Origin of the sequence: Streptomyces sp. ADI96-02 (assembly GCF_003846185.1) — a bacterium.
Taxonomy (GTDB): Bacteria; Actinomycetota; Actinomycetes; order Streptomycetales; family Streptomycetaceae; genus Streptomyces.
In genome coordinates this window covers 998,318-1,055,988 of the sequence record NZ_ML123034.1, presented here as the reverse complement: position 1 = coordinate 1,055,988, position 57,671 = coordinate 998,318, and the positions used below count along the sequence as shown (strand labels likewise).

Genomic DNA, 57,671 nt, shown 5'->3' with positions numbered 1-57,671 from the left:
CACGTCCAGCTGCGGGGCGTCGAGCACGACGAGCAGATCGAGGGCGAGCGCGCCGTCCTCGTCGCGGCCGGGGCCCTCGGTCCCGGAGAGCAGCCCGGCCAGGGTGACGGCGGCGTCCGGGTCTCCCGTGGCCGCCGCCAGCCTGAGCCGGCCGTCCTCGCTGTGGGTGGCCCCCAGCGCCCGCAGCCCGAGCCCCCGTGCCGCCGCGATCAGGGCCGCCGGCTCCGCCCGCGCCGCCTCACCGCCGCTGTGCGCGACGAGTCCCGCGCCCGCCGCGGCGCGGATCAGCTCGGCGGCCGAGGGGGACGGGGCTGCGGTGGCCGCGTCGGCCAGCCCGGCGGCCTTCTCGCAGGTGGTGAGGAGGCGGGCCAGACCGTCGGCCAGGCTCTCCTCGGCCAGTGCGTAGCGGTCCAGCCCCAGCAGCACCTGGACCGGCTCCTCCGTCTCACCGGCGGCTGCCTCGGCGGAGCCCTCGGCCGAGACGTCCTCCTCGGCGGGGGCGTCCGGCCCGGCGGGACCGGTCCCCTCCTGGAAGACCAGCGCGACGCCCTCCTCGACGGCGTCCCGCACGGCCCCGTCCGGGTCGGCGACGGCCCGCTCGGCGAGGGCCGACCGGACGGCCGAGGCGTCCAGCGCCGTATCGCCGCGCAGCGCCGCGTGCTCCAGCACCCAGGCGACCAGGGCCGCAGTCCTGCGCGCGTCGTCCGGTCCGCACGCGGAGCCCAGCAGGGCGCGGGCGAAACCGTCCGCCTGCTCGGGCCGCACACCCGCCACGGCGAGCAGCTGCCAGGGGTCCGCGCGCAGCAGCTCAGCGGCACCCTCGCCCAGCGTCCCGGCGGCCGGGCGGGCCAGCGCCTCGGGCGCGCCGCCCTCCGCCAGCACCGAGCGCACCGCGTCCGCAGCCCCGGGCGAGAGGGGCGGCGCGGCGGGCGCGGCCACCGGGGCGTGGCCCCGGCTCTGCGGGGCCGGGGCGGGCCGGCGGGGCGGCGGGGGAGCGCTGGGCGAGTCGTAGAACGCCGTCCCCGCCTTCTCACCGCTCTCCACCGCCCGTACGGCCGCGAGCAGATCGGCGGCGGTGCCGCTCAGCTTCGTCCCGGCGGCGATGGGCGCGGCCTTCTCCGCCTTGCGCTTCTCGATCCGCTCGCGCAGCTCGCGCTGGGCCGCCAGCTCCGCCTGGGCCTCGGAGAGCGCCCCGCCCTCGGCTCCGCCGTCCGCCGCCCCGCTCTCGGCCGCTCCGCCGTCCGCCGACGCCTCGTCCGTCGCCGCGTCACCGGTCGCCGCGCCGTCGTCTCCACCCCGCACGGCTTCCGGCGCTTCCGGCACCTCGGGCTCCCGGTGCTCCTGCGGCTCGTCCGGAGCCTCCGGCGCCGCGGCGCGCTCGGGAAGGGCCTGGGCGGCGGGCGGGGGCACGGCGTCCTCCGGCGCGCCGCCGCCGTCGCCGTCGGCGGCCGAAGTGCCGGGGGTCGATTCCCCTCGGGGAAGCGCAGTCACAGCGTGCTCCAGTCCTGGTCGGGATAGCGGTGCACGGGCGCCGACACGTCGTCGAGCGCCTGGCAGATCTCGTAGGGAAGACTAAGCGCCTCCACTGACAAAGCCTCCGCGAGCTGACCGGCGTTGCGCGCCCCGACGATCGGGGCGACCACGCCCGGCCGGTCCCGGACCCAGGCGAGCGCCACCTGGAGCGCACCGGTCGCCAGGCCGTCCGCCGCCGTCGCCACCGCGTCGGTGATCCGGGCCGCCGCCTCGTCGAGGTAGGGCTCGACGAACGGGGCGAAGCGCTCGGAGGCGCCTCGGGAGTCCGACGGGGTGCCCTGGCGGTACTTCCCCGTCAGCACCCCGCGTCCCAGGGGTGAGGAGGGCAGCAGACCGACGCCCAGGTCCAGCGCGGCGGGCAGTACCTCGCGCTCGATGCCGCGCTGGAGCAGCGAGTACTCCATCTGCGTACTGGCCAGCCGGGTGCGTGTGCCCGGGGCGGCGAGCTGCCAGGTGGCGGCCTTGGCCAGCTGCCAACCGCAGAAGTTCGACACTCCCGCGTAGCGGACGCGTCCGGAGGAGACGGCCAGGTCCACCGCCTGAAGGGTCTCCTCCAGGGGCGTCGCCGGATCGAACGCGTGGACCTGCCACAGGTCCACGTGATCCGTGCCGAGCCGTTCCAGGGAGGCGTCCAGCGCGGCCAGCAGGTGGCCGCGCGATCCGTCGAACCGCCGGGAGGGGTCGGGCACGTTGCCCGCCTTCGTGGCGATGACCAGGTCCTGGCGCGGCACCAGGGAGTCGAGGAACCGCCCGAGCAGGTACTCGGCCTCACCGCCGCCGTACACGTCGGCGGTGTCCACCAGGGTGCCGCCCGCGTCCCAGAAGACCTTCAACTGGTCGGCGGCGTCGTGCTCGTCCGTGCCCCCGCCCCAGGTCAGGGTGCCGAGCCCGATCCGGGACACGCGAAGGCCGGTGCGGCCGAGATGCCTCTGCTCCATGGGCGCTGAGATTACTGGCCGGGGCCCCGCCCGGTGGGGGCCTGTGGACAACCGGAGCCCTGGTGGGCCTGCCGGATCGCCGCCGCCCGCGCTAGAGTCCGGAGGAAGGGACGTTACTGATCAGTAAGGGGAGCGGCTATGCGGCTCGGCATCAATCTCGGTTACTGGGGCGCGGGAATGGACGGCGACAACCTCGCCGTCGCCCAGGAGGCCGACCGGCTCGGCTACGACGTCTGCTGGGCCGCCGAGGCGTACGGATCGGACGCGCCCACCGTGCTGACCTGGGTCGCGGCGCAGACCGAGTCCATCGACATCGGCTCCGCGATCATGCAGATCCCCGCCCGGCAGCCCGCCATGACGGCGATGACGGCCGCCACCCTCGACTCGCTGTCCGGCGGCCGGTTCCGGCTCGGCCTCGGAGTCTCCGGCCCGCAGGTCTCCGAGGGCTGGTACGGCGTGAAGTTCGACAAGCCGCTGGCCCGCACCCGCGAGTACGTCGAGATCGTCCGCAAGGCGATGAGCCGCGAGCGCCTCGCGTACGAGGGGCAGCACTGGACGCTTCCGCTGCCCGACGGGCCGGGCAAGCCGATCAAGCTCACCGTCCACCCGCAGCGCGAGCACATCCCGCTCTACATCGCCGCGATCGGCCCGAAGAACCTGGAGCAGACCGGCGAGATCGCCGACGGCGCCCTGCTGATCTTCCCCTCCGCCGACCACCTGGAGGACACCGCCGTCAAGCACCTGCGCGCGGGCCGCGAGAAGGCCGGGAAGAGCATGGACGGCTTCGACGTCTGCCCGACGCTGCCGCTCGCCGTCGGCGACGACGTGAACGGTCTCGCCGACATGTTCCGCCCCTACACCGCGCTGTACGTCGGCGGCATGGGCAGCCGGAAGCAGAACTTCTACAACCAGCTCGCCCAGCGCATGGGATACGAGAAGGAGGCCGCCGAGATCCAGGACAAGTACCTGGGCGGCGACAAGGCCGGAGCCGCCGCCGCGGTGCCGCACCGGCTGATCGACCAGACGACGCTGCTCGGCCCGGTCGAGCGCATCGCCGAGCGGATGCAGGCGTACGCCGCCGCCGGAGTCACCACGCTCACCCTCGCCCCGGCCGGATTCACCCTGGAGGAGCGGATCACCGCACTGCGCGCCGGCACGGACGCCCTGGAGCGCTCCGGACTGGCATGACGGCCACCGGCGGCCGTGGTGGGGTGCCGGGAATCCTCCCGGGCCCCACCTCGCCGTCACCGGGAAGAACGCGCCGGCCGGGCGGCGCGCTCACGCCGGACCGCGCGGCCGTCCGGCTCCGCCGCCCGCCGCCGCCCTGTCGACCGCCGCCTCTTTCCACCGCTCCGGTTGCCGACTGTCCCGCAGCGCATTTGACTACTGCTCTGCGGCACCCGGCTCCGCGGCACCCGGCTCTGCGCTCATCGGTCCGCGCTCATCGGTACGGAGGTGGCACTCATGCTCTCAGCCAGAAGCCTGTTCCAGGAGATCCTGGACGACGACGAGGCATACCGGCTCTTCTGCTCCATCGCCGCCAGCGGTGAGTCCCAGGGCGGCTGGGAGAACGCCCGCATCGCCGCGCTCGTCCCGCAGAGCCTCGGCCGCCTGGCCCCCAGGATCGTCCGGCACGGCGCCGACGAGGACAAGCACGGCCGGATCTTCAACGCCCTGCTGAAGAGGCGCGGCCTGCGGCCCGTGGACGTGCCGCCGGAGACCGACTACACGATGCTCCTGGAACGCCAGGGCATCGGCCTCGCCCACACCCGGCTCCGGCGCGAGGAGCGGCTCACCGAGCGCGACATCATGACCTATCTGGCCCACAGCCGGGTCACCGAGCAGCGGGCCTCCGAGCAGATGCGGCTGCTGCGCCGCTACTTCGCCGACCACCCCGACATCGGCCGCGCGGTGAAGATGATCTCCCACGACGAGGACAACCATCTCGCCTACTGCCACGAGGAACTGCTCCGCCTGGCCCGGGCCGGGCACGGCCGGACGATCCAGCGGATCATGCGGGAGTGCGCGCTCGCCGAGATCAGCGTCTACCGCGACGTGAGCCTCGCGGTGATGGACCACATGGGCCGCCTGCTGCGCTGGCCCCGGCCCAAGGCCGCGGCGCTCGCCGCCGGAATCCACGCGATTCACACGTACGAGCGGCTCTTCGGCTGGCGGCGCATGGTCAGCCTGGAGACGCCGCGCCACCGCGACCCGCTCGGCAGCCCGGCCGTACCGGAGCCCGAGTACGCCTGAGGGCGGCCCTCAGAGCCATCCGCGCCGCTTGAACAGGCGGTACAGGCCGAAGACCGCGCAGCCCATCAGGGCGACGACGGCCGGATAGGTCCACACCCAGTGCAGCTCCGGCATGTGGTCGAAGTTCATGCCGTAGATGCCCGCGACCATCGTCGGCACCGCCGCCATGGCGGCCCACGCGGAGATCTTGCGCATGTCGTCGTTCTGGCGCACGCCCATCTGCGCCAGATGGGCCGCGAGGATGTCCGAGAGCAGCCGGTCCAGCCCCTCCACCTGCTCGTTGGCCCGGGTCAGGTGATCGGCCACGTCGCGGAAGAACGGCTGCGCCTGTTCGCGGACGAAGGGCACCCCCGCGCCCGCCAGCCGGGACATCGGCACGGTCAGCGGGCCCGCGGCCCGGCGGAACTCCAGCACCTGCCGCTTGAAGGTGTAGATCCGGGCCGCGGTGTTCTTGGAGTCGCCCGTTCCGCTCGGCGCGAAGACCTGTGTCTCCAGCTCCTCCAGGTCGGCCTGGAGCTCCCCGGCCACGTCGATGTAGTGGTCCACCACCGCGTCGCTGATCGCGTACAGCACCGCGGTCGGACCGTGCTTCAGCAGATCCGGATCCGCCTCCAGCCGGCGGCGCACGGCCGCCAGCGGCGCGCCCTCGCCGTGCCGGACCGTCACGACGAACGAGTCGCCCATGAAGACCATCAGCTCGTCGGCGCTGACCGTGTCGCTCTCCGGCTCGTACAGGATCGGCTTGATCACCGCGAACAGGGAGTCGTCGTAGACCTCCAGCTTGGGCCGCTGATGGGCCCTGAGCGCGTCCTCCACCGCGAGCGGGTGCAGCCCGAACTCGCTGCTGACGAGTTCGAACTCCTTCGCGGTCGGCTCGTGCAGCCCGATCCACAGGAACGCGTCCCCGTCGGCCCGCGCCTGGTCGAGGGCGTCGGAGAAGTCGGCGGGGCCGTCAGTGCGGCGCCCGCCCCGGTAGATGGCACAGTCCACGATCACGGCGGGCATTCTTCCCTGCCGGCGTCCGCCGTGCACCTTCGCCCTGCCCTCTACGCTGGCCGGTATGCCCACGCTGATCCTTGTGCGCCACGGACGCTCCACCGCCAACACCTCCGGAGTGCTCGCCGGCCGCACCCCCGGTGTCTCCCTCGACGAACGCGGAGCCGAGCAGGCCGCCGCGCTGCCCGCACGGCTCGCCGCCCTGCACCTCTCCGTCGCCGTCAGCAGTCCCCTGGAGCGCTGCCGCCAGACGCTCCAGCCGCTGCTGGACTCCCGCCCCGGCCTGCCCCTGCACATCGAGGACCGGGTCAGCGAGTGCGACTACGGCGACTGGTCCGGCCGCAAGCTCGCCGAACTCGCCGACGACCCGCTGATGTCCGTCGTCCAGCAGCACCCCTCGGCCGCCGCCTTCCCCGGCGGCGAGTCCATGCGGGCCATGCAGGCCCGCGCCGTCGAGGCCGTACGCGACTGGAACGTCCGCGTCGAGGCCGCGCACGGCGCCGACGCCGCCTACGTGATGTGCTCGCACGGCGACATCATCAAGGCCCTCGTCGCCGACGCCCTCGGCATGCACCTGGACCTCTTCCAGCGCCTGCACGCCGACCCCTGCTCGGTCACCGCCATCCGCTACACCCGGCTGCGCCCCTTCCTCCTGCGGCTGGGCGACACGGGCGACCTCGCCTCCCTGGCGCCGCGCGAGCAGTCCGTCGGAGCGGACGCCACGCCCTCGGAGGGGAGCGACGCCTCGGCGGACGCGACGGTCGGCGGCGGCGCGGGCGCGCCGTGATCGCTGCGGGCAGTAGGGTGGACGGGCCGTAGCGCCGCTATCCGCCATCGATTCTCAAGGGAGACAGGACGTGTCCCGTCAGGTGTTCCTCTACGACCCACCGGACCGATTCGTGGCCGGTACGGTCGGGTTGCCTGGCCGCCGTACGTTTTTCCTTCAGGCGTCCTCCAAGGGCCGCGTCACCAGCGTCGCCCTGGAGAAGACCCAGGTCGCCGCGCTGGCCGAGCGCATCGACGAACTGCTCGACGAGGTGGTACGCCGTACCGGGGGCAACTCGCCGGTGCCCGCCGTGGCTCCCACGGACGTCGCCGACACCGCGCCGCTGGACGTCCCCGTCGAGGAGGAGTTCCGGGTCGGCACCATGGCCCTGGCCTGGGACGGGGACGAGCAGCGCATGATCGTCGAGGCGCAGGCGCTCGTCGAACTCGAAGCGGAGTCCGAGGACGACCTCGCCGAGGCCGAGGAGAAGCTCCTCCAGGACGAGGAGAACGGCCCGCCGATGCTCCGCGTCCGGCTCAGCGGCCCCCAGGCCCGCGCCTTCGCCAAGCGCGCCCTGGAGGTGGTCAACGCGGGCCGCCCGCCGTGCCCGCTGTGCAGCCTGCCGCTCGATCCGGAAGGACACGTATGCCCGCGCCAGAACGGATACCGCCGCGGAGCCTGACGGAGAGCGAACTGCTCACCCTGCTCACCGAGGGCGCGCTCACCGTGCTCGGGCAGGTCGGCGGGGCGTCCAACGCGGTACTGCACTGCACCGTGGCGTACGACGGCGAGGAGAGGACCTGCGTCTACAAGCCCGTCGCCGGGGAACGGCCGCTGTGGGACTTCCCCGACGGCACGCTCGCCCGACGCGAGGTCGCCGCGTACGAGGTCTCCCGGGCGACCGGCTGGGACCTGGTGCCGCCCACCGTCCTGCGGGACGGGCCGTACGGCGAGGGCATGTGCCAGCTCTGGATCGACGCGGCCGAGGGCGAGCCGCCGCTGCTGGCGCTCGTCGAGGGCGAGGAGGCCGGCGAGGGCTGGAAGGCCGTGGGCCTCGCCGAGGTGGGGGAGGGCGGGACCGCGCTGCTGGTCCACGCGGACGACCCCCGGCTCCGGCGGCTCTCGGTCCTGGACGCGGTCATCAACAACGGCGACCGCAAGGGGGGCCACCTGCTGCCCGCACCCGGCGGACTCCTCTACGGCATCGACCACGGCGTCACCTTCAACGCCGACGACAAACTGCGCACCCTGCTGTGGGGCTGGGCCGGCGAGCCGCTGACCGGGGAGGCGCTGAGCGTGCTCACCGAGCTCTCCGCCGCACTGGCGCCCGACTCCGCCCTCGCCACCCGGATGGCGCAACTCATCACGGCGGCCGAGCTGGAGGCGCTGCGGGAGCGGGTGGCGGGTCTGCTCAAGGACGGGGAGCACCCGCGGCCGAGCGGTCAGTGGCCGCCGATTCCCTGGCCGCCCGTCTAGGGCCCGGGTGGGCGGACCCCCTGGGCCGTCCCGTACCGCTGAAGGGCCGTCGCGCGCAAGAGCGCCGGTTCGGACAGGATCCCGGATCCGGTTCGTATCCGGAAGCATCGTCCGGTTACGCTCATGACATGCATGCCTGGCCCGCTTCTGAGGTCCCCGCCCTGCCCGGCAAGGGCCGCGACCTTCGGATCCACGACACCGCGACCGGCGGACGGATCACCTGTGACCCCGGTCCCGTCGCCCGCATCTACGTCTGCGGCATCACGCCGTACGACGCGACCCACCTGGGTCATGCGGCGACCTACAACGCGTTCGACCTCGTTCAGCGCGTGTGGCTCGATACCAAGCGGCAGGTTCACTACGTCCAGAACGTGACCGACGTGGACGATCCGCTGCTGGAGCGGGCCGCGCGCGACGGCGAGGACTGGACCGAGCTCGCGGAGCGCGAGACGGCCCTCTTCCGCGAGGACATGACCGCTCTGCGGATGCTGCCCCCGCGGCACTACATCGGCGCGGTCGAGGCGATACCCGGCATCGTCCCCCTCGTGGAACGCCTGCGCGACGCCGGCGCCGCCTACGACCTGGACGGCGACGTCTACTTCTCCGTCGACACCGACCCGCACTTCGGCGAGGTCTCCGGCCTCGACGCCGAGGCGATGCGCCTGCTCTCCGCCGAACGCGGTGGCGACCCGGAGCGCCCCGGCAAGAAGAACCCCCTCGACCCGATGCTCTGGACGGCGGCCCGTCCGGGCGAGCCGAGCTGGGACGGCGCGTCGCTCGGCGCGGGCCGCCCCGGCTGGCACATCGAGTGCGTCGCCATCGCGCTCGACCACCTCGGCATGGGCTTCGACATCCAGGGCGGCGGCTCCGACCTCGCCTTCCCGCACCACGAGATGGGCGCCTCCCACGCCCAGGCCCTGACCGGCGAGCACCCGTTCGCCAAGGCTTACGTCCACGCCGGCATGGTCGGTCTCGACGGCGAGAAGATGTCCAAGTCCCGCGGCAACCTGGTCTTCGTCTCGGCACTGCGCCGCGACGGCGTCGACCCCGCGGCCATCCGGCTCGCCCTGCTCTCGCGCCACTACCGGGCCGACTGGGAGTGGACCGACCAGGTGCTGGCCGAAGCCGTCGAGCGGCTCGCCCGCTGGCGCGCCGCCGTCTCACGTCCCGACGGGCCGTCCGCCGACGCCCTGCTCGCCGAGGTCCGCGAGGCCCTCGCCGACGATCTGGACGCCCCCGCGGCGCTGGCCGCCGTGGACCGCTGGGCCGAGAGGCAGAGCGCCGAGGGCGGTACGGACGAAGGCGCGCCCGGCCTCGTCTCGCGCACCGTCGACGCGCTGCTCGGCGTCGCGCTGTGACGACGCCGGGCGGCTTCCGCCGCCCGGCGCGATCCACGGGCCGGCCCCGGACTTCTCCGTGAAGCCCGGGGCCGGCCCGTCTGTTCGCGCGATCGCCGCTGCCGCGCAAGCACGGCCGGCGGCTCAGCCCTCGTCCGGGCCGTTCCCGTCCGGGCCCTTGTCGTGCGGGCCGTCCGCGTCCGGGCCCTTCGCGTCCGAGCCCTTCGCGTCCGGGCCGTCCTCGGACGACGGGGTGTCGGATCGTCCCTCGCCCGCGTCGTCGCCCCCGCTCCTGCTCCCGCCGGAGCCCTCGCCCGGCGCGGTGGTCTCCCGCCCGCCCGGCGGGAGGGAGCCCGGCTCCGGGCGCTGCGGCTTGGGCGGACGGTTCCGGCCGCCGGAGGGGTCCCGCAGGTAGGAGGCGTCGCCGCTCTCCGTGGCATGGCCGCCCGGCCCCTGTCCGGGTCCGCCGTCCCGCCGCCGCAGATACCGCTCGAACTCCCGGGCGATGGCCTCGCCGGACGCCTCGGGCAGTTCCGCGGTGTCCCGCGCCTCCTCCAGCGTCTGGACGTACTCCGCGACCTCGCTGTCCTCGGCCGCCAGTTGGTCCACCCCGACCTGCCAGGCCCGCGCGTCCTCGGGCAGCTCGCCCAGCGGGATGCGCAGCCCGATCAGGTCCTCCAGCCGGTTGAGCAGGGCCAGCGTCGCCTTGGGGTTCGGCGGCTGCGACACGTAGTGCGGCACCGCCGCCCACAGGCTCACCGCGGGCACCCCGGCGTGCGTGCACGCCTCCTGGAGGATGCCGACGATCCCCGTCGGGCCCTCGTACCGGGTCTCCTCCAGATCCATCGTCCGGGCCAGATCCGCGTCGGAGGTGACACCGCTGACCGGGACCGGGCGCGTGTGCGGGGTGTCGCCGAGCAACGCGCCCAGGATGACGACCATCTCCACGCCCAGCTCGTGCGCGAAGCCGAGGATCTCGTTGCAGAACGAACGCCACCGCATCGACGGCTCGATGCCCCGCACCAGGACCAGGTCCCGGGGCTTCTCACCGCCGACGCGCACCACGGAGAGGCGGGTGGTCGGCCAGGTGATCTTCCGCACCCCGCCGTCCAGCCACACCGTGGGCCGGTTGACCTGGAAGTCGTAGTAGTCCTCGGCGTCGAGCGCCGCGAACACCTCGCCCTTCCACTCCCGGTCCAGATGGCCGACCGCCGTCGAGGCGGCGTCACCGGCGTCGTTCCAGCCTTCGAACGCGGCCACCATGACCGGGTCGACCAGCTCGGGCACTCCCTCGAGCTCGATCACCCAGGCCTCCTTCCGACGTCTCCATACGTACGGAGCAACCTTACGGCTTCACGGCACTCCCGCCGCAGCCCCGTGGCACGGCCGGGTGAACCTTGCCACCGGACGTGCATCACCGCCCCGAACGGGGAATCAGTGAGCGCCCGACGGTTCAGCTCCGGTCCGTTCGCGATCGCGTCCTCGATCGTGCGGGACGGCGGGTCGCAGCCGGCCCGGCCCGCCGGACGCGGCGTCAGTCCTTCCGCGCCCGCGCCTCGTACAGCTCCTTCGGATCAGTCCCGCTCGGCCAGCATCTTCTCGACCCTGCCGCGCACGTCGTCCGTGGCCAGCCCACGGATCGTCAGGGTCGTACGGCGGCGCAGGACGTCGTCCGCCGTCTCGGCCCACTCGTGGTCCCGGGCGTAGGCGACCTGGGCCCAGATCTCCGGGGCGTCGGGGTGGACGCGCTCGGCCAGCGCCGGGTCCTCGTTCGCCAGCCGCGCTATGTCGAAGGCGAGCGAGCCGTAGTGCGTGGCCAGGTGCCGGGCGGTCTCCGGCGCCATGCGCGGACCGGGCGTGCCGCCGTCGACCAGCAGCCGGTGCGCGACCGCGTTCGGGTTGGCGATCCCGGGCAGCGGCAGCTTCCTCGGCAGCCGGGCCATCGGCTCCATGTCCTCGGCCAGCGGCTGGCCGGGCAGGGCCGCCAGCTTGTTCATGACGGTGCGGCCGATGTGGCGGAACGTCGTCCACTTGCCGCCCGCGACGGACAGCATGCCGCCGCGGCCCTCCGTCACGACCGTCTCGCGCTTGGCCTTGGACGTGTCGCCGGGGCCTCCGGGCAGCACCCGCAGGCCCGCGAAGGAGTAGGTGATCAGGTCGCGGGACAGCTGCTGGTCCCTGACCGAGAACGCCGCCTCGTCCAGGATCTGCGCGGTGTCCGCCTCGGTCACCGCGACATCGCCCGGATCGCCCTCGTACTCCTCGTCCGTGGTGCCGAGCAGCAGCATGTCCTCCCACGGCAGCGCGAACGTGATCCGGTACTTGTCGATCGGGGTGGCCAGCGCCGCCCGCCACGGCCGGGTCCGCCTCAGCACCAGGTGCGCGCCCTTGGAGAGGCGGATGGAGGGCGCCGCGTTCGGGTCCTCCATCTTCCGCAGGTGGTCGACCCAGGGTCCGGTGGCGTTCAGGACGAGCCGGGCGTCGACGCCGAACTCCGTGCCGTCCAGCCGGTCCTCCAGGTCCGCGCCGGTCACCCGGCCGCGGGTGAACCGGAGTCCGGAGACCGCCGCGTGGTTGAGGACCACCGCCCCCGCCTCGACGGCCGCGCGGACCGTCATCAGCGCCATCCGGGCGTCGTTCATCTGGTCGTCGCCGTACACCGCGACGGCCTTCAGGTTCTCCGTACGCAGCTCCGGGACGTCGCGCTGCGCCCGCGTCGGGCTGATCACATGGCCGACGCCGTCGCCGAACGCGGACAGCGCGGAGTAGGCGAAGACGCCCGCGCCGAGCTTGGCCGCGCCGTGCGGGCCGCCCTTGTAGACCGGCAGGTAGAAGGTGAGCGGGTTGGCCAGGTGCGGCGCGACCTCGCGGGAGACCGCCCGCCGCTCGAAGTGGTTCTCGGCGACGAGCCTGACCGCACCGGTCTGGAGGTAGCGCAGACCGCCGTGGAGCAGCTTGGACGAGGCGGAGGAGGTGGCGCCGGCGAAGTCGCCGGCGTCCACCAGGGCCACCCGCAGCCCGGACTGCGCGGCATGCCAGGCGGTGGAGATGCCCAGGATGCCGCCGCCGATGACCAGGAGGTCGTACGTGGCCCGGGACAGCTGGTCCCGGGTCTCGGCGCGGCTCGGCAGGGAGCCGGAGACCGGGTGCGTGCCCAGGGTGGGCACGCTGCGCAGGGTGGTCATATCGCTTACTCCTCGTTCTCGATCCAGCCCATGGTCCGTTCCACGGCCTTGAGCCAGCTCTTGTACTCGCGGGCGCGGGTGTCCGCGTCCATGCGGGGGGTCCACTCGGCGGCCCGGCGCCAGTTGGCGCGCAGCGCGTCGGTGTCCGGCCAGAAGCCGACGGCGAGGCCGGCGGCGTAAGCCGCGCCGAGGCAGGTGGTCTCGGCGACCATGGGCCGCACCACGGGGGCGTCCAGGAAGTCGGCGAGCGTCTGCATCAGCAGGTTGTTGGAGGTCATGCCGCCGTCGACCTTGAGCGCGGTCAGCTCGACGCCGGAGTCCTTCGTCATGGCGTCGCTGATCTCCCGCGTCTGCCAGGCGGTGGCCTCCAGCACGGCACGGGCGATGTGCGCCTTGGTGACGTAGCGGGTGAGGCCGGTGATCACACCGCGGGCGTCGGGCCGCCAGTAGGGCGCGAACAGGCCGGAGAAGGCGGGCACGAAGTACGCGCCGCCGTTGTCCTCGACCGTGGAGGCCAGCGTCTCGATCTCGGCGGCGGACTTGATCAGGCCCATCTGGTCGCGCATCCACTGCACCAGCGAACCGGTGACCGCGATGGAGCCCTCCAGCGCGTACACCGGGGGCTCGTCGCCGATCCGGTAACCCACGGTGGTCAGCAGGCCGTTGTACGAGTTCACCGGGGTCCCGCCGGTGTTCATCAGCATGAAGGTGCCGGTGCCGTACGTGGACTTGGCCTCGCCCTCGGCGAAACAGGTCTGGCCGAACAGGGCCGCCTGCTGGTCGCCGAGCGCGGAGGCCACCGGGACGCCGTCCAGGACGCCGCCCTTGGCGTGGCCGTACACCTCGGCCGAGGAGCGGATCTCCGGGAGGACCGCGGCCGGGATGCCGATGGAGGAGAGGATCTTCTCGTCCCACGTCATCGTGTGCAGGTTCATCAGGAGGGTGCGCGAGGCGTTGGTGACGTCGGTGACGTGGACGCCGCCGTCGGCGCCGCCGGTCAGGTTCCAGATGACCCAGGAGTCCATGGTGCCGAAGAGGATGTCGCCGGCCTCGGCGCGCTCGCGCAGCCCTTCGACGTTGTCGAGGAGCCAGCGGACCTTGGGCCCGGCGAAGTACGAGGCGAGCGGCAGCCCGGTCTCGCGGCGGAACCGGTCCTGGCCCACGTTGCGGCCGAGTTCCCGGCAGAGCGCGTCGGTGCGGGTGTCCTGCCAGACGAGGGCGTTGTGGACCGGCTCGCCGGTCCTGCGGTCCCACAGCAGTGTGGTCTCGCGCTGGTTGGTGATGCCGATGGCCTTGACGTCGGCGGAGGTGATGCCCGCCTTGACGATGGCCCCGGCGACGACCTCCTGGACGTTCTCCCAGATCTCGCTCGCGTCGTGCTCGACCCAGCCGGGCTTCGGGAAGATCTGCTCGTGCTCCTTCTGGTCGACGGAGACGATCCGGCCGTCCTTGTCGAAGACGATGCAGCGGCTGGAGGTGGTGCCCTGGTCGATGGCCGCGATGAACGGGCCGGTGCCGTGGCTGCCGGTGGTGTGTGCGTCGGTCACGGTGTGCTCCCGGAGTCTGTGAGGAGGTGGAGGGTACGGCTGCGAGCTAGGCGAAGGCGAGGTTGTAGAGCCCGCCGGCGAGGGCCCCGCCGACGAGCGGGCCCACGATGGGTACCCACGCGTAGCCCCAGTCCGAACCACCCTTGTTAGGCAGCGGCAGCAGGGAGTGCACGATGCGGGGGCCGAGGTCGCGGACCGGGTTGACCGCGTATCCGGTGGGGCCGCCGAGCGAGAGGCCGATGCCGACGACCACCAGGGCCGTGATCAGCGCGCCGAGCGTGCCGAGGCCGTCGCCGTCGGCGTTGAGGCCCTGGGTGAGGATCGCGAGGACGAGCACGGTGGTGGCGATGATCTCGGTGACGACGTTCTGCGGGGCGTTGCGGATCTCCGGACCGGTGGAGAAGATCCCGAGCACGGGGCCGGCCTTCGGCGCGGCGGCCTGGTCGACCATGCCCTCCTCCGTGGGCCGGGCCCCGATGATCTCCGGGTCCGTCAGATGGGCCCGGAACTGCCCGTAGTAGACCGCCCACGCCAGGACGGCGCCGATCATCGCGCCGAGCAGCTGGGAGCCGAGGTAGAGGGGGACGTCGCCCCAGGCCGTACCGCCCTGGATGGCGAGGCCGAGCGTGACCGCCGGGTTGAGGTGGGCCCCCGAGACGCCGCCGGCCAGATAGGCGCCGGTCAGCACGGCGAAGCCCCACCCGAAGGTGATGGCGAGCCAGCCCGCGTTCCGGGCCTTCGAATGCTTCAGCGTGACGGCGGCACAGACGCCGGCGCCGAGCAGGATGAGGACGGCGGTACCTATGGTCTCGCCGATGAAGATGTCGGAGCTGGACACCCGTGACTCCTTTGTCCTTCGTCCAGGTGAGAGCGAACCGCCGGATCACTCCGGTGGTTCACGCCCCAGGTGGGTATCCACGAAGCGTGGGCCGCCCACCTGTGAGGGCTTGACCGGCCCGTGGCACTGTCACACCCTAACGTGTATTGCCGTTAGTCGTTCGACAATGCCGACCGTTGAACGGCAATGTTTCCCTTGAGTGAAGGAAGCGTCAAGGGTTGAGTGGCACCGATCCGGTGCGGAACGAGACCGTCATCCACGGTATGCCCGGTTGTGCCCGGGTATGTGCGCCAGGTCCATCGGTCCGGGCGGGTGGGTGTCCAGGCCGTCCGGGCGACCGTACGGGGAGCGCCGCCGAGAGGGCCGCGCGGCGGGCGGCCCGGCGGGCGGCCCGGCCGCCCGCGCCGTCAGAAGCGGCCGGCCCCCAGGTCCCGCGAGACCGCGCGGGCGCAGTCCCGTACCGCCGCGATCAGCTCGGGCCGCAGCACGCCGCCCGGACTGACCCGCTCCACCGCGCCGGTCACCGCCACCGCGCCCACCGGCATCCGCCGCCGATCGTGGACGGGGGCGGCCACGGCCGCCACGCCCTCCCAGGTCTCCTCGGTGTCGGCGGCCCAGCCCCGCGCCCGCACCAGGTCGAGCACCGCCTCGAACTCGTCGGCCGCCGTGACCGTGCGAGCGGTGAACGGGCGGCGCTCCGCCTCCATGGCCTCGCTGTGGGCCACCGGGTCGCAGGCGGCGAGCACCTTGCCGAGCGCCGTGGAGTGCAGCGGCTGCATCGCCCCCACCTCCAGCACCTGGCGGCTGTCGTCGGGCCGGAAGACGTGGTGCACGATCAGCACGCCGTGCTGGTGCAGCACGCCCAGGTGCACGCTCTCGCCGCTGGAGCGCGCCAGGTCGTCCGTCCAGACCAGGGCGCGGGCCCGCAGCTCGTGGACGTCCAGGTAGCTGTTGCCCAGCCGCAGCAGCTCCGCGCCGAGCTGGTACCGCCCCGACGCCGCGTCCTGCTCGACGAAGCCCTCCAGCTGGAGGGTGCGCAGGATCCCGTGGGCGGTGCCCTTGGCCAGCCCCAGCGAGGAGGCGATGTCGGAGAGCCCCAGCCGGCGCTCGCCGCCCGCCAGCAGGCGCAGCATCGCCGCCGCCCGCTCCAGCGACTGGATGTTCTTGGCCATCGCGCCGTACTCCTCCACTCGTTCGACAATGCTGAACACTATCGGTCGATGCCGACCTCCGCCCGCTTCCGGAGGAAAGTCGCCGCCGGCCGGTCGGCGGCCCCGTGCCACCGACAGCATGCAGTCCGCCCCATGGACGCTCCGACCACGTGGCGGACCATCCGGCTACGCTGGCCGGGTGCGCCTTCCTGGAGGAGGACGCAAAGCCGACAGCCGTCGCATCCCTGGGAGATCATCCATGGCCTCGTTGCCGACATCCGCCGCTGACAGCCGGACCCGAGCAGACGCCCTGCGCGACGCACTCGCCACCAGGGTGGTGGTGGCCGACGGCGCCATGGGCACCATGCTCCAGGCGCAGGACCCCACCCTTGAGGACTTCGAGAACCTCGAAGGCTGCAACGAGATCCTGAACATCACCCGCCCCGACATCGTGCGCCGCGTCCACGAGGAGTACTTCGCGGTCGGCGTGGACTGCGTCGAGACGAACACCTTCGGCGCCAACCTCGCCGCCCTCGGCGAGTACGACATCCCCGAGCGGGTGTACGAGCTCTCCGAATCCGGGGCCCGGATCGCCCGCGAGGTCGCCGACGAGTTCACCGCCTCGACCGGGCAGCAGCGCTGGGTGCTCGGCTCCATGGGGCCCGGCACCAAGCTGCCGACCCTGGGACACGCCCCGTACACGAAGCTCCGCGACGCCTACCAGCGGAACGCCGAGGGCATGATCGCCGGCGGCGCCGACGCCCTGCTGGTGGAGACGACCCAGGACCTGCTCCAGACCAAGGCCTCGGTCATCGGGGCCCGGCGCGCCCTGGAGGCCACCGGCACCAGCCTCCCGCTGATCTGCTCGGTGACCGTGGAGACGACCGGGACGATGCTCCTGGGCTCGGAGATCGGCGCGGCGCTGACGGCCCTGGAACCGCTGGGCATCGACATGATCGGCCTCAACTGCGCCACCGGCCCCGCCGAGATGAGCGAGCACCTGCGCTACCTCGCCCGGCATTCCCGCATCCCGCTCTCCTGCATGCCCAACGCCGGTCTGCCCGTCCTCGGCAAGGACGGCGCGCACTACCCGCTCGGACCCGGCGAACTGGCGGACGCCCAGGAGACCTTCGTCCACGAGTACGGGCTCTCGCTCGTCGGCGGCTGCTGCGGCACGACCCCCGAGCACCTGCGCCAGGTCGTCGAGCGCGTCCGCGGCCTGACCCCCGCCGAACGGCGGCCGCGCCCCGAACCGGGCGCCGCCTCGCTCTACCAGAGCGTCCCGTTCCGCCAGGACACCTCGTACATGGCGATCGGCGAGCGGACCAACGCCAACGGCTCCAAGAAGTTCCGCGAGGCGATGCTGGAGGCCCGCTGGGACGACTGCGTCGAGATGGCCCGCGACCAGATCCGCGAGGGCGCGCACATGCTCGACCTCTGCGTCGACTACGTCGGCCGTGACGGCGTCGCCGACATGGCGGAGCTGGCCGGACGCTTCGCCACCGCCTCCACCCTGCCGATCGTGCTGGACTCCACCGAACTGCCCGTGCTGCGCGCCGGCCTGGAGAAGCTCGGCGGGCGCGCCGTGCTGAACTCGGTCAACTACGAGGACGGCGACGGCCCCGAGTCCCGCTTCGCCAAGGTCAGCGCGCTGGCCTCCGAGCACGGCGCCGCCCTGATCGCCCTGACCATCGACGAGGAGGGCCAGGCCCGTACCGTCGAGCACAAGGTCGCCATCGCCGAGCGGCTCATCGAGGACCTCACCGGCAACTGGGGCATCCACGAGTCCGACATCCTCATCGACACCCTGACCTTCACCATCTGCACCGGTCAGGAGGAGTCCCGCGGCGACGGAATCGCCACCATCGGCGCCATCCGCGAACTCAAGAAGCGCCACCCCGACGTCCAGACCACCCTGGGCCTGTCCAACATCTCCTTCGGCCTCAACCCGGCCGCCCGCGTCGTGCTGAACTCCGTCTTCCTCGACGAGTGCGTCAAGGCCGGCCTGGACTCCGCCATCGTGCACGCCTCCAAGATCCTGCCGATCGCCCGGCTGGAGGAGGAGCAGGTCAAGACCGCCCTGGACCTGATCTACGACCGCCGCAGCGAGGGCTACGACCCCCTCCAGAAGCTCATGGAGCTGTTCGAGGGCGTCAACATGAAGTCGATGAAGGCGGGGAAGGCCGAGGAACTCCTCGCCCTCCCTCTCGACGAACGGCTCCAGCGCCGCATCATCGACGGCGAGAAGAACGGCCTGGAGGCCGACCTCGACGAGGCCCTTCAGGACACGCCCGCCCTCGACATCGTCAACAACACGCTGCTCGCGGGCATGAAGGTGGTCGGCGAGCTGTTCGGCTCCGGCCAGATGCAGCTGCCGTTCGTCCTCCAGTCCGCCGAGGTCATGAAGACCGCGGTGGCCCATCTGGAGCCGCACATGGAGAAGACCGACGACGACGGCAAGGGCACCATCGTCCTCGCCACCGTCCGCGGCGACGTCCACGACATCGGCAAGAACCTCGTCGACATCATCCTGTCCAACAACGGCTACAACGTCGTCAACCTCGGCATCAAGCAGCCGGTCTCCGCGATCCTGGAGGCCGCCGAGGAGCACCGCGCCGATGTGATCGGCATGTCCGGCCTGCTGGTCAAGTCCACCGTGATCATGAAGGAGAACCTTCAGGAGCTCAACCAGCGCAACATGGCCGCCGACTACCCGGTGATCCTCGGCGGCGCCGCCCTGACCCGCGCCTACGTGGAACAGGACCTCCACGAGATCTACGAGGGCGAGGTGCGCTACGCCCGCGACGCCTTCGAGGGGCTGCGGCTGATGGACGCGCTGATCGCGGTCAAGCGCGGCGTCCCGGGAGCGGCGCTGCCGGAGCTGAAGCAGCGGCGGGTGCCCAAGCGCGACGCCCCGGTGACCGAGGCGGACGAGCCCGAGGCGGGCGTCCGCTCCGACGTCCGGATCGACAACCCGGTGCCCGAGCCGCCGTTCTGGGGCACCCGGGTCGTCAAGGGCATCCAGCTCAAGGAGTACGCCTCCTGGCTCGACGAAGGCGCCCTCTTCAAGGGCCAGTGGGGCCTGAAGCAGGCCCGTACCGGCGACGGGCCGACGTACGAGGAGCTGGTGGAGACCGAGGGCCGGCCGCATCTGCGCGGCTGGCTGGACAAGCTCCACACCGAGAACCTGCTGGAGGCGGCCGTCGTCTACGGCTACTTCCCGTGCGTCTCCAAGGGCGACGACCTGATCCTGCTCCACGAGGACGGCTCCGAGCGCACCCGCTTCACCTTCCCCCGCCAGCGCCGGGGCCGCCGCCTGTGCCTCGCGGACTTCTTCCGCCCCGAGGAGTCCGGCGAGCGGGACGTGATCGGCCTCCAGGTCGTCACCGTCGGCTCGAAGATCGGCGAGGCCACCGCCGAGCTGTTCGCAGCCGACTCCTACCGGGACTACCTGGAGCTGCACGGCCTGTCCGTCCAGCTGGCCGAGGCGCTGGCCGAGTACTGGCACGCGCGGGTCCGCGGCGAGCTGGGCTTCGGCGGGGAGGACCCGGCGGACGTCGAGGACATGTTCGCGCTGAAGTACCGCGGTGCGCGCTTCTCCCTCGGCTACGGCGCCTGCCCGGACCTGGAGGACCGGGCCAAGATCGCCGACCTCCTCCAGCCCGAGCGGATCGGCGTCCACCTCTCCGAGGAGTTCCAGCTCCACCCGGAGCAGTCCACCGACGCGATCGTCATCCACCACCCCGAGGCGAAGTACTTCAACGCCCGGTAGGGACCGCCGGGCACCCTCCCGGACAGGCCCCCGGGACGTCCGCCGGGACCCGCGCGCCACCGGTTCCTCGCCGCGCGGTTCCGCGCCGTTCGCGCGCGCCGGCCGGACACGTCGTACACTGGTCGGTCCAGTGCAGGCCGGTCGCTCTCCCCATGCGGGAATGGCGGCCGGCCTTCTCGTCCCTACGGAAGGTGTGCCGGATGACCAGTACGGTCCCCGCGTCCTTGACCCGCACGGCCGAAGGCGCCGCACTGCAGGCGGTCCTTCTCGACATGGACGGAACCCTCGTGGATACGGAGGGCTTCTGGTGGGACGTCGAGAGGGAGGTCTTCGCCGCACTGGGCCACCCTCTGCAGGAGTCCTGGCGGGACGTGGTCGTCGGCGGTCCGATGGCCCGCAGCGCCGGATACCTCATCGAGGCCACCGGCGCCGACATCCGGCTGGACGAGCTGACCGTGCTGCTCAACGACGGCTTCGAGAAGCGCATCACCCGCGGCGTGCCCCTGATGCCCGGCGCCGGACGGCTCCTCGCCGAACTGGCCGCCTGCGAGGTGCCCGCCGCCCTCGTCTCCGCCTCGCACCGCCGGATCATCGACCGGGTGCTGGACTCGGTGGGCCACCACCACTTCGCGCTCACGGTCGCCGGAGACGAGGTGACCCGGACCAAGCCCGACCCGGAGCCCTACCTCACCGCCGCGGCGGGCTTCGGCGCCGACCCGTGGCGCTGCGCCGTCATCGAGGACACCGCGACCGGCGTCGCCGCCGCCGAGGCCGCCGGCTGCCGGGTCGTCGCCGTCCCCTCGGTCGCGCCGATCGCCCCCGCCACCGGACGCGTCGTCGTCTCCTCCCTGGAAGAGGTCGACCTGGCGTTCCTGCGCGGGCTCATCACCGGAACGGGCTGACCGGCCGCTCTGGGCGCGCGCTTGTGAATGAAGGGCGAAGACCTCTCCCCGTTCCGTACGTTTCCGTGCTGTCCTGTGAACGTACGGCGAAGCATCGCGCATAAGCGAAGAGTGATTGCGGGTGAGCTTTCTCACCCGGGGCTTCCAGGCGTCCCGCTGAGATCGGTGGAGCTGTCCTATATCGCTGTCATATGCCGTAGCTCCCGGTAGTCGGGGGAATGCGCAGGCCGCACGCGGCGGTCGGCCCGGTCGGCAGCGCCCACTAATCTCGATTCCTCACCTGCCGGGATGAGGGAGAACGTCCAGATGAACCGCAAGACCCTGGTGCTGCCGGCCGTCGTCGGCCTGCTCGCACCCGTGCTCGCCGCCTGCGGCAGCACGGAAAGCGCCGGTGGCGGCGGAAAGAACGCCATCGTCGTCGGCACCACGGACCAGGTCGTGGCCTCCAAGGACAACCCCGCCCCGCTCGACCCCGCCGTCGGCTACGAGGCGGGCCTCTGGAACGTCCTGCGCCAGACCGTGCAGACCCTCACCATCGCCCCCCGCGGCGGCGGCGCGCCGGTTCCCGAGGCCGCCCGCAGCTGCACCTTCACGGACACCGAGAACGAGAGCTACCGGTGCACCCTGCGCGCCGGCCTCACCTTCGCCGACGGCACGCCCATCACCGCCGAGGACGTGAAGTACTCGATCCAGCGGGTCATCGACATCAAGGCGGAGAGCGGTCCCATCGCGCTCCTCTCCAACATCGACACGATCGAGACCAAGGGCGACGACCAGATCGTCTTCCATCTGCGGACCCCCGACGCCACCTTCCCGTACAAGCTCGCCACCCCCGCGGCGGGCATCGTGCCGAAGGGGAAGTACCCGGCACGCGGCGGGCGCACCGGCTTCCAGATCGACGGCTCCGGCCCGTACACCATGAAGCCCGAGGCCGAGGGCGACCGGGTGGTCCGCATCGAGCTCACCCGCAACCCCTCGTACAAGGGGTCGCTGAAGGTCCTCAACGACAAGATCGAGCTGGACCTCTTCCCCGACGCGAAGGCGATGGGCAAGGCGATGGACGAGGGCAGCATCGACATGATGACCCGGGCCATGTCGCCCGAGCAGGCCAGCGCCATGCTCGTGAAGCCGAAGGACGGCGTCGAGCTCACCGAGATGCCGAGCCTGGCCATCAGCTACCTCGGCTTCAACACGAAGAACCCCGTGGTCAGCAAGCCCGTACGGCAGGCCATCGCGCAGATCGTCGACCGAGGCGAGATCGCCGGCAAGGTCTACGGCAGCACGGCGGAACCGCTCTACTCGCTCATTCCGTCCAGCATCACCGGCCACACGAACTCGTTCTTCAACAAATACGGCGAGCCCAGCACCGCCAAGGCCGCCGAAACCCTGCGGAAAGCCGGAATCAAGACCCCGGTGAAATTCACCCTGCATTACACGACCGACCACTACGGCGCCGCCACCGCCGACGAATTCCGAGCGCTCCAGCGGCAGCTCAACGCCTCCGGCCTCTTCGACGTCTCCGTCGAGGGCGAGAAGTGGGCGCAGTTCCGGCCGGAGCAGAAGCGCGGCGACTACGCGGCCTACGGCATGGGCTGGTTCCCCGACTTCCCCGACCCGGACAGCTACACCGCGCCCTTCCTGGACGAGAACAACTTCCTCAACTCGCCCTACCGGTCGATCGAGGCCCAGCGGGTGCTCATCCCGCAGTCCCGGCGCGAGGCCGACCGCAGCGCCGCGGCCAAGACCTACGAGAAGCTCCAGGACATCGTCGCCACCGACGTCCCGGTCCTCCCGATCTGGCAGGCCAAGCAGTACGTCGCCGCCCGCGACGGGGTCGACGGTGTCGAGTGGGCCATCAGCGCCACCTCCGAACTCCAGCTCTGGGAGCTCAACCGCTCCGACGCCTGACCCGCCTCGGCGGTCATCGGCCGGTACGCGCCGGGAGCCGTCCGGCCCGCACTCCTCGGGGCGCGGGCCGGACGGCTCCGCCGTCTCCCGCGCGCCGCCCCCCCAGCGGGCGGCGCCCTGCCGTGCCGGGCCGCCGCTACTGCGCCCCGGGGCGCACCAGCCCGCTCTCGTACGCGTACACGGCGGCCTGCACCCGGTCCCGCAGGCGCAGCTTCGTCAGGACGTGGCCCACATGCGTCTTCACCGTCGTCTCGCTGACGAAGAGGTCCGCGGCGATCTCGGCGTTGGACAGCCCGCGCGCCACCAGCTTCAGGACCTCCACCTCGCGGTCCGTCAGCGTGTGCAGGGCGTCCGGGACCGGCTCCTCGCCGGACGGCAGATGATCCGCGTACTTGTCGAGCAGCCGCCGCGTGATGCTCGGCGCGAGCATCGCCTCGCCCGCCGCCACCACCCGGATCGCCTGCACCAGCTCATGGGCGGGCGCGTCCTTCAGCAGGAACCCGCTCGCCCCCGCGCGCAGCGCCTCCACCACGTACTCGTCGAGGTCGAACGTGGTCAGCACGAGCACCTTCGCCGGACCGTCCCGGCCGGGACCGGTGATCTGGCGCGTCGCCTCGACGCCGTCCATCCGCGGCATCCGGATGTCCATCAGCACCACGTCGGGCTGGAGCGCCCGCACCTGGTCGATGGCCTGCAGGCCGTCACCGGCCTCACCCACCACCGCCAGATCGCCCTCGGCCTCCAGGATCATCCGGAAACCGGTGCGCAGCAGCGGCTGGTCGTCGACCAGCAGGACGCGGATAGCCACGAAAACTCCTTAGGGACCCTCAAGGGCCACGGATCGGCCGGCCTCGGCCCGGACCGGCTCCATTCTGCCCTGGACATCCTCACCGGCCTCCGCCGGGCGCACGGACAGCGGATATACCGGGGGAGTCCCGCCGAATTCCGGGCACACCGCCCGGTGATCGCACCAGCCGCACAGCTTCGTCGGCCTCGGCCGCCAGTCGCCCGTCCGGGTCGCCAGCGCGATGGCCTCCCACAGCGCGAGCAGCTTGCGCTCCACCCGCTCCAGATCCGCCATCGACGGGTCGTACGTCAGGACGTCGCCGCTGCCCAGATAGACCAGCTGGAGCCGGCGCGGCAGCACGCCCTTCAGCCGCCGGATCACCAGCGCGTAGAACGTCATCTGGAACAGCGGGCCGTCGGCGTACTCCGGCCGCGGCGCCTTGCCCGTCTTGTAGTCGACGATCCGCACCTCGCCGCTGGGCGCCACATCGATCCGGTCGATCACCCCGCGCAGCCGCAGCCCCGAGTCCAGCTCCGTCTCCACGGACAGCTCGCGCTCGGCCGGCTCCAGCCGCGTCGGGTCCTCCAGCGAGAACCACCGCTCCACCAGCCGCTCCGCCTCGCCCAGCCAGCGCGACAGCCGCTCGCCCCCGGCGTCCCCGTCGAACAGCTCGGCCAGCTCCGGCCTCGCCTCCAGCAGCCGGTCCCACTGCCCGGGGACCAGGGCCCGCGCCCGCGGCGCGGTGCGGTCCGCCGCCGGAGCGTCGAAGAGCCGCTCCAGCACCGCGTGGACGAGCGTGCCGCGCGTCGCGGCCTCGCTGGGCTTCTCCGGCAGCTTGTCGATCACCCGGAAGCGGTAGAGCAGGGGGCACTGCATGAAATCGCTCGCCCGCGACGGCGACAGGGACGAGGGCGGCTGGGCTTGCCGCGGCACGGAGGTCATGACTCCAGACCCTACGGCCCGCCACCGACACCGAGCGGCATACCATCGACGGCAGACCCCCGCACACTGCATGATCGTGGCACCGGCCACCGAACGAACCGAAGGGACCCCGTGGACGAGAGCGGCGACAACGGGCGCCCGCAGCCCGGCGCAGGGGGCACCGGCCCCGGCGCCGGCCCCGAGAAGGGCAAACCCCGACGCCCCGCCGATCCGGGCGGCGGCCTGCTCATGGGCCGCCCCTTCGGCGTGCCCGTGTACGTCGCGCCCAGCTGGTTCGTCGTCGCGGCGCTGATCACCTGGGTCTTCGGCGGCCAGCTCGACCGCGTGCTGCCCGAGCTCGGCGCCCTCCGCTACCTGGTCGCGCTGTTCTTCGCGATCGCCTTCTACGCCTCCGTGCTCGTGCACGAGCTGGCCCACACCGTGGCGGCCCTGCGCTACAAGCTCCCGGTCCGCCGCATCCAGCTCCAGTTCTTCGGCGGCGTGTCCGAGATCGAGAAGGAGACCGAGACCCCCGGCCGCGAGTTCATCCTCGCCTTCGTCGGCCCCCTCCTCTCCCTGGTCCTCGGCGGCGTCTTCTACCTCGCCATGGAGTTCGTCGAGCCCGGCACCGTCCCCGGGGTGCTGCTCGCCGGCCTGATGATCTCCAACCTCATCGTGGCCGCCTTCAACCTGCTGCCCGGCCTTCCGCTCGACGGCGGCCGGATGCTGCGCGCCGTCGTCTGGAAGATCACCGGCAAGCCCATGAGCGGCACCGTCGCCGCCGCCTGGGTCGGCCGCGGCCTCGCCGTCGCCGTCCTCATCGGCCTGCCGCTGCTCACCCACACCGGCGCCTTCGGCGACTCCAGCCGCGACATCGGCGGCGTGGAGACCGTCACCGACGCCCTGCTCGCCGCGATCCTCGCCGGCATCATCTGGACCGGCGCGGGGAACAGCCTGCGGATGGCGCGGCTGCGCGAGCACCTGCCCGACCTGCGCGCCCGCACCCTGACCCGCCGCGCGGTCCCCGTCGAGTCCGCCACCCCGCTCTCCGAGGCGCTGCGCCGGGCCAACGAGGCGGGCGCCCGCGCCCTGGTCGTCGTCGACGGACAGGGCAGCCCCAAGGGCGTCGTCCGCGAGGCCGCCATCGTCGGCGTCCCGGAGCACCGCCGCCCCTGGGTCGCGGTCGGCTCCCTGGCCCAGGACCTGACCGAGGGCATGAGGGTCCCCGCCGAACTCGCCGGAGAAGCCCTGCTGGACCGCCTCAAGGCCAGCCCCGCCACCGAGTACCTGGTCGTCGAGGAGACGGGCCAGATCTACGGCGTGCTCTCCACCGCCGACGTCGAACGCGCCTTCGTCCGGGCCATGGCCCGCCCCGGCGCCTGAGCCCCGCCACCGCGCTCCACCGGGCGGTCGGCGGCCGCGGAATCACCGGTAGGCTGGTCACATGTCTGAACCGACCGGTGCCGCCCGCCGACGTGGGCCCTTCAAGGTCGGGGACCAGGTCCAGCTCACCGACCCCAAGGGACGCCACTACACCTTCACGCTCGAAGCCGGAAAGAACTTCCACACCCACAAGGGTTCTTTCCCGCACGACGAGCTGATCGGTGCTCCCGAGGGCAGTGTTGTCCGAACCACGGGAAACGTCGCCTACCTCGCGCTGCGCCCGCTGCTCCCCGACTACGTCCTGTCCATGCCCCGCGGCGCCGCCGTGGTCTACCCCAAGGACGCGGGGCAGATCCTGGCCTTCGCCGACATCTTCCCCGGCGCCCGCGTCGTGGAGGCCGGGGTCGGGTCCGGCTCGCTCAGCACCTTCCTCCTGCGCGCCATCGGCGAGCAGGGCATGCTGCACTCCTACGAGCGCCGCGAGGACTTCGCCGAGATCGCCCAGCAGAACGTCGAGCGCTACTTCGGCTCACCGCACCCCGCCTGGCAGCTGACGGTCGGAGACCTCCAGGACAACCTCTCCGACACGGACGTCGACCGCGTCGTGCTGGACATGCTCGCCCCCTGGGAGTGCCTGGAGGCCGTCTCCAAGGCCCTGGTGCCCGGCGGCATCCTCTGCGCCTACGTCGCGACCACGACGCAGCTCTCGCGCACCGTCGAGTCCATCCGCGAGATCGGCTGCTTCGCCGAGCCGCAGCCGTGGGAGTCGATGATCCGCAACTGGCACGTCGAGGGCCTCGCGGTCCGCCCCGACCACCGCATGATCGGCCACACCGGCTTCCTGGTCACCGCCCGGCGCCTCGCGGACGGCGTCGAGCCGCCGCTGCGCCGCCGCCGCCCGTCCAAGGGCGCCTACGGCGAGGACTACGACGGACCCGGCAGCCAGAGCGGCTCCGCCTCGCGCGGCTGACCCGCCCGACGCACCGGCGCCGCCGCGCGGATCCCCGACCGACCGGGGAACCGGGCGGCGGCGCCTTCGTCGTCTCCCGCGCCCGGTCCCGCGCCCGGGAAACCGGCGGCCCCCCGCCGTTCCGCCCCGGTGTGAGGTGTGGCACGATGCTGGCCACCCGTCACACCCGCCGACCTTCCTCCGGCACCGCCTTCCCGGGCTTCCAGGAACCACATGGAGACATACCGCGTGCAGACCTCCGCGCTCCCGGACCTCGCGCACACCGCCGCCAAGCCGGTGCACTGGCTCGCCACGGCAGCCGCCATGGCCGCCGTCGTCGCCGCGGCGGGCCTCCTCCAGCCGGGTGCGGCCACCGCGACCGCCCCGGACGGCGGCGGCCCCGCCGCGGCCCGGCACGGCGCGCCCCCGGCCCAGGCGCCGGATCCGGCCGAGGTCGACTTCCCGCTGGAGTGCGGCGGAGCGGGCACCACCGTCGCGCGGCACGCGCCGGGCGACCTCGACGGCGACGGGCGGCCGGAGACCGTGGCCGTGGTGCACTGCGCCGCCGGGTCCGGGACCCCGCCCAGCGGCGTCTACGTGCTGACGCAGGGGAGCGGGGCCTCACCCCGGGTCGTGGCGACCCTGGTGGACCCCGCTCAGAAGAAGACGGTCGGCGCCCTCGCCGTACGGAAGGGCGTCGTCTCGGCCACCCTCCTCGGCTACTCCTCGCTCGACGTGCCGCGCTGCTGCCCCGACCAGCGGGAACAGGCCGACTGGCGCTGGCGGGGCGATGCCTTCGTCCGCGGCGCCGGCGACCTCGCGCGCAGCGTCTGACCTCCGTGCGCCCGGCGGCGGCCGGTCAGTCCGCGTCCGGCCCGTACACCTCGACGCTGTCCGAAACCCTCCGCACGTGGATGCAGTCGCCCGGACACTCATTGGCCGAGTCGACCACGTCCCGCAGCAGCGGCAGCGGCACGGGGGTCGTGGCGCCCTTGTCCTGCAGCAGCTCGTCGTCGCTGCTCTTCACATAGGCCAGGCCGTCGATGTCCAGCTCGAAGACCTCGGGCGCGTACTGCACGCAGATGCCGTCGCCCGTACAGAGGTCCTGGTCGATCCAGACCTCCAGGTCCTGGGTGTCACTGTCGCCCGGCGAGTCCTGCTGCACGGTCATGTGTCCTGCCGTTCCCTGCGTATCCGAACCAATTGGAGCGAGCCCTGACGGGTGTTGAACGGTTCGACGATACAACCGGCCGCTTTCCGGTGCCGAAGGGTGGGTATTCACCTCTGGTGAGGGAGAGCGCAAGGGTGAAGATCGGACACGCCCCGCAGTCTTTGTGATCTAGGGGTTTCAATCACCACCCACCCAGGTAGGGTCAGGAAGCGTCCAGCTCCCCATGGAGGAGGTGAGGACCGTGGCAGCCCACGACGACGACAACAACCGCGGCATCCGGCCCGCGCGGGGGTCAGAAGACCCAGCCGGCCAGGTTGCCTATCTTGAGCAGGAGATCGCCGTCCTGCGACGTAAGCTCGCCGACTCTCCGCGCCATACGAGGGTTCTCGAAGAGCGGATCGTCGAGTTGCAGACGAACCTGGCGGGCGTGTCCGCGCAGAACGAGCGGCTCGCCAACACGCTCCGCGAGGCACGTGACCAGATCGTGGCCCTCAAGGAGGAGGTCGACCGGCTCGCGCAGCCGCCGGCCGGCTTCGGCGTCTTCCTGCAGGCCAACGAGGACGGCACCTGCGACATCTTCACCGGGGGCCGCAAGCTCCGGGTGAACGTCAGCCCCAGCGTCGAGCTCGACGACCTCCGGCGAGGCCAGGAGGTCATGCTCAACGAAGCGCTCAACGTGGTCGAGGCCATGGAGTTCGAGCGGGCCGGGGACATCGTCACCCTCAAGGAGATCCTGGAGGACGGCGAGCGCGCCCTGGTGGTCGGGCACACCGACGAGGAGAGAGTGGTGCGGCTCGCCGAGCCGCTGCTGGACATCACCATCCGCTCCGGTGACGCCCTCCTGCTGGACTCCCGCTCCGGGTACGTCTACGAGGTGGTCCCCAAGAGCGAGGTCGAGGAGCTGGTCCTCGAAGAGGTCCCGGACATCGACTACGACAAGATCGGCGGTCTGGGCGACCAGATCGAGCTGATCCGCGACGCGGTCGAGCTGCCGTACCTGCACCCCGACCTCTTCAAGGAGCACGAACTGCGACCGCCGAAGGGCATCCTGCTCTACGGCCCGCCCGGCTGCGGCAAGACGCTCATCGCCAAGGCCGTCGCGAACTCGCTCGCCAAGAAGGTCGCCGAGGTCACCGGACAGCCCGCGGGGAAGAGCTACTTCCTCAATATCAAGGGCCCCGAGCTCCTCAACAAGTACGTCGGCGAGACCGAGCGCCACATCCGCCTCGTCTTCCAGCGGGCCCGGGAGAAGGCGAGCGAGGGCACGCCCGTCATCGTCTTCTTCGACGAGATGGAATCCCTCTTCCGCACCCGCGGCAGCGGAGTGAGCTCGGACGTGGAGAACACCATCGTCCCGCAGCTGCTCGCCGAGATCGACGGCGTGGAGGGCCTGGAGAACGTCATCGTCATCGGCGCCTCCAACCGCGAGGACATGATCGACCCCGCCATCCTGCGCCCCGGCCGCCTCGATGTGAAGATCAAGATCGAGCGTCCGGACGCCGAGGCGGCCAAGGACATCTTCGCCAAGTACCTGACCCCCTCGCTGCCGCTGCACGCGGACGATCTGGCCGAGCACACCGGCTCCCGGCCGGCCGCCGCCCACGCCATGATCCAGTCCGTCGTGGAGCGGATGTACACGGAATCCGAGGAGAACCGCTTCCTCGAAGTCACGTACGCCAACGGGGACAAGGAAGTCCTGTACTTCAAGGACTTCAACTCCGGCGCGATGATTCAGAACATCGTCGACCGGGCAAAGAAAATGGCCATCAAGGCATTCCTCGAACAAGGGCAGAAAGGTCTGCGCGTCTCCCACCTCCTCCAGGCATGTGTGGACGAGTTCAAGGAGAACGAGGACCTTCCGAACACCACCAACCCGGACGACTGGGCCAGGATCTCCGGCAAGAAGGGCGAGCGGATCGTGTTCATCCGCACGCTCGTCACCGGAAAGCAGGGCGCGGACACCGGGCGGTCCATCGACACGGTGGCGAATACCGGGCAGTACCTGTAGGAACGCGGACCGGCTGCGGACGCCCGGAGGGGTATCCGCAGCCGGTTGCATTCCCCTGTTCCGGCCCGGCCGGAACATTGTCGTGATTGATCTCCCCACCGGCGCAGAGGCGCTCTAGGCTCTGCGGTACCGCCGAGTCGCGCAGTGCGGGGACGGGCACCGCATACGCACCGGACAAGCAGCGGTACTTGAGCGTCGCTCCGGAAGGGGTCGGACGCCGGGCAAGGAGGGCCGCATGACCGTACGGCGAGTAATGGGCATCGAGACCGAGTACGGGATCTCCGTCCCCGGCCACCCCAACGCCAATGCCATGCTCACCTCGTCCCAGATCGTCAACGCGTACGCGGCGGCGATGCACCGGGCCCGACGCGCCCGCTGGGACTTCGAGGAGGAGAATCCGCTGCGCGACGCGCGAGGCTTCGACCTCGCCCGTGAGACCGCCGACTCCAGCCAGCTCACCGACGAGGACATCGGCCTGGCCAATGTCATCCTCACCAACGGGGCCAGGCTGTACGTCGACCACGCGCACCCCGAGTACAGCTCGCCGGAGATCACCAATCCGCGCGACGCGGTGCTGTGGGACAAGGCCGGCGAACGGATCATGGCGGAGGCGGCCGAGCGGGCGGCGGCCATCCCCGGGGCCCAGCCGATCCACCTCTACAAGAACAACACCGACAACAAGGGCGCCTCCTACGGCACGCACGAGAACTACCTGATGCAGCGGGAGACCCCGTTCTCGGACATCGTGCGCCACCTGACGCCGTTCTTCGTCTCCCGGCAGGTCGTCACGGGCGCGGGCCGGGTCGGCATCGGCCAGGACGGCACCGAGCACGGGTTCCAGATCAGCCAGCGCGCGGACTACTTCGAGGTCGAGGTCGGCCTGGAGACCACGCTCAAGCGGCCCATCATCAACACGCGCGACGAGCCCCACTCCGACGCGGAGAAGTACCGCCGGCTCCATGTGATCATCGGCGACGCGAACCTCTCGGAGATCTCTACCTATCTCAAGCTCGGCACGACGTCCCTGGTCCTGGCCATGATCGAGGACGCCTTCATCACCGTCGACCTCGCCGTCGACCAGCCCGTCCGCACCCTGCACCAGGTCTCCCACGATCCGGATCTCCGGGAGCTGATCACACTCCGCAGCGGCCGGACACTCACCGCCGTCCAGCTCCAGATGGAGTACTTCGAGCTGGCCCGCAAATACGTGGACGAGCGGTACGGCGCGGACGCCGACGAGCAGACCAAGGACATCCTGGCCCGCTGGGAGGACACCCTCAACCGGCTGGAGACGGATCCGATGAGCCTGGCCGGGGAGCTGGACTGGATCGCGAAGCGGGAGCTCATGGAGGGCTACCGCCGCCGCGACTCGCTGGACTGGGACGCGCCCCGGCTGCATCTGGTCGACCTCCAGTACGCCGACGTACGGCCCGACAAGGGGCTGTACAACCGTCTGGTGGACCGGGGCCGCATGAAGCGCCTCCTGGACGAGGACGACGTCACCAGGGCCCGTACGAAGCCTCCGGAGGACACCAGGGCCTACTTCCGGGGCCGCTGCCTGGAGCAGTACGCCGACGACGTGGCGGCGGCCTCCTGGGACTCGGTCATCTTCGACCTGCCCGACCGCGACTCCCTCCAGCGGGTGCCCACCCTGGAGCCGCTGCGCGGGACGCGCGAGCACGTGAAGGACCTGCTGGACCGCTGCCGTACGGCGGAGGAGCTGGTGCAGGTGCTGTCGGGCGGCTGAAAGGTCTCCGGACGGGGAATCATCGACCGGACGGAAACACGGAGACGGCATCCGGACGTTGTGAGAACTGCCGGGCCGATGTCGGACCCCGTGGGTAGGGTCTGATCAAGTGCTTCGAATGCTTCGAACCGAGCGGGGTGAGCTACATGGCGACCAAGGACACCGGCGGCGGACAGCAGAAGGCGACGCGTTCCACCGAGGAGACCGAGGAGCAGACGCAGGACGCGCAGGCGTCCGAGGACCTCAAGGAGCGCCAGGAGAAGCTGAGCGACGACGTCGACTCGGTCCTGGACGAGATCGACGACGTCCTGGAGGAGAACGCCGAGGACTTCGTGCGCTCCTTCGTCCAGAAGGGCGGGGAGTAGGAGGTCGCGCCCGCGGACGCCCAGCGGCGTCCCGGGGGCCCGCAGCGCGCGGAGGATGCGGGGCGGCGGCGTCCGCCACGGTTGCGCCGCCGCCCCGCCTCCTCCGTCTGACGGCCCATCGGTCCGCGGGCCCGGATCCGTCGAGATCCCTTCGCGGAACATGTGGATCACCGTCGTACGGCGGGTAGGGTCCGTGGCATACGTCGCTTCAACCGCAATCCGGCCATCGGCACGTTGGGGGATGATCCTGACGGTCTTGCGCAGGGCCATCGCATACCTGGAGGGAAACGCGTGGAAGCCAACACTCGTAGCACCGGGCGTCTACCAGCTGCCTTCCTGACGCCGGGTTCGTCCTCGTTCATGGACTTCCTGTCGGACCAGTCGCCCCAGATGCTCCCGGGCAACCGGAGCCTGCCGCCGCTGCAGGGGGCCATCGAGGCGCCGCACGGGACGACCATCGTCGCGGCGGCCTTCCCCGGCGGCGTGGTGCTGGCCGGCGACCGGCGCGCCACCATGGGCAACATGATCGCGCAGCGCGACATCGAGAAGGTCTTCCCGGCCGACGAGTACTCGGCGGTGGGCATCGCCGGCACCGCGGGTCTGGCCGTGGAGATGGTCAAGCTCTTCCAGCTGGAGCTGGAGCACTTCGAGAAGGTCGAGGGCGCCCAGCTCTCCCTGGAGGGCAAGGCCAACCGGCTCTCCACCATGATCCGCAGCAATCTGGCCATGGCGATGCAGGGCCTGGCCGTCGTGCCTCTGTTCGCCGGGTACGACGTCGACCGGGAGAGGGGCCGCATCTTCTCCTACGACGTCACCGGAGGCCGCTCCGAGGAGCTCGGCTACGCCGCCACCGGCTCCGGGTCGATCTTCGCCCGCGGCTCGATGAAGAAGCTCTACCGCGAGGACCTGACGGAGGAGCAGGCCCTCACCCTGGTCGTGCAGGCGCTGTACGACGCCGCGGACGACGACTCGGCGACCGGCGGCCCGGACGTGGCCCGCCGCATCTACCCGATCGTCACCGTCATCACCGACGAAGGCTTCCGGAGGCTGACCGACCAGGAGTCCGCCGAGATCGCGCGCTCCATCCTGGAGCGCCGTCTGGAGCAGCCCGACGGCCCGCGCGCCGCGCTGCTCTGATCCGGACTCCGAGCCCTCCGAGATGTACTCGTCACTGACAGAAAGGGACGGATAGCCGGTGTCGACGCCGTTCTATGTCTCACCCCAGCAGGCCATGGCCGACCGGGCGGAATACGCCCGCAAGGGCATCGCCCGTGGTCGCAGCCTCGTTGTGCTGCAGTATGCCGACGGCATCGTGTTCGTCGGCGAGAACCCGTCCCGTGCGCTGCACAAGTTCAGCGAGATCTACGACCGGATCGGCTTCGCCGCCGCCGGCAAGTACAACGAGTACGAGAACCTGCGCATCGGCGGTGTCCGCTACGCGGATCTGCGCGGATACACCTACGACCGCGACGATGTGACGGCCCGCGGGCTGGCCAACGTCTACGCGCAGACCCTGGGCACCATCTTCTCCAGCGCGGCCGAGAAGCCGTACGAGGTGGAGCTGGTGGTGGCCGAGGTGGGCGCCGCCGCCGACGGCGACCAGATCTACCGGCTGCCGCACGACGGTTCGATCGTGGACGAGCACGGCTCGGTCGCGGTCGGCGGGAACTCCGAGCAGATCAGCACCTTCCTGGACCAGCGCCACCGCGACGGCATGACGCTCGCCGAGGCGCTCAAGCTGGCCGTCCAGGCGCTGTCGAGGGAGCCGGGCGGCGGGGAGCGCGAGATTCCCGCCGAGCGGCTGGAGGTCGCGGTCCTGGACCGTACCCGGCCCCAGCAGCGCAAGTTCAAGCGCATCATCGGACGGCAGCTCGCCCGGCTGCTGGACGCGGACGCGGCGGACAACACCCCGACGGACGCCCCGTCGGACACGGAGGACGCCGACTCCACCGGCACCGCGCCCGACTCCGCCACCGGCACCGCGGACGACGCCGGGGGCGACGGGCGGGACACGCCCTGAGGACTGTCTGAGCGGGAAGGCCGTCGACACCCCTTCCGGGCCGCAGCCCGGAAGGGGCGTCGTCACACCCGGCGGGCGGGCGGGGGCGCGGTGGAGCCGCGTACGACCAGCCGGACGGGCAGGCTGCCCCGTTCCACGGGCCGGCCGTCCAGCACGGCGAGCAGGGCCGCCATACCCCGCTCGCCGACCTGCTCGGCGGGCAGCTGCACCGTGGTCAGCTCCGGCTCGACGGCTGTGGCGAGGGCCAGATCGTCGAAACCGGTGACCGAGAGGTCGTCGGGCACCCGCAGCCCCAGCCGGCGGGCCGCCTTGCAGGCCCCCGCCGCCAGGACGTCGTCGTCGCAGACGATGGCGGTCGGCCGGTCGGCCGTGTCGGCGAGCGCCCGTTCGGCGGCCTCGCGTCCGGCGCTCACGTCGAGCGGGGCCCGTACCGTGCGCACGGAGGCGTCCGGCGTCCCGCCCACCCGCTCCAGCAGTGCCCGCGCGCGGACCGAGAACGTCCAGGTGTCCACGGCCGACGCCAGGTGCAGGAAGCGCCGGTGGCCGAGGTCCAGCAGGTGGTCCGCCACCTGGCGCATGCCGCCGGGGATGTCCAGGTTCACGTACGCGGCGGCTCCGGGGCCCGCCGGGTCGCTGTCCAGCATCACCAGCGGCAGCTCGGCCCCGTGCAGGTCGTCGAGGGCGTCGGCGGCCATCGAGGACGCGATCACGCCGTCGAGTGCCGCGCGGGCAGAGGCGAAGGGGTCGCGGGCCGGGCCGGTGCCGTCCGGCGACGGGTAGAGCACCACGCCGAACTCGTGCCGGGCGGCCACGGCGGCGGCCCCGGTGTAGACCCGGGCGAAGAACTCGTTGGTGAGCGCGGGCACGACGAGCAGGGCGGTCCGGGTGCGGCCGAGCCGCAGACTGCGCGCCGCGAGGTTGGGCCGGTAGCCCAGCTCGGCCGCGCTGCGCCGGACGCGTTCGGCCGTGGTCCCGGACACCCGCCCGGTCCACTTGCCGCCGAGCACCAGCGAGACCGTCGCCTGCGAGACACCCGCCGCCCGCGCCACGTCACGGCTGGTGGGCCGGGCGGGAACGGGCTGCTGCGCGCTGGTCACTCGGGCCTCCGTGCGGGATGTCTCCGGACGTCCGCGAGGTGGACCCCGGACTGCCGACATGGTACGTATGAACCTCGACGTTATACGTAAAACCTCGGGGTCGGCAGCCCGTCCGGGGGAAAGGGGCGGGACATGGCCGTGGGATATCTGGACGTCCTCCGGGCGCGGCACGCCGCCCGGCTGCTGGCGGGCACCCTGGTGGGGCGGCTGCCCAACGGCACGGCGCACATCGCCCTCGTGCTGTTCACCCGGGCCGAGGGCGGCAGCTACACCCTGGCCGGGGCCCTGGCCGCCGTGTACGGGCTCGCCACCGCCGTCGGGCAGCCGCTGCTGGGCCGCGCCGTGGACCTGTACGGCCAGCCGCGCGTCCAACTGCCCGCCGCCGTCCTCTCCGCGCTCGCCATGTCCCTGCTGGCGCTCACCGGCCTCGGCTCGCTCCCGCAGGCCGCCGTCGCCGTCGCCGTCGCCGGACTCGCCACACCGCCGCTGGAGGGCGGGCTGCGAGCCCTGTGGCCGAGCGTCCTGGAGCGCGAGGACCGGGTGCACCGGGCCTACGCCCTGGACGCCGTGGCGCAGGAGGTGATGTTCACCGTCGGGCCGCTGCTGGTGACGGCCCTGGTCGCGCTGTGGTCCCCGGCCGCCGCGCTGCTCGTCGTCAACGCCGTCGGCGTACTCGGCGCGCTGTCCGTCGTCCTGTCCGAGCCGTCGCGCACCTGGCGCTCCGCGCCCCGCGAGGCGCACTGGCTCGGCGCTCTGCGCTCGCCCGGACTCCGCGTCCTGCTCGGCGCGTTCTTCTTCGTCGGCCTGGCGCTCGGCTCGATCACCGTGGCCGGCGTCGCCTACGCGGACGACCACGGCCGGGAGGCGGTCTACGGCTGGCTGATGGCCGCGCTGGGCCTCGGAGCCCTGATCGGCGGCCTCGGCTACGGGGCGCGCCGGTGGGCCGCGCCGCCCGAGAGGCAGTTGCGCGTCATCGTCGCGCTCCTCGCCCTCGGCTACCTGCCGCTGGCGCTCACTCCGCCGGTCCCCGCCATGACGGCGCTCGCCGCCCTCGCCGGCGTCTTCCTCGCCCCGGCCATCGCGTGCTCGTTCATCGTGGTGGACCGGCACGCCCCGCGCGGCACGGTCACCGAGGCGTTCTCCTGGCTGGTGACCACCTTCGGAGTGGGCGCGGCGGCCGGAACGGCCGCGGCGGGACCGGCCGTCGAGCTGGGCTCCACCGCGTGGAGCTTCGGCGTCGCGGGGGCCGGCGGAGCGGCGGCGCTGGCCGTCCTGCTGGCCACCGGAAGGGTCCTCGCGGCTCCCCGCCGTACGCCCGGCGCCGCGGTGAAATCGGAAAATGATCGAAACGGTGCCGTCGAACCCGGTTTCAGCACAGCCCCCGAGGCGTAATGTTCAGTCATGGACCGCCGCATTTTCGGGCTGGAGAACGAGTACGGCGTCACGTGCACGTTCAGGGGACAGCGCCGACTGTCACCTGACGAAGTGGCGCGCTACCTCTTCCGCCGTGTCGTGTCATGGGGCCGCAGCAGCAATGTCTTTCTGCGGAACGGCGCCCGCCTCTACCTCGACGTGGGATCGCATCCGGAATACGCAACACCCGAATGCGACAACGTGACCGAACTGGTCACGCACGACAAGGCCGGGGAGCGCATTCTCGAAGGACTCCTCGTCGACGCCGAACGCCGCCTGCACGAGGAGGGAATCGCGGGCGACGTCTATCTCTTCAAGAACAACACCGACTCGGCGGGCAACTCCTACGGATGCCATGAGAACTACCTCGTGGCCCGGCACGGAGAATTCTCCCGGCTCGCGGATATCCTCATCCCCTTCCTCGTCACCAGGCAGCTGATCTGCGGCGCCGGCAAGGTGCTCCAGACCCCGCGCGGAGCCGTCTACTGCGTCAGCCAGCGCGCCGAGCACATCTGGGAGGGCGTCAGCTCCGCGACCACCCGCTCCCGGCCGATCATCAACACCCGCGACGAACCGCACGCCGACGCGGAGCGGTACCGCCGCCTCCACGTCATCGTCGGCGACTCGAACATGTCCGAGACGACCATGCTGCTCAAGGTCGGCGCCACCGACCTGGTGCTCCGCATGATCGAGGCCGGCACGGTGATGCGCGACCTCACCCTGGAGAACCCGATCCGGGCCATCCGCGAGGTCAGCCACGACACCACCGGACGGCGCAAGGTGCGCCTGGCCAGCGGCCGTGAGGCCTCGGCCATCGAGGTCCAGCGGGAGTACTACGAGAAGGCCGTGGACTTCGTCGAGCGCCGGGGCATCCGCACCGGCACGGTCGACCAGGTCCTGGAGCTGTGGGGCCGCACGCTGGACGCGATCGAGGCCGAGGACCTCGACCGCATCGGCACCGAGATCGACTGGGTCATGAAGTACAAGCTCATCGAGCGCTACCGGGCCAAGCACAACATGACCATGTCGAACCCGAGGGTCGCCCAGATAGACCTCGCCTACCACGACATCCACCGTCGCCGGGGCCTGTTCTACCTCCTGGAGCGCAAGGGGCAGACCGCCCGCATCTGCAACGACCTGAAGATCTTCGAGGGCAAGTCGGTGCCCCCGCAGACGACGCGGGCACGGCTGCGCGGCGACTTCATCCGCCGGGCTCAGGAGCAGCGGCGGGACTTCACCGTCGACTGGGTCCACCTCAAGCTCAACGACCAGGCGCAGCGCACCGTGCTGTGCAAGGACCCGTTCCGTTCCGTCGACGAGCGGGTGGAGAAGCTCATCGCGGGCATGTGAGCGCCCGGGCGGACGGGCCACACCCGCCGCGCGCCCGGCCCAGCGGCGTCGGCCCCCGGACTTCACGGTCCCAGGGCCGACGCCGCTCGGCCGACACGTCCCGGGGAAGCGGAGGCCCTAGAGTGTTCCGGGACTTGACCACCGTGCCCCCTGAGATCTGAGGAACCAGTGCGCCGAATTGCCGGCCTTCTCGTCGCCCCCCTCCTGCTGCTGTCGGCAGTGGCGTGCGGCAGCGACGACAAGGCCTCCGACTCCGCCTCGTCCAAGAACGGAGTGCCCGCCATCACGGCCGGCGCGAAGTTCGGCGAGAAGCCCACCCTCTCCAAGGGCGAAGGCGCCCCGCCCAAGGAACTGAAGACCGAGGTCATCAGCGAGGGCGACGGCGCGAAGCTCAAGAACGGCGACGCGATCCAGGTCAACTACCTCGGTCAGGCGTGGGACTCCACCAAGCCGTTCGACAACAGCTTCGACCGCAAGACGCCGTTCGACCTGACGCTCGGGGCCGGCATGGTCATCCAGGGCTGGGACAAGGGTCTCGTCGGTCAGAAGGTCGGCAGCCGCGTCGAGCTGGTCATCCCGCCGGACCTCGGTTACGGCGAGCAGGGCCAGGGCGACATCAAGCCGAACGCCACGCTGGTCTTCGTCGTCGACATCCTGAAGGCCACCCAGGTCCCCAGCTCCGCCAAGGGCAGCGCGGTCGCGCAGGACGACATCGACCTGCCGAAGGTCGGCACCAAGACGGACGGCAAGGCCCCGACGGTCACCATCCCGAAGTCGGACCCGCCGAAGAAGCTCGTCTCCAACTACGTGCTGGAGTCCGACGGCCCGGTCATCAAGGATTCCGACAGCGTCGTCGTGAACTACGTCGGACTGATCTGGAAGGGCGCCAAGAAGTTCGACAGCACCTACGAGCAGGGCAAGACCCAGACCTTCCCGCTCTCCCAGGTCACCCTCAAGGGCCTGAAGAACGGACTGGTCGGCAAGAAGGTCGGCAGCCGCGTCCTCCTCGTCATCCCGCCGGACCAGGCGTTCGGCGACCAGGCGCAGCAGACCATCCCCAAGAACTCCACGCTGGTCTTCGCCGTGGACGTCCTCGCCAAGGTGTAAGACTGTCCCGGTTGCCCCGTTCATCATTTAGAGGAGCAGTTCAGTGAGCATCGAGAAGCCCGAGGTCGACTTCCCGGGCGGCGAGCCGCCGGCGGACCTGGAGATCAAGGACATCTGGGAGGGCGAGGGCCCGGTGGCCCAGGCCGGCCAGACCGTCTCCGTCCACTACGTGGGCGTGGCCTTCTCCACCGGCGAGGAATTCGACGCCTCCTGGAACCGCGGCGCCCCGCTGCGCTTCCAGCTCGGTGCCGGTCAGGTCATCTCCGGCTGGGACCAGGGCGTGCAGGGCATGAAGGTCGGCGGCCGTCGCCAGCTGACCATCCCCGCCCGCCTCGCGTACGGCGACCGCGGCGCCGCCGGCGGCGCCATCGCCCCCGGCGAGACGCTGATCTTCGTCTGCGACCTGGTCTCGGTCTGACCTTCCCCGACGACCGCCCGAGGGCCCCCGCCGCGCGGCGGGGGCCCTCGCCGCTGTCCGGCCCCGGCCCCGCTTTGGTCCGACCACCCCGGGGCGGTACGGTCGACGGTCGTAGAGCACAAGAGAAAGGGCGTCGATGGCGATTGCCAAGGCCGAGCGGCTGATGAACCTCGCGCTGTGCCTGCTGGGGACCCGGCGCCCGCTCAGCAAGCGCGAGCTCCGCAGCTCCATCGAGGCCTACCTCGAAGCGGGCTCCGACGACTCCTTCAACCGGATGTTCGAACGCGACAAGGACGACCTGCGCGAGCTCGGCCTGGTCATCGAGACCGTGGAGAACCTCGACGGCGACACCGGCTACCTGGCCCGCCGCGACAGCAACCGGCTGCCGCCCATCACCCTGGACGCCGAGGAGGCCGCCGCCCTCGGCCTCGCCGCCAAGGTCTGGCAGCAGGCCCGGCTCGCCGGCGCGGCCAGCGGCGCCCTCCAGAAGCTGCGGGCCGCCGGCATGCCCGAGGCCGAGGACGCGTACGAGGTGCACAGCGCGCTGGAACCGCGCATCCCCGTCCACGAGGCCGCCTTCGAACCCCTGATGCTGGCCTGCCGCGACCGCCGCCCGGTCACCTTCGACTACCGCAAGGCCAACTCCGCCCGCGCCGAGCAGCGCCAGGTCGAACCCTGGACCCTCGAATGCTGGCGCGGCCACTGGTACCTGGCCGGCTGGGACCGGGAACGGCGCGCCGAGCGGGTCTTCCGGATCTCCCGCATCACCGGCCAGGTCCGCTCCCGCGCCACGGCCTTCACCGCCGAGGTGCCCGACGCGGTCACGGTGCGCGAGACCGTCGAGAGCTGGGCCGGTGAGACCGCCACCCGCACCGCCCGGATCAGGCTGCGCGCCGGATCCGGCTACCCGCTGCGCTCCCGCGCCGTCTCCGTACGCGACCGGGGCGACGGCTGGGACGAGCTGGAGATCCCGTACGGGCACGGGCTGGACGCGTGGCTCGTCGAGTTCGGACCGGACGTCGTCGTGGAGGAACCCGCCGATCTGCGGGCCGATGTGGTGGACCGGCTGCGCGCCGTCGCCAAGGACTAGGGGACGACAGCGATGGCCACGAACGCGATCGACCAGACCCGCCGGATGCTCTCCCTGGTGACCTACCTGCGCGAGCGCCCCGGCGCACACGTCCAGGACGTGGCGCGGGCGTTCGGGATCACCGAGGACGAGCTGATCTCCGACCTCGACGTGCTGCCCATGTGCGGAACGAGCTTCCGCGGCGGCGACCTGCTGGACATCGACACCGACGGCGACCGGATCTGGTGGCACAACCCGGACGACGTCGCCGAACCGCTGCGCCTCGCCGCCGACGAGGCCACCGCGCTCCTCGTCGCGGCGCGCGCCGTGGCGACCCTGCCCGGCCTGCGCGAGAGCGACCGGCTCGCGCTGGTCCGCGCGACCGCCAAGCTGGAGACCGCCGCCGGCGAGTCCGGCGCGGCCAGTTCCCGCCTCTCGGTGACCTTCGAATCGGAGGGCGGCGTCTTCGCCGACGTCGACCGGGCCATCTCCGAACGGCGCAGGCTCTGGCTGCGCTACTACTCGCCCGCCCGCGACGAGCTGACCGAGCGCGAGGTCGACCCGATCAGGCTGTTCGCCGTCGGCCACACCTACATGGAGGGCTGGTGCCGGCTCTCCGAGGCCCGCCGGACCTTCCGGCTGGACCGGGTCGCCGAGATCCGGCTGCTCGACGCGCCCTCCGCGCCGCCCGAGCTGGAGCTCCGCGACCTCTCGGAGGGACTGGTCCAGCCCTCGGCCGAGGACCCCGAGGTCGTCGTCGAGGTCGGACCCGGTGGCCGGTGGGTCGCCGAGTACTACCCGCACGACAGCGCCGAGGAACTGCCCGACGGCGGGCTGCGCATCACCCTGCGCACCCCGGACCCGGCCTCGCTGCGCCGCCTGGCCCTGCGCCTCGGCGGCGAGGGCCGCATCGTCACGCCGCCCGAGCTGGCGGACAGTGCCCGCCGCGCGGCCCGCGAGGCACTGGCCGCCTACGACGAGGCCCGATCCGGGGATACGGAGACGTGATGAACCGGACGTACCCGAATCCGGCCGCCGGCACCGGCCCGGTCGTGATCCCGGCGCCCGCGGCGGTACGGTTCCGCGCCGCCTGCTCCGCCTGCCGGGGCCGCTTCGAGCTGGCGGCGACCGCACTGCGCCTGGCGATCGGCGCCACCAGCCGCACCACCTTCTACGCCTTCACCTGCCCCGAGTGCGGCGCCTCGGTCCGCAGGCCCGCCGGGGAGCGCATCGTCGAGCTGCTCACCGGCGGCGGCGTACGGACACTGCGCCTGCACACCCCGTAGGAGGCGACCCGTCGACCGGACCGGGCTCCGGCGCGGCCGACGGGACGCCCCCGGCACCACAGGAAGAGGCCCCGTCCCATGTTCTGGCCCATGCTCGCCGTCGCCCTCGGATTCCTGGGCACCGCCGTACTCGGCGTGCTCGCCGTCAAGGTCTTCGTCGAGGCCCGCCGGCTCAGCCGCCAGGTCTCGGCCACGACACAGCGCATCAACCGTGCCGCCGAAGACCTCGAACGGGCGGCGACGCACCTGGCGGCCACCGGAGACGCCCTGCGCTAGCGACGTCACGGCCTGATGTTCCGCGGTGCCGGGGGGTACGCTGCTGGAGTCGGCCCAGGCAGGCAGGTGCGGGTCGCAAGCCGGAGTACGCACGGGGATTGCCTCGCGTTTACCCCCGCGGGTTACGATCGCTGCCAGCGAGAAGATCGGACGAACGCCCGGTCGAACGGGTAGCGAGCCCGCCCCACCAGCCGTCTCAGTGAGAAGGAAGTCGCACATGATCGGCAATCTGAAGCCCCTAGAGATCGTTCTGATCATCGCCGTCATCCTGCTGCTCTTCGGTGCCAAGAAGCTTCCTGACATGGCGCGTTCGCTCGGCAAGTCGGCCCGCATCCTCAAGAGCGAGGCCAAGGCGATGAAGAAGGACGACGCGGCGGCCGCCACGCCCGCGACGGAGACCGTCGCGGACCCGACGCCTCCGCAGCCCACCACCGCGCGCACCATCCAGGCCGCCCCGGGCGACGTCTCCAGCTCCCGCCCGGTCGGCGACGCCAAGCCCACCACCCACAGCTGACAGCCGACGCTCTCCGCCGACAGCCGCCGCACGAGACGAGGGAAGTGGGTTGCTCAAGTCTGCCCGCAAGCAGGAGAAGGACGACGAGGGGCGGATGCCTCTCCTCGATCACCTGCGTGAGCTGCGTAACCGGCTGCTGAAGGCCGTGCTGGCGATCGTCGTCGCGGTCGTCGTCGCGGCGTTCTTCCAGAAGGAGATCTTCGAGTTCCTGATGAAGCCGATCCTCGACTCGGTCGGCTGCAAGAACGGCGCGATCACGATGGTCAACGGCCGTCCGTGCGCGGAGATGACCACCAACGGCCTGCTCTCGCCCTTCACCATCGCGCTGAAGGTCTCCCTCATGGCGGGCGTGCTCGCCGCCACTCCCGTCTGGCTCTACCAGCTGTGGGCCTTCGTCGCTCCCGGACTGCACCAGCAGGAGAAGCGCTACTCGCTCGGGTTCGTCGCCGCGGGCGTCCCGCTGTTCGTCGCCGGCGCCTACCTGGCGTACGCGATCCTGCCGCAGACCGCCCAGATCATGCTCGGCTTCACGCCGGACAACGTGAAGAACCTGCTGCCGCTCGACGACTTCCTCGACCTGATCACCCGCATGGTGATCGTCTTCGGCCTGGCCTTCGAACTGCCGCTGCTGCTCGTCGCCCTCAACATGACCGGGGTCCTCACCGGAGCCCGGATGCTGCACTGGTGGCGCGGCATGATCGTCGGCCTCACCGCCTTCGCGGCCATCGCCACCCCCGGCGGCGAGCCCATCTCGATGCTCCTCCTCGCCGGACCGCTCGCCGTCCTCTACTTCGTCGCCGTCGGCATCTCGCTCCTGAACGACAAGCGGCGCGACCGCAACAACCCCGACGCCGCGCTCGACGACGACGAGGCCTCCCACCTGGACCTGACTCCCGAGGCCGTCGGAGCGGTGGAGCCGGTCGGGACGTCGCGCCGGGCGCTGCCCGAGCAGGCGTCCGGTGAGCCGGACGCCTCCCGTCCGCACCGGCTGAACGGTTACGACGACATCACCTGACCTTGTAGGGTCCGGCGGGTGACCAGCGAGATCACCCTCTTCGTCAATCCCACCGCGGGAAGCGGCCGGGGCGCGCACGCCGCGCAGCCGGCCGCTTCCGCGTTGCGGGACGCCGGATTCTCCGTCCGTACGGTCCTCGGCGAGGACGCCGACGACGCCCTGCACCGGGCCCGCCGGGCCGTCGCCGCGGGCACCGGGGCGCTCGTCGCCGTGGGCGGCGACGGACTGGTGTCCCTCGCCCTCCAGGCGGTCGCAGGGACGGACACCCCGCTCGGCGTCGTCGCCGTCGGCACCGGCAACGACTTCGCCCGCGCGCTCGGCCTGCCGGTCCGCGACCCGGCCGCCGCCGGACGGCTGGCCGCGCGGGCGCTGAAGGAGGGGAGCCACCGGGACATCGACCTCGGGCGGGTCGGCACGCGCTGGTTCGGCTCCGTGCTCGCCTCCGGCTTCGACTCCCGGGTGAACGACCGGGGCAACCGCATGCGCTGGGCCGGCGGCCGGTTCAAGTACGACCTGGCGATCCTCGCCGAACTGGCCGCCTTCCGGCCGATCCCTTACCGGATCCGGCTCGACGGCGGTCGGGTGCGGGAGGTCGACGCGACGCTGATCGCCGTGGGCAACGGCACGACGTACGGCGGCGGCATGCGCATCTGCCCGGGCGCGGTCATGGACGACGGGCTGTTCGACGTGACGGTGGTGGGGGAGTGCACGCGCGCCACGCTGCTCACGGTGTTCCCGAAGGTCTACCGGGGCACCCACCTGACCCACCCGGCGGTCACCGTGCACCGCGCCTCCTCGGTCGAGCTGGCCGCGGCCGGGGTGACGGCGTACGCGGACGGCGAACCGCTGGGCGCGCTGCCGCTCACCGCCACCTGCGTGCCCGGGGCCGTACGGGTGCTCACCGGGTGAGGTCCGGGGCGGGTAAAGATCGGCTGAGTGTCGGAGGCGGCGGGTAGGCTCGTGGCCAAGATGACAGAGGACCTCTCACCAGCTGAGCGATACCAGGCGTCTCGGGTCCGTGCGGCCGAGATGGCGACGGCCCTCGGGCCCTTCCGCGAGATGTACGAGTTCGGACTGGACCCGTTCCAGATCGAGGCCTGCGAGGCCCTGGAGGCCGGCAAGGGGGTGCTGGTCGCGGCCCCGACGGGGTCGGGCAAGACGATCGTCGGCGAGTTCGCCGTGCATCTGGCGCTGCTCCAGGGGCGCAAGTGCTTCTACACCACGCCGATCAAGGCGCTCTCCAACCAGAAGTTCGCCGACCTGGTCAAGCGGTACGGCGCGGACCGGGTCGGCCTGCTGACCGGCGACAACAGCGTCAACTCCGACGCACCCGTGGTCGTCATGACCACCGAGGTCCTGCGGAACATGCTGTACGCGGGCTCGCAGGCGCTGTCCGGACTCGGCTACGTGGTGATGGACGAGGTGCACTACCTCTCCGACCGCTTCCGCGGCGCGGTCTGGGAGGAAGTGATCATCCATCTGCCGGACTCCGTGACGCTGGTGTCCCTCTCGGCGACCGTGTCCAACGCCGAGGAGTTCGGCGACTGGCTGGACACCGTGCGCGGGGACACCGAGGTCATCGTCTCCGAGCACCGGCCGGTGCCGCTGTGGCAGCACGTCATGGCCGGACGCAGGATGTACGACCTCTTCGAGGAGGAGACGGACCACGGGGGCCGCGGGGCCGGGCGCCGCGAGGTCAACACGGATCTGGTCCGCCTCGCCCGGACGGAGAACCAGCAGGGCTACAACCCGCGCGAGCGCCGTCGCGGCAAGATGGTGCGCGAGGCGGACCGCGAGCGCGAACGGCGTCAGCGCGGCCGGATCTGGACGCCCGGCCGGCCCGAGGTCATCGACCGGCTGGACTCCGAGGGCCTGCTGCCCGCCATCACGTTCATCTTCAGCCGGGCCGGCTGCCAGGCAGCCGTGCAGCAGTGCCTCCAGGCCGGGCTCCGGCTCAACGACGACGGCAAGCGGCGTCAGGTCCGGGAGATCGTCGAGGAGCGGACGGCCTCCATCCCGGCCGAGGACCTGCACGTCCTCGGCTACTACGAATGGCTCGAAGGTCTGGAGCGGGGCATCGCCGCCCACCACGCGGGCATGCTGCCGACCTTCAAGGAGGTCGTGGAGGAGCTGTTCGTCCGGGGTCTGGTCAAGGCCGTCTTCGCCACGGAGACGCTGGCGCTCGGCATCAACATGCCGGCCCGTTCGGTCGTGCTGGAGAAGCTCGTCAAGTGGAACGGCGAACAGCACGCCGACATCACCCCGGGCGAGTACACGCAGCTCACCGGCAGGGCCGGACGGCGCGGCATCGACGTCGAGGGCCATGCCGTGGTCCTGTGGCAGCGCGGTATGGACCCCACGGCGCTGGCCGGGCTCGCCGGTACGCGGACGTATCCGCTGCGTTCCAGCTTCCGGCCGTCGTACAACATGGCGGTCAACCTGGTGCAGCAGTTCGGCCGGCACCGCTCGCGGGAGCTGCTGGAGACCTCGTTCGCCCAGTTCCAGGCGGACCGCTCCGTCGTCGGGATCTCCCGCCAGGTCCAGCGCAACGAGGAGGGCCTGGAGGGCTACAAGGAGGGCATGACCTGCCACCTCGGGGATTTCGAGGAGTACGCGCGGCTGCGGCGCGACCTCAAGGACCGCGAGACGGAGCTGGCCAAGCAGGGCGCGTCCCAGCGCAGGGCCGCCGCCGCCTCGTCCCTGGAGAGGCTGAAGCCCGGCGACGTGATCCACGTGCCGACCGGCAAGTTCGCGGGGCTGGCCCTGGTGCTGGACCCGGGGCTGCCGGCCGGGCGCGCCAACGGCCACCGCGGCTTCGACCAGCAGGACGGGCCGCGTCCGCTGGTGCTGACCGCCGAGCGGCAGGTCAAGCGGCTGGCCTCGATGGACTTCCCGGTGCCGGTGGAGGCGCTGGAGCGGATGCGGGTCCCGAAGTCGTTCAACGCGCGCTCGCCGCAGTCCCGGCGTGATCTGGCCTCCGCGCTGAGGACGAAGGCCGGGCACATCGTCCCCGAGCGGCACCGCAAGCAGCGGGCCGCCGCTGCCGACGACCGGGAGATCAGCCGGCTGCGGACGGAGCTGAGGGCGCATCCCTGCCACGGGTGCGACGAGCGCGAGGACCACGCCCGCTGGGCCGAGCGCTACCACCGGCTGCAGCGCGACACGCGGCAATTGGAGAAGCGCATCGAGGGCCGGACCAACACCATCGCCCGGACCTTCGACCGGATCGTCGCGCTGCTCACCGAACTGGACTACCTGCGCGGCAACGAGGTCACGGAGAACGGCCGCCGGCTGGCGCGGCTCTACGGCGAGCTGGACCTGCTGGCCAGCGAGTGCCTGCGGGAAGGCGTCTGGGAGGGGTTGAACCCGGCCGAGCTGGCCGCGTGTGTCTCCGCACTGGTGTACGAGGCGCGTCAGACGGACGACTCCGTCGCCCCCAAGCTGCCGTCGGGCCCGGCCCGGACGGCGCTGGGCGAGATGGTGCGGATCTGGGGCCGGCTGGACGCCCTGGAGGAGGACTTCCGGATCAGCCAGACCGAGGGCGTCGGCCAGCGCGAGCCGGACCTCGGCTTCGCCTGGGCGGTCTACATGTGGGCCTCCGGGCGGACGCTGGACGAGGTGCTGCGCGAGGCGGAGATGCCCGCCGGCGACTTCGTCCGGTGGTGCAAGCAGGTGATCGACGTCCTGGGCCAGGTGGCCGCGGCGGCTCCCCGGGAGGGAGGCGCCAGGGAGAGCTCGGTGGCGAAGAGCGCCCGCAAGGCGGTCGACGCCGTGTTGCGGGGTGTGGTGGCGTACAGCTCCGTGGGATGACCGGGGAGCAGGGTGCGGGCGGAGTCGGGGGCCGGGGGCGGCGGAGCTGCTCCGCCGGTCCGCGCCTCCGCGCACCGCGACCGCCCCTGCTCGCCGGACGTCGTGGGCGCCGCGGTCAGGTCTTTCGGCTTCTGAGCGCTACCCCGGCGCAGACCATCCCCAACAGGGCTGTCAATCCTCCGACGATGACGTTGTTGATGATGATTCCGGTGTCCGGGCTGCTGCCGACCACCCAGGTGGACACGATGATCCACGCGCCCATGGCGCACATCGCCCAGCTCAGGCCGTACATCCGCTCCGGCATGGCGGTGAAGCCGAGTGCCAGCACGGCGACGGCGATGCCCATGATCAGGTTGCTCGTGACCAGGGAGGGCTGGTTGGTGGTGAAGTGGAGCACCCACGGAGAGACGGCGCAGAAGAGGCCGACGAGGAACACCGGTCCGTCCACCAGCGCCACGTCGCGGCCGCCCATCACGCGGTCGTACCGCGCGCGCATCTCCGATGCGTCGGGGTGACCCGTGAGGTCACTCCGGGCGTGTGAGACGTTGCTCATGAGATTCGTCTCCTTCGGTTCTCTCGGGGACCGCCGCGGGGGAGTCTGCGGCGGTTTCCTCTCCCATTCTGCTCTTATCCGTCCCTTATGGGTAGATTTATCCGATAATCCTTCGATCGGCTTCGTGGCGCGTCGCCTCCGCCTGCGAGCGCACCGGGAGCCCCGCATCCCCTTCCCGGCGATCGCGCTGGTCCGCGCCGAGCGGCGGGCCGTCGAGGTCACGCTCACCCAGGCCGTGAACACCGCGCTCCCGCCGGGGGCTCCGGGCGATCGACGGCTCAAGCGCCTCGCGGCCGGGGCCGTGCTCGCGATCGTCGCGATGAGCGTGCTCGTCTCGCTCGTCACGCATCCCGTCATGGAGGGGAACACGCGGATGCACTCCGACACGAGCGGCCGTCTCCGTATCGACGTCAGCTACGACCCGCGTGACCCCGGCACGGTGGTCCGGGCCGACGGCGAGGGGCGATGGGGCCGGACGATCCTGGTCCTGTTCGCGGGCGTCATCGCCCTGACCACCCTCGCCGGGTTCCTCGCCACGCCCTTCCTGGACCCCGGCCTGTAGAGCCGGCTCGGCCGGACACGGCGAAGGGCGGGGCGTCACCGCGTACGGACACGGTCCGGCCGTGTCCGCGTACGGTGGCGCCCCGCCCCTCGACCGGAAGCGCTACTTCGGGGGCATCAGGACCGAGTCGATGATGTAGACCGTCGCGTTGGCGGTCGGCACGTTGCCGCAGACGACCTTGGCGGAGTCGTTCACCGTGTACGACACGCCCGAGCCGGCCGTCGTCAGCTCGCCCTTCTCCAGCGTCTCGAAGGAGCCGTTCGCCAACTGCTTCGGCGTCAGCCTCTTGCCCACCACGTGGTAGGTCAGCACCTTCGTCAGCTCGGCCTTGTTCGCCAGCAGGGCGTCCAGGTCGGCCTTCGGGATCTTCGCGAACGCGGCGTTGGTGGGTGCGAACACCGTGATGTTCTGAGCGGTGTTCAAGGTGTCGACGAGTCCGGCCGCCTTCACGGCGGCCACCAGCGTGGACAGTTCCTCGTTGTTCGACGCGGCGGTGGCGACCGGGTCCTTCGCCATGCCGTCGAACGATCCGGCGCCCTGCTTCGGTACCGACGAACAGGCCGGTCCGAACGGCTCGTTCATGGTCATCGAGTCGCCGGCCGGCTTGCTCGCCGACGGGGCCGTGCTCGGGGCGGAACCGGCCGCGGAGTCCTTGGAGGAGCCGTCCGAGGAGCAGGCGGTCAGGGCCAGCGGCAGGACGACCGCGGCGGACACGGCGACGGCGGCGCGGCGGAAGAGGCGGGAGTTCATGGTGGTCTTCTCCTGGATCGAAGGTCCTGAGCGAAGCTGAACGGCGCTCAGTCGTGCCGGTGGATCAGCGGTACCGGCGGTACCGGGGAGGGGAGCGGCCCGCGCGGAGCGGGACGAGCGGGTGATACGGCGGCCCCGGCCGGCCGGAGGCCGGGACCGCCGCTGTGACCGCCGCGATCCCCGAACCGCGGCGGCCGAGAGCGCCGGACGGCCGACGGGGTCCGTCTCCCCAGCCGCGGGAGACGGACCGGTGCCGGGCCGGGCCGCCAGGGCCCCGCCCGCCGGCGAGTCGTTCCGATCTGCTCTCACGACGGTGATTCGGCGCCCGCCCGCCGCCGGATTGGCCGGCGGCCGTCATTCACCCGATCGGAGCACAGTCGATGATCGACCAATCCTTCCGGCCGCCGGTGACGAATCCCCTGCGAGGAGCACCGCGATACCGCTCCGAACCAGTACGGGAGACCGGAGGGAGCCGGCATGGCAGGGGAGCGGCGGCGGACAGCCGTGGTGGGGAGCGGAGTGGCGGGGCTGACCGCCGCCCACATCCTCGGGAAGGCGCACGACGTGACGCTGTACGAGGCGGACCACCGCGTCGGCGGCCACGCCCACACCCACGACCTCGGCGCGTCCGACGGCCGGGTGCACCGCGTCGACTCCGGGTTCATCGTGCACAACCGGCGGACCTACCCGCACCTGCTGCGGCTCTTCGACGAACTGGGCGTCGCCACCCAGGAGTCCGAGATGAGCATGTCCGTACGGTGCGAGGGATGCGGGCTCGAATACGCGGGCGCGCGCGGGCCCGCCGGGCTCTTCGCCCAGCCGCGGTCCGCCCTGCGCGGCCCGTACCTGCGGATGCTCGGCGAAGTCCTGCGGTTCCACCGCGCGGCCCGCGCCCTGCTGGAGCTGCCCGGCGGCGAGGGCGACCTGACGCTCGGGGAGTTCGCCGCACGCGGTCGCTTCTCCCCGTACTTCCGCGCCCACTTCCTCACGCCCATGGTCTCCGCCGTCTGGTCCTGCGACCCGGTCACCGCCCTGCGCTACCCGGCCCGCTACCTCTTCCGGTTCCTGGCCCACCACGGCATGCTCGCCGTCGGCGGCTCGCCGGTCTGGCGCACCGTCACGGGCGGCTCGCGCGAGTACGTCGACCGCGTCGTCAAGCAGCTCACCGCCGTACGCACCGGCACCCCGGTGCGGGCCGTCATCCGCCACGCCGACGGCGTCGAACTCGTCACCGAGGACGGCGACAGCGCCCGGTACGACGCGATCGTCGTCGCCACCCACCCCGACCAGGCGCTGCGGCTGCTGGCCGACCCCACCGACGCCGAACGCGCCACGCTCGGCGCGTTCCGGTACTCCAGCAACCCGACGCTGCTGCACACGGACACCGCGCTGCTGCCCCGCAGCCGGGGAGCGCGGGCCTCGTGGAACTACCTGATGCCCTCCTGCGCCGCCGACGCCGACCACGTCACCGTCAGCTACGACATGAACCGGCTGCAACGGCTCGACGCCCCCGAGACCTTCGTCGTCACGCTGGGCGGCTCCGACCGCGTCGACCCGGACTCCGTACGCGCCCGCATGGTCTACGAACACCCCGTCTACACACCGGAGTCGGTCGCCGCCCAGGCCCGGCTGCCCGCTCTGTCGGGCCCCGTGACCGCCTACGCCGGGGCGTACCACGGCTGGGGCTTCCACGAGGACGGCTGCCGCTCCGGCGTCCTCGCCGCCGCTGCCCTGGGGGTCGCGTGGTGAGCGCCCTCTACCCGTGCACCATCACGCACGTACGGACCCGGCCGACCGGGTACGCGTTCCGGCACCGCACCTACCTGTGGTTCATCGACCCCGACCGGCCGCCCCGACTGCCGCGGATCCTGCGACCGCTGGCCCGCTTCGAGGCCCGCGACCACTTCGGCGGCACCGCCCCGACCATCCGGGCCGGCCTCGAACGGTTCCTGCGCGCCCGCGGGGTGGACCTCGCCGACGGCACCGTCACCATGCTCGCCCAGGCCCGGGTCCTCGGCCACGTGTTCAACCCGCTCACCGTCTACTGGTGCCGCCGCGCCGACGGCAGCCCGCTCTGCGTCGTCGCCGAGGTGCACAACACCTACGGCGAGCGGCACGGATACCTGCTGCACCCGGACGGCGACGACCGCGCCTCCACCGGCAAGGAGTTCTACGTCTCGCCGTTCTTCCCGGTCGACGGCGCCTACCGGATGCGGCTGCCCGAACCCGGCGCCCGCCTCGACCTGACCGTCCATCTGGAGCGGGAGGGCGGCCGTCCGTTCACCGCGACCGTCCGGGGCGAGCGCACCGCCGCCTCGGGGCGGGCGCTGCTGCGACTGGCCCTGCGCCACCCCTGGTCCACCCTCCTGGTCTCCGCCGGAATCCGCCTGCACGGCGTCCGGCTCCACCTGCGCGGACTCCCCGTGCGCCCCCGTCCCTCCCACCGCCCACAGGAAGGCATGCAGTGACCGCGCCCACCTCCGAACTGCCGGCCGAGCAGACCCCCGTCACCGACCCGGCACGCTGGCCCGACGTCGTCGCCCTCCCCCGGGCCTCCCGCGTCCGGACGGCCGCCGCCGAGCGCGTCGTGCGCCGCGCCCTCGCCCGGCTGCCGCTGCGCGCCCGGCTCGCCGGCGTCGAGGACATCGGCCTGGGCGGACCCCTCATGGACGTCCGCGACCCCGACGCCTTCTTCCGCCGCATCGGCGCGAGCGGACTCATCGGCTTCGGCGAGTCCTACATGGCGGGCGAGTGGGACGCCCCCGACCTCGTCGGCGTCCTCACCGTCCTCGCGGAGAACGCCGCCGACCTCGTCCCCCGCCCGCTGCAACGCCTGCGCGGCGTCTGGGCGCTGCGCAGGCCGGCCGCGCAGACGAACACGCCCGAGGGCTCCCGGGAGAACATCAGCCACCACTACGACCTCTCCAACGAACTCTTCGCCCTCTTCCTGGACGGGACGCTCTCCTACTCCTCCGCGGTCTTCCGGGGCTTCCCCGCCGAGCAGGCCCTGCTGCCCGCCGCCCAGCACCGCAAGATCGACCGGCTGCTGGACGCCGCCGGGGTCGGCGAGGGGACCGCCCTGCTGGAGATCGGCACCGGCTGGGGCGAACTGGCCGTCCGGGCGGCGGCCCGCGGCGCCCGGGTCGTCACCGTCACCCTCTCCGCCGAACAGCGCGAACTGGCCCGCACCCGCGTCCGCGAGGCCGGTTTCGAGGACCGCGTCGAGGTCCGGCTCTGCGACTACCGCGAGGTCACCGGCGCGTACGACGCCATCGTCAGCGTCGAGATGATCGAGGCGGTCGGCGAGGAGTTCTGGCCGGTCTACTTCCGCACCCTGGACCGGCTGCTCGCCCCCGGCGGCCGGATCGCCCTCCAGGCCATCACCATGCCGGACGACCGGATGCGGGCCAGCCGCTCCACGTACACCTGGATCCACAAGTACATCTTCCCCGGCGGACTGCTGCCCTCCACCGAGGCGATCGAGCGCGTCACCCGGGCGCACACCCGGCTGCGCACCGTGCGGCGCGTCCGCTTCGGGGCGCACTACGCGGAGACGCTGAGGCTGTGGCGCGAGCGGTTCACCGAGCGCTCCGCCGAGGTCGACGCGCTCGGCTTCGACGCCGTCTTCCGCCGGATGTGGACCTTCTACCTCGCCTACTCCGAGGCGGGTTTCCGCTCCGGCTACCTCGACGTCCAGCAACTGCTCCTGACCCGCGAGGAGACCGCGTGACCACCACCGCCCGACCGGCCGCCGCGGAGCAGCGGACGTGAGCGGCTTCGCCTGGGCCGCGTTCGCGAGTGGGCTCGCGGCCACGGCCGGCGCGGCCCTCGCCGTCATGCTGGCCACCTTCGGCGTCGCCCTGCGCAAGGGCGTCCACCGTGTCGTCGACGTGGCCTGGGGCATCGCCTTCGCCGCCGTCGCCCTGGTCTCCTACGGACTGTCGGCCGGCGAGGGCGACGGCGGGCGGCGCCTGCTGGTGACCGCGCTGACCGTGGTCTGGGGGCTGCGGCTCGCGGTGCACATCGGCCGGCGCGGGCGCGGCCACGGCGAGGACCCGCGCTACGCGAAGATGCTCGCCAAGGCCCCCGGCCACCCCGACCTGTACGCCCTGCGCAAGGTGTACCTGCTCCAGGGCGCACTGGTCTGGCTGGTCTCGCTGCCGGTGCAGGCCGCCCAGTACCTCACGGGGCCGATCACGTGGTGGGCCTGGGCGGGCACGGCCCTGTGGGCGGTGGGGCTGGTGTTCGAGGCGGTCGGCGACCAGCAGCTCGCCCGGTTCAAGGCCGACCCCGCCAACCGGGGGCGGATCATGGACCGGGGCCTGTGGTCGTGGACCCGGCACCCGAACTACTTCGGGGACTTCTGCGTCTGGTGGGGCCTGTTCCTCGTCGTCTGCGAACAGCCCGCGGTCGCCGCCGCGACCGTGGTGGCCCCCCTGGTCATGAGCTTCCTGCTGACCCGGGGCAGCGGAGCCGCGCTGCTGGAGCGGCACATGGCCGACCGGCCCGGCTTCGCCGCGTACGCGGCCCGCACCAGCGGCTTCTTCCCCCGTCCGCCGCGCCGGGCCTGACGGAGCGCCGGGGGCCGCCGGGCCCCCGGCGCCCGCTCAGTCCAGACCGCGCGCGTGCTCGAACCGGGCGCGCGCCTCGGCCAGGTCCACCACCGGGTCCGGATACTCCAGCCGGGCCCGGTCCAGGCCCTGGAGCTTCCACGGCTCGTGGATCGCGGCTCCGTCCAGCTCCGCCAGCTCCGGCACCCAGCGGCGTACGTAGTCGCCGCGCGCGTCGAAGCGCTTGCCCTGGATCACCGGGTTGAGCACCCGGTTCGGCCGGGTGTCCGTACCGGTGCCGGCGACCCACTGCCAGTTCAGCTGGTTGTTCGCGACGTCGCCGTCGACCAGCAGGTCCAGGAAGTGCCGGGCGCCGACCCGCCAGTCGACGTACAGCGTCTTGGTCAGGAAGCTCGCGGCCAGCATCCGGCCCCGGTTGTGCATCCAGCCCTCGTGGGCCAGCTGCCGCATCGCCGCGTCCACCAACGGGAACCCCGTGCGCCCGGTCCGCCAGGCGGTGATCTCGTCCTCGTCGTGGCGCCAGCGGTCGTGGCGGGGGCGGTAGTCGGACCAGGAGGCGTCGGGTCGGGCCGCGAGGACCTGGTGGTGGAAGTCGCGCCAGGCCAGCTGGCGTACGAACGCCTCGGCTCCGGGGCCGCCCTTCTCGCGGGCCCGGTGCGCCAGTTCCGCGGCCGAGACGGTGCCGAAGTGCAGGTGCGGGGAGAGCCGCGAGGTCGCGTCCCCGGCCAGGTCGTCGTGGCCCTCGACGTAGTCGGCCACCGCCCCGTTCAGCCAGGACGCCACCAGCTTGCGTCCCGCCTCCTCACCGCCCGCGGCGAGGCCGGGGGAGACGCCCTCGACGTCGTCCCGGGCGGGAAGCGGCTCGCCCGCGACGCCGTCGGGCACCGGGACGGCGCGGGGCGCGGTCAGCGTCCCCCGCATGCCCGCCGCCTCCCAGCGCCGGAAGTACGGGGTGAACACGGCGAAGTGGTCGCGGCCCGTCGGCACCACCCGGCCCGGCGGAAGCGCCGTGACCACCGCGTCGTGGACGCGTGTCCCGCAGCCCGTGCCGGCCAGGGCCTCGCGCAGCTCCTGCTCGCGCCGGGCCGCGTAACGGCTCACCCCGGCGGCCATGTGGACGGACCGCGCGCCGGTCTCCACGGCCACCCGGCGCACCTCGGCGGCGACCTCGCCCCGGCGCAGGATCAGCCGGCCGCCCCGGCGGCGCAGTCCGGCGTCCAGGTCCGCGAGGCAGTCGGCGAGGAAGGCGAGCCGGTTGGGCGCGTCGAATCCGGCCCGGTGGACGGCGTCGTCCCGGACGAAGAGCGGGACCACCCGGTCCGCGTCCCGCAGCGCCGAGCGCAGAACCGGGTTGTCGTGCAGACGCAGGTCGGAGGTGAAGAGAACCACCGCGACACTCATGGAACGGATGCTCCTTGCGGGCTTCGTGGATACGGGAGGACCCGGCGGCCGGCGGTCACGGCGCCGGCCGCCGGGAGGCGGGCCGCCGGGTCAGGCGGGGAAGTCCATCAGGACCAGCGGCGAGGAGGTCGGCTCGGCGGAACCGCCGGCCGGCTCGACCGTGACGCCCATGCCGGACGCCCGGTCCACGGGCCCGTCCAGCAGGACCGCGTCGTCGCTCGCCGAGGGATCCATCAGACCGGCGGACCGCATGGCGCCCCCGTCGTTGTACCAGAGCTGGTAGACCTTGCCGCTCGGCGGACGGCCCATGCCCGAGGCCAGGAACACCGCGCGGTTCTCGCTCCTGGATACCACGACGGAGCCGCGCGCGCCCCCCGCCAGCTCGCCCGACGCGGTCCTCGCGTCCGGCGCGGAGAGCACCTGGGCCACGAGCCGGTTCCGCTGCTGGGCCTGGTCGGCCTCCTGGCGGGCGTCCTGGGCCACCTGGTTCTGCCACACCGCGACGCCGCCGAGGGCGGCTGCCGCCGCGACGCAGGCGGCCAGCGCGAAAGCGGTCCAGCGGCCGGGGCGGCCGGTGGAGCCGGTGCGCACCGGTCCGCCGTGGGCGGCCGGGGCCTCCTGGCGTACGGTCGTGATCTCCCGCAGCACCCGGTCGCGCAGTTCGCGCGGCGGGGCCTCGGCGGCGGCCAGCCCGAGCCGGGCCGCCGTGGCGGACAGCTCCCGTACCTCCTGGGCGCAGGCCGCGCAGTCGCCCAGGTGCCGCTCGAACTCGCGGCGTTCGGTCTCCGGCAGCGCGTGCAGGGCGTAGGCCCCGGTCAGCGTGTGCAGTTCGGCGGTGCTCACGCGTTCACCCCCAGGCAGTCGCGCAGCCGGATGAGGCCGTCGCGCAGTCGTGTCTTGATGGTGCCCAGCGGCACGGAGAGGAGTTCCGAGACCTCACGGTAGGTCAGGCCCCGGTAGTAGGCGAGCGTCACGGACTGGCGCTGGAGGTCGGACAGGGTCCGCAGGCAGCGGCGCACCTGCTCCCGCTCCAGCCGGGTCTCGACCTGCTCGGAGACCTCGTCGAAGGCGGGCGTGCGGTCGAGCAGCGCGGCCCGGTGCTCCCGCGCCGCGGCGGCCTCGGCCGACCGGACCCGGTCCACGGCCCGGTGGTGCGCGAGGGTGAGGACCCAGTTCATCGCGCTGCCCCGGGACGCCTGGAACCGCGGCGCGGTCCGCCAGACCTCCACCAGGACCTCCTGGGCCACCTCCTCCGACTGGGCCGGATCGCGGAGCACGCTGCGCACCAGCCCGAGGACGGGCCCGGACACCGCGTCGTACACCGTGGCGAAGGCGTCCTGGTCACCGCGCGCGACCAGCACCAGGAGCTCCTGGAGATCGGGTTCCGGGGATGGCAGTCCGCTGAGCTGTACGGCTTCCTTCACGCGGGTTCCTCCCCGGGGCGCTGATCGATTCCGGGTGTGATTCGGAGCCGGTGGTCGGGCGGATTGGTCGGATCGGCGCGATTCTTTCCGGCCCCCCTTCCGGACGCCGGCCGTACGCGGGCGACCCCGTCCGCCGCGCGGTGCGGCGTACGGGGTCGCGTACGGGGTCGCGTACGGGCCGAGGCGGACGCGGTCGCGGACGGCGGGGTCGCGTGCCGGCCGGGACCGCCCTCAGGCCGCCGGCGCGCCGCCGTTCTCCTGCTCGCGCTCCACCTGCTCGTTCCACTCGCGCTTGACCGCGCGCCAGGCGTCGTCGTCCTTGCCCTGCCGCCAGTAGCCCGAGATCGACAGCCGCGCGAGCGGGATCCCGCGCTCCACGCGCAGATGGCGGCGGATCTCCTTCACGAAGCCGGCCTCGCCGTGCACGAACGCCTGCACCTCGCCCGGCGGGAAGTCGAGCCCCCGCACGGCGGCGGTCAGGGCCTCGCCGACCGGCCGGTCCCCGCGGTGCAGCCAGGTCACGGCCACTTTGTCGGGCGTCACGATCTTCTGCTCCTCGGAGGCGTCCGACACCTCCACGAACGCGTGCACCGGCACGCCGGCCGGCATCTGCTCCAGCGACGCGGCGATCGCCGGCAGCGCGCTCTCGTCGCCGGCCAGCAGATGCCAGTCGGCCGAGGGCTGCGGGGCGTACCCGCCGCCGGGGCCGAGGAAGGTCACCTGATCGCCCGGCCGGGCCCGCCGCGCCCACGGGCCGGCCAGGCCCTCGTCGCCGTGCACCACGAAGTCGACGGCCATCTCGCGGGCCACCGGGTCCCAGGCGCGGACCGTGTACGTGCGGGTGGTGGGCCACAGCTCGCGCGGGTGGCTCTCCCGGATCGCCGCGATGTCGAAGGGGTGGGCGTAGTCCGCGCCCCGCGGTGCGAAGCACAGCTTGACGTAGTGGTCGGTGAAGCCGGAGAGGGCGAAGCCGGCGAGGCCCTCGCCGCCGAGCACCACCCGCACCATGTGGGGCGTGATCTGCTCGGTGCGCACGACCCGCGCCCCCTGGGCCTTGGGTCCCTGCCGGGCCGGCCGCTCTGCCACGAGGTGCTCCCTGGTT

52 protein-coding genes and 1 pseudogene (1 of these 53 cut by a window edge) are annotated in these 57,671 nt (G+C 72.2%); 35 read left to right on the top strand and 18 right to left on the bottom strand.

The window, feature by feature from the left end; all coding sequences use genetic code 11:
- Together EES43_RS04570 and EES43_RS04565 are read right to left on the bottom strand one after the other, a co-directional pair.
- Positions 1-1,491: the 5' portion of a helix-hairpin-helix domain-containing protein gene (locus EES43_RS04570; protein WP_124267486.1), read on the bottom strand. The gene continues 846 nt to the left of window position 1, outside the view; only the first 1,491 of its 2,337 coding nucleotides appear in the window; it begins with the start codon at positions 1,489-1,491; its stop codon lies beyond the left edge, outside the window.
- Entirely contained in the window at positions 1,488-2,471 is a 984-nt protein-coding gene (locus tag EES43_RS04565) for an aldo/keto reductase (protein ID WP_124267485.1), read from the bottom strand. Before EES43_RS04565 ends, EES43_RS04570 begins: the two co-directional genes overlap by 4 nt.
- A gap of 138 nt (positions 2,472-2,609) precedes the next feature.
- Here EES43_RS04565 and EES43_RS04560 point away from each other — a divergent pair, with 138 nt between their 5' ends.
- Complete coding sequence (locus tag EES43_RS04560; RefSeq protein ID WP_124267484.1) at positions 2,610-3,659, top strand: LLM class F420-dependent oxidoreductase; 1,050 nt, start codon at positions 2,610-2,612, stop codon at positions 3,657-3,659.
- Between the two features lie 276 nt (positions 3,660-3,935).
- Entirely contained in the window at positions 3,936-4,724 is a 789-nt protein-coding gene (locus tag EES43_RS04555) for a ferritin-like domain-containing protein (RefSeq protein ID WP_124267483.1), read from the top strand.
- Positions 4,725-4,733: 9 nt separating this feature from the next.
- On the opposite strand, the gene corA is transcribed toward EES43_RS04555, so the two are convergent.
- Complete coding sequence (corA, locus tag EES43_RS04550; RefSeq protein WP_124267482.1) at positions 4,734-5,729, bottom strand: magnesium/cobalt transporter CorA; 996 nt, start codon at positions 5,727-5,729, stop codon at positions 4,734-4,736.
- 55 nt (positions 5,730-5,784) lie between these two features.
- Here corA and EES43_RS04545 point away from each other — a divergent pair, with 55 nt between their 5' ends.
- The 4 genes from EES43_RS04545 to mshC all read left to right on the top strand — a co-directional run bounded on the left by EES43_RS04545 (position 5,785) and on the right by mshC (position 9,320).
- Positions 5,785-6,507: a histidine phosphatase family protein gene (locus EES43_RS04545; protein WP_124267481.1), complete on the top strand. Its 723-nt coding sequence runs from the start codon at positions 5,785-5,787 to the stop codon at positions 6,505-6,507.
- Between the two features lie 70 nt (positions 6,508-6,577).
- Positions 6,578-7,168, top strand: a complete 591-nt coding sequence (locus EES43_RS04540; protein ID WP_124267480.1) for a DUF3090 domain-containing protein — start codon at positions 6,578-6,580, stop codon at positions 7,166-7,168.
- Positions 7,132-7,962 carry an SCO1664 family protein gene (locus EES43_RS04535; protein ID WP_124267479.1) on the top strand — a complete coding sequence of 277 codons (831 nt, stop codon included), beginning with the start codon at positions 7,132-7,134 and terminating at the stop codon, positions 7,960-7,962. The genes EES43_RS04540 and EES43_RS04535 overlap by 37 nt, the downstream gene beginning before the upstream one ends.
- Positions 7,963-8,090: 128 nt before the next feature.
- Positions 8,091-9,320, top strand: a complete 1,230-nt coding sequence (gene mshC / locus EES43_RS04530; RefSeq protein WP_124267478.1) for a cysteine--1-D-myo-inosityl 2-amino-2-deoxy-alpha-D-glucopyranoside ligase — start codon at positions 8,091-8,093, stop codon at positions 9,318-9,320.
- Between the two features lie 123 nt (positions 9,321-9,443).
- On the opposite strand, the gene EES43_RS04525 is transcribed toward mshC, so the two are convergent.
- From EES43_RS04525 to EES43_RS04505, 5 genes are all read right to left on the bottom strand, one after another.
- Entirely contained in the window at positions 9,444-10,604 is a 1,161-nt protein-coding gene (locus tag EES43_RS04525) for a PAC2 family protein (protein ID WP_124267477.1), read from the bottom strand.
- A 269-nt stretch (positions 10,605-10,873) separates the two neighbouring features.
- Complete coding sequence (locus tag EES43_RS04520; protein ID WP_124267476.1) at positions 10,874-12,484, bottom strand: glycerol-3-phosphate dehydrogenase/oxidase; 1,611 nt, start codon at positions 12,482-12,484, stop codon at positions 10,874-10,876.
- Positions 12,485-12,489: 5 nt separating this feature from the next.
- Positions 12,490-14,031, bottom strand: coding sequence for a glycerol kinase GlpK (gene glpK, locus EES43_RS04515; protein ID WP_124267475.1), 1,542 nt, complete (start codon positions 14,029-14,031; stop codon positions 12,490-12,492).
- 46 nt (positions 14,032-14,077) lie between these two features.
- Entirely contained in the window at positions 14,078-14,869 is a 792-nt protein-coding gene (locus tag EES43_RS04510; RefSeq protein ID WP_124267474.1) for an MIP/aquaporin family protein, read from the bottom strand.
- Positions 14,870-15,276: 407 nt separating this feature from the next.
- Positions 15,277-16,059 (bottom strand): IclR family transcriptional regulator, encoded by a 783-nt coding sequence (locus tag EES43_RS04505; protein ID WP_124271782.1) that lies wholly within the window; start codon positions 16,057-16,059, stop codon positions 15,277-15,279.
- A gap of 220 nt (positions 16,060-16,279) precedes the next feature.
- Here EES43_RS04505 and metH point away from each other — a divergent pair, with 220 nt between their 5' ends.
- The 3 genes from metH (at position 16,280) to EES43_RS04490 (ending at position 22,602) form a co-directional block, all read left to right on the top strand.
- Positions 16,280-19,792 (top strand): methionine synthase, encoded by a 3,513-nt coding sequence (gene metH, locus EES43_RS04500; RefSeq protein WP_124267473.1) that lies wholly within the window; start codon positions 16,280-16,282, stop codon positions 19,790-19,792.
- A gap of 200 nt (positions 19,793-19,992) precedes the next feature.
- Complete coding sequence (locus EES43_RS04495) at positions 19,993-20,694, top strand: HAD family hydrolase (protein ID WP_124267472.1); 702 nt, start codon at positions 19,993-19,995, stop codon at positions 20,692-20,694.
- 306 nt (positions 20,695-21,000) lie between these two features.
- Positions 21,001-22,602: an ABC transporter substrate-binding protein gene (locus tag EES43_RS04490; protein WP_124267471.1), complete on the top strand. Its 1,602-nt coding sequence runs from the start codon at positions 21,001-21,003 to the stop codon at positions 22,600-22,602.
- Positions 22,603-22,738: 136 nt separating this feature from the next.
- Here EES43_RS04490 and EES43_RS04485 read toward each other — a convergent pair whose 3' ends face one another.
- Complete coding sequence (locus EES43_RS04485) at positions 22,739-23,410, bottom strand: response regulator (RefSeq protein WP_124267470.1); 672 nt, start codon at positions 23,408-23,410, stop codon at positions 22,739-22,741.
- Between the two features lie 9 nt (positions 23,411-23,419).
- Positions 23,420-24,265 carry a RecB family exonuclease gene (locus EES43_RS04480; RefSeq protein ID WP_241192606.1) on the bottom strand — a complete coding sequence of 282 codons (846 nt, stop codon included), beginning with the start codon at positions 24,263-24,265 and terminating at the stop codon, positions 23,420-23,422.
- Between the two features lie 177 nt (positions 24,266-24,442).
- Here EES43_RS04480 and EES43_RS04475 point away from each other — a divergent pair, with 177 nt between their 5' ends.
- The 3 genes from EES43_RS04475 to EES43_RS04465 all read left to right on the top strand — a co-directional run bounded on the left by EES43_RS04475 (position 24,443) and on the right by EES43_RS04465 (position 27,476).
- Entirely contained in the window at positions 24,443-25,693 is a 1,251-nt protein-coding gene (locus EES43_RS04475) for a site-2 protease family protein (protein ID WP_124267468.1), read from the top strand.
- A 61-nt stretch (positions 25,694-25,754) separates the two neighbouring features.
- Entirely contained in the window at positions 25,755-26,663 is a 909-nt protein-coding gene (locus tag EES43_RS04470; RefSeq protein WP_124267467.1) for a tRNA (adenine-N1)-methyltransferase, read from the top strand.
- Between the two features lie 228 nt (positions 26,664-26,891).
- Entirely contained in the window at positions 26,892-27,476 is a 585-nt protein-coding gene (locus EES43_RS04465; RefSeq protein ID WP_124271781.1) for a hypothetical protein, read from the top strand.
- Between the two features lie 25 nt (positions 27,477-27,501).
- Here EES43_RS04465 and EES43_RS04460 read toward each other — a convergent pair whose 3' ends face one another.
- A complete protein-coding gene (locus EES43_RS04460; RefSeq protein ID WP_124267466.1) occupies positions 27,502-27,813 on the bottom strand; it encodes a ferredoxin in 312 nt (103 codons plus the stop codon).
- A gap of 241 nt (positions 27,814-28,054) precedes the next feature.
- Between EES43_RS04460 and arc the strand changes: the two genes are divergently transcribed.
- The 6 genes and pseudogenes from arc (at position 28,055) to prcA (ending at position 33,953) form a co-directional block, all read left to right on the top strand.
- Entirely contained in the window at positions 28,055-29,821 is a 1,767-nt protein-coding gene (gene arc, locus EES43_RS04450; RefSeq protein WP_124267465.1) for a proteasome ATPase, read from the top strand.
- 235 nt (positions 29,822-30,056) lie between these two features.
- Positions 30,057-31,568, top strand: coding sequence for a depupylase/deamidase Dop (gene dop / locus EES43_RS04445; RefSeq protein WP_124267464.1), 1,512 nt, complete (start codon positions 30,057-30,059; stop codon positions 31,566-31,568).
- Between the two features lie 146 nt (positions 31,569-31,714).
- Positions 31,715-31,933 carry a ubiquitin-like protein Pup gene (locus EES43_RS04440; protein WP_124267463.1) on the top strand — a complete coding sequence of 73 codons (219 nt, stop codon included), beginning with the start codon at positions 31,715-31,717 and terminating at the stop codon, positions 31,931-31,933.
- Positions 31,934-32,086: 153 nt separating this feature from the next.
- Positions 32,087-32,273 (top strand): annotated as a pseudogene (locus EES43_RS31125) (endonuclease domain-containing protein); the annotation flags it as partial.
- On the top strand, positions 32,225-33,070 hold the full coding sequence (prcB, locus tag EES43_RS04430) for a proteasome subunit beta (protein ID WP_124267462.1): 846 nt from the start codon (positions 32,225-32,227) through the stop codon (positions 33,068-33,070). The pseudogene EES43_RS31125 and the gene prcB, both read left to right, overlap by 49 nt.
- A gap of 58 nt (positions 33,071-33,128) precedes the next feature.
- Positions 33,129-33,953 (top strand): proteasome subunit alpha, encoded by an 825-nt coding sequence (gene prcA / locus EES43_RS04425; protein ID WP_124267461.1) that lies wholly within the window; start codon positions 33,129-33,131, stop codon positions 33,951-33,953.
- Positions 33,954-34,015: 62 nt separating this feature from the next.
- Here prcA and EES43_RS04420 read toward each other — a convergent pair whose 3' ends face one another.
- Positions 34,016-35,050 carry a LacI family DNA-binding transcriptional regulator gene (locus EES43_RS04420; RefSeq protein ID WP_124267460.1) on the bottom strand — a complete coding sequence of 345 codons (1,035 nt, stop codon included), beginning with the start codon at positions 35,048-35,050 and terminating at the stop codon, positions 34,016-34,018.
- Positions 35,051-35,182: 132 nt separating this feature from the next.
- Between EES43_RS04420 and EES43_RS04415 the strand changes: the two genes are divergently transcribed.
- From EES43_RS04415 to EES43_RS04360, 12 genes are all read left to right on the top strand, one after another.
- Positions 35,183-36,442, top strand: a complete 1,260-nt coding sequence (locus EES43_RS04415) for an MFS transporter (RefSeq protein WP_124267459.1) — start codon at positions 35,183-35,185, stop codon at positions 36,440-36,442.
- A gap of 9 nt (positions 36,443-36,451) precedes the next feature.
- On the top strand, positions 36,452-37,813 hold the full coding sequence (gene pafA, locus EES43_RS04410) for a Pup--protein ligase (protein WP_124267458.1): 1,362 nt from the start codon (positions 36,452-36,454) through the stop codon (positions 37,811-37,813).
- A gap of 168 nt (positions 37,814-37,981) precedes the next feature.
- Positions 37,982-38,920 (top strand): FKBP-type peptidyl-prolyl cis-trans isomerase, encoded by a 939-nt coding sequence (locus EES43_RS04405; protein WP_124267457.1) that lies wholly within the window; start codon positions 37,982-37,984, stop codon positions 38,918-38,920.
- A gap of 43 nt (positions 38,921-38,963) precedes the next feature.
- Entirely contained in the window at positions 38,964-39,338 is a 375-nt protein-coding gene (locus tag EES43_RS04400) for an FKBP-type peptidyl-prolyl cis-trans isomerase (protein ID WP_124267456.1), read from the top strand.
- 136 nt (positions 39,339-39,474) lie between these two features.
- Positions 39,475-40,428, top strand: a complete 954-nt coding sequence (locus tag EES43_RS04395; protein WP_124267455.1) for a helix-turn-helix transcriptional regulator — start codon at positions 39,475-39,477, stop codon at positions 40,426-40,428.
- Between the two features lie 12 nt (positions 40,429-40,440).
- Positions 40,441-41,415, top strand: a complete 975-nt coding sequence (locus EES43_RS04390; RefSeq protein ID WP_124267454.1) for a helix-turn-helix transcriptional regulator — start codon at positions 40,441-40,443, stop codon at positions 41,413-41,415.
- Positions 41,415-41,693, top strand: a complete 279-nt coding sequence (locus EES43_RS04385) for a hypothetical protein (protein ID WP_124267453.1) — start codon at positions 41,415-41,417, stop codon at positions 41,691-41,693. Before EES43_RS04390 ends, EES43_RS04385 begins: the two co-directional genes overlap by 1 nt.
- Positions 41,694-41,771: 78 nt before the next feature.
- A complete protein-coding gene (locus EES43_RS04380; protein ID WP_124267452.1) occupies positions 41,772-41,969 on the top strand; it encodes a hypothetical protein in 198 nt (65 codons plus the stop codon).
- A gap of 217 nt (positions 41,970-42,186) precedes the next feature.
- Positions 42,187-42,483: a Sec-independent protein translocase subunit TatA gene (tatA, locus tag EES43_RS04375; protein WP_124267451.1), complete on the top strand. Its 297-nt coding sequence runs from the start codon at positions 42,187-42,189 to the stop codon at positions 42,481-42,483.
- 49 nt (positions 42,484-42,532) lie between these two features.
- On the top strand, positions 42,533-43,498 hold the full coding sequence (gene tatC, locus EES43_RS04370) for a twin-arginine translocase subunit TatC (RefSeq protein WP_124267450.1): 966 nt from the start codon (positions 42,533-42,535) through the stop codon (positions 43,496-43,498).
- 18 nt (positions 43,499-43,516) lie between these two features.
- Complete coding sequence (locus EES43_RS04365; RefSeq protein ID WP_124267449.1) at positions 43,517-44,407, top strand: diacylglycerol kinase; 891 nt, start codon at positions 43,517-43,519, stop codon at positions 44,405-44,407.
- A 60-nt stretch (positions 44,408-44,467) separates the two neighbouring features.
- On the top strand, positions 44,468-47,308 hold the full coding sequence (locus EES43_RS04360; protein WP_124267448.1) for a DEAD/DEAH box helicase: 2,841 nt from the start codon (positions 44,468-44,470) through the stop codon (positions 47,306-47,308).
- Positions 47,309-47,423: 115 nt separating this feature from the next.
- On the opposite strand, the gene EES43_RS04355 is transcribed toward EES43_RS04360, so the two are convergent.
- Positions 47,424-47,861 carry an SPW repeat protein gene (locus EES43_RS04355; protein ID WP_124267447.1) on the bottom strand — a complete coding sequence of 146 codons (438 nt, stop codon included), beginning with the start codon at positions 47,859-47,861 and terminating at the stop codon, positions 47,424-47,426.
- A 124-nt stretch (positions 47,862-47,985) separates the two neighbouring features.
- On the opposite strand from EES43_RS04355, the gene EES43_RS04350 reads away from it, so the two are divergent.
- On the top strand, positions 47,986-48,423 hold the full coding sequence (locus EES43_RS04350; RefSeq protein ID WP_124267446.1) for a hypothetical protein: 438 nt from the start codon (positions 47,986-47,988) through the stop codon (positions 48,421-48,423).
- A gap of 102 nt (positions 48,424-48,525) precedes the next feature.
- Here EES43_RS04350 and EES43_RS04345 read toward each other — a convergent pair whose 3' ends face one another.
- The gene (locus tag EES43_RS04345) at positions 48,526-49,173 is read right to left on the bottom strand and encodes a fasciclin domain-containing protein (RefSeq protein ID WP_124267445.1); all 648 of its coding nucleotides are present in this window, start codon (positions 49,171-49,173) and stop codon (positions 48,526-48,528) included.
- Positions 49,174-49,650: 477 nt separating this feature from the next.
- On the opposite strand from EES43_RS04345, the gene EES43_RS04340 reads away from it, so the two are divergent.
- From EES43_RS04340 to EES43_RS04325, 4 genes are read left to right on the top strand one after another with little or no spacing between them, the layout of a single operon-like run.
- On the top strand, positions 49,651-50,922 hold the full coding sequence (locus tag EES43_RS04340) for an NAD(P)/FAD-dependent oxidoreductase (RefSeq protein WP_124267444.1): 1,272 nt from the start codon (positions 49,651-49,653) through the stop codon (positions 50,920-50,922).
- The gene (locus EES43_RS04335; RefSeq protein WP_124267443.1) at positions 50,919-51,641 is read left to right on the top strand and encodes a DUF1365 domain-containing protein; all 723 of its coding nucleotides are present in this window, start codon (positions 50,919-50,921) and stop codon (positions 51,639-51,641) included. The genes EES43_RS04340 and EES43_RS04335 overlap by 4 nt, the downstream gene beginning before the upstream one ends.
- Complete coding sequence (locus tag EES43_RS04330) at positions 51,638-52,903, top strand: SAM-dependent methyltransferase (RefSeq protein ID WP_124267442.1); 1,266 nt, start codon at positions 51,638-51,640, stop codon at positions 52,901-52,903. The genes EES43_RS04335 and EES43_RS04330 overlap by 4 nt, the downstream gene beginning before the upstream one ends.
- Before the next feature lie 37 nt (positions 52,904-52,940).
- Positions 52,941-53,744, top strand: coding sequence for a DUF1295 domain-containing protein (locus EES43_RS04325; protein ID WP_124267441.1), 804 nt, complete (start codon positions 52,941-52,943; stop codon positions 53,742-53,744).
- 36 nt (positions 53,745-53,780) lie between these two features.
- Here EES43_RS04325 and EES43_RS04320 read toward each other — a convergent pair whose 3' ends face one another.
- From EES43_RS04320 to EES43_RS04305, 4 genes are all read right to left on the bottom strand, one after another.
- Positions 53,781-55,145, bottom strand: coding sequence for a cryptochrome/photolyase family protein (locus EES43_RS04320; protein WP_124267440.1), 1,365 nt, complete (start codon positions 55,143-55,145; stop codon positions 53,781-53,783).
- A 90-nt stretch (positions 55,146-55,235) separates the two neighbouring features.
- Complete coding sequence (locus EES43_RS04315) at positions 55,236-55,988, bottom strand: anti-sigma factor (RefSeq protein ID WP_124267439.1); 753 nt, start codon at positions 55,986-55,988, stop codon at positions 55,236-55,238.
- Positions 55,985-56,569 (bottom strand): sigma-70 family RNA polymerase sigma factor, encoded by a 585-nt coding sequence (locus EES43_RS04310; RefSeq protein WP_124267438.1) that lies wholly within the window; start codon positions 56,567-56,569, stop codon positions 55,985-55,987. Before EES43_RS04310 ends, EES43_RS04315 begins: the two co-directional genes overlap by 4 nt.
- A 231-nt stretch (positions 56,570-56,800) precedes the next feature.
- Positions 56,801-57,655, bottom strand: coding sequence for a siderophore-interacting protein (locus EES43_RS04305; protein ID WP_124267437.1), 855 nt, complete (start codon positions 57,653-57,655; stop codon positions 56,801-56,803).
- Positions 57,656-57,671 lie beyond the last annotated feature (16 nt).

Coding starts and splice junctions, on each gene's coding strand:
- EES43_RS04565 (WP_124267485.1), bottom strand. CDS start 2,471: ATGGAGCAGAGGCATCTCGGCCGCACCGGCCTTCGCGTGTCCCGGATC.
- EES43_RS04560 (WP_124267484.1), top strand. CDS start 2,610: ATGCGGCTCGGCATCAATCTCGGTTACTGGGGCGCGGGAATGGACGGC.
- EES43_RS04555 (WP_124267483.1), top strand. CDS start 3,936: ATGCTCTCAGCCAGAAGCCTGTTCCAGGAGATCCTGGACGACGACGAG.
- corA (WP_124267482.1), bottom strand. CDS start 5,729: ATGCCCGCCGTGATCGTGGACTGTGCCATCTACCGGGGCGGGCGCCGC.
- EES43_RS04545 (WP_124267481.1), top strand. CDS start 5,785: ATGCCCACGCTGATCCTTGTGCGCCACGGACGCTCCACCGCCAACACC.
- EES43_RS04535 (WP_124267479.1), top strand. CDS start 7,132: ATGCCCGCGCCAGAACGGATACCGCCGCGGAGCCTGACGGAGAGCGAA.
- mshC (WP_124267478.1), top strand. CDS start 8,091: ATGCATGCCTGGCCCGCTTCTGAGGTCCCCGCCCTGCCCGGCAAGGGC.
- EES43_RS04520 (WP_124267476.1), bottom strand. CDS start 12,484: ATGACCACCCTGCGCAGCGTGCCCACCCTGGGCACGCACCCGGTCTCC.
- metH (WP_124267473.1), top strand. CDS start 16,280: ATGGCCTCGTTGCCGACATCCGCCGCTGACAGCCGGACCCGAGCAGAC.
- EES43_RS04495 (WP_124267472.1), top strand. CDS start 19,993: ATGACCAGTACGGTCCCCGCGTCCTTGACCCGCACGGCCGAAGGCGCC.
- EES43_RS04490 (WP_124267471.1), top strand. CDS start 21,001: ATGAACCGCAAGACCCTGGTGCTGCCGGCCGTCGTCGGCCTGCTCGCA.
- EES43_RS04480 (WP_241192606.1), bottom strand. CDS start 24,265: ATGCAGTGCCCCCTGCTCTACCGCTTCCGGGTGATCGACAAGCTGCCG.
- EES43_RS04470 (WP_124267467.1), top strand. CDS start 25,755: ATGTCTGAACCGACCGGTGCCGCCCGCCGACGTGGGCCCTTCAAGGTC.
- EES43_RS04460 (WP_124267466.1), bottom strand. CDS start 27,813: ATGACCGTGCAGCAGGACTCGCCGGGCGACAGTGACACCCAGGACCTG.
- dop (WP_124267464.1), top strand. CDS start 30,057: ATGACCGTACGGCGAGTAATGGGCATCGAGACCGAGTACGGGATCTCC.
- EES43_RS04440 (WP_124267463.1), top strand. CDS start 31,715: ATGGCGACCAAGGACACCGGCGGCGGACAGCAGAAGGCGACGCGTTCC.
- EES43_RS04415 (WP_124267459.1), top strand. CDS start 35,183: ATGGCCGTGGGATATCTGGACGTCCTCCGGGCGCGGCACGCCGCCCGG.
- pafA (WP_124267458.1), top strand. CDS start 36,452: ATGGACCGCCGCATTTTCGGGCTGGAGAACGAGTACGGCGTCACGTGC.
- EES43_RS04395 (WP_124267455.1), top strand. CDS start 39,475: ATGGCGATTGCCAAGGCCGAGCGGCTGATGAACCTCGCGCTGTGCCTG.
- EES43_RS04390 (WP_124267454.1), top strand. CDS start 40,441: ATGGCCACGAACGCGATCGACCAGACCCGCCGGATGCTCTCCCTGGTG.
- EES43_RS04385 (WP_124267453.1), top strand. CDS start 41,415: ATGAACCGGACGTACCCGAATCCGGCCGCCGGCACCGGCCCGGTCGTG.
- EES43_RS04380 (WP_124267452.1), top strand. CDS start 41,772: ATGTTCTGGCCCATGCTCGCCGTCGCCCTCGGATTCCTGGGCACCGCC.
- tatA (WP_124267451.1), top strand. CDS start 42,187: ATGATCGGCAATCTGAAGCCCCTAGAGATCGTTCTGATCATCGCCGTC.
- EES43_RS04360 (WP_124267448.1), top strand. CDS start 44,468: ATGACAGAGGACCTCTCACCAGCTGAGCGATACCAGGCGTCTCGGGTC.
- EES43_RS04355 (WP_124267447.1), bottom strand. CDS start 47,861: ATGAGCAACGTCTCACACGCCCGGAGTGACCTCACGGGTCACCCCGAC.
- EES43_RS04345 (WP_124267445.1), bottom strand. CDS start 49,173: ATGAACTCCCGCCTCTTCCGCCGCGCCGCCGTCGCCGTGTCCGCCGCG.
- EES43_RS04340 (WP_124267444.1), top strand. CDS start 49,651: ATGGCAGGGGAGCGGCGGCGGACAGCCGTGGTGGGGAGCGGAGTGGCG.
- EES43_RS04320 (WP_124267440.1), bottom strand. CDS start 55,145: ATGAGTGTCGCGGTGGTTCTCTTCACCTCCGACCTGCGTCTGCACGAC.